Raw genomic sequence first — 51,452 nt, 5'->3', positions numbered from 1 at the left:
CCGGGCGAAAGCGCGGGGGCCGTCGGCGGCCGGTCGGGTCCCGGCAGCGGGCGGGCGGGGCTCGACGGCGGCCGGTCGGGGCTCAGAAGCGGGCGGGCGGGGCTCGACGGCGGGGGCGGGGGTGCCACCCAAGTCGCCCAGGTCGCCGGGGCCGCCGAAGTACCCGACCTCACCGTCGCACCCGGCGCCCCCGTGACCCCCGTCACCCCCGTCACCCCCGTCACCCCCGTCACCCCCGTCACCCCCGTCACCCCCGTCACCGAGGATCTCCCTCGTCCGGCCGTGGTCCGCGGCTCGGCCTCGGTCGAGGACCAGGACCCGGTCCGCCGTGCGCCGCACCAGGGAGAGGTCGTGGCTGAGCAGCAGCACGCCCACCCCGCTGTCGGCGAGAGCGCGGACGGTGCGTCCGACGGCCTGGGCCAGGGACGGGTCGAGGCCGCTGGTCGGCTCGTCGAGGACGAGCAGGCGCGCGCCCGTGACCAGGGCGGAGGCGAGCGCCAGACGCTGCTGCTGGCCGCCGGAGAGCTGGTGCGGGAAGCGCCTGCGCACCAGGTCCCGGTCGAGCCCGGCGGCGGTCAGGCTCCGGGTGACGGCGGCGGCGCGCGCGGCCCTCCCGTCGTGCCCGAGGGCGGCTAGTTCCCGCAGCACCCCCTCCACCCGGCGGACCGGGTCGAGGACGGACTCGGGGTGCTGGGGCAGGTGGGCCACCCGTCCGGCGCGCGCGGTGCGGCGGGCCCCCGGGGTGAGGGTCAGCAGGTCCGTCCCCGCCAGCAGGACGCGTCCCGACAGGCGCACCCCGGCGCGCGAGGCGCCCAGCGCGGCCAGGCCGAGGGTGGTCTTGCCGCTCCCCGACGGTCCGACGACGGCGACCACGCCACCGGTGGGCACCGTCAGGCCGACCCCGTCGAGGAGCGGGCGCGGGCCGCCCCGCGCGTACGCCGAGATCTCCGCCAGCTCCAGCAGGGGTGCGGGGGACGCTCCGGTCATGCTCGGCCCCTCTCCCGGGCGAGGACGCGGTCGACGAGCAGGTTGCCGCCGACGCACAGCGAGGTCAGCAGACCGGCCGGGACCAGGACCGCGGCGGGCTGGGTGAACAGGGCGTCGCTGTTGCGCTCGATGAGGACCGCCCAGTCCGGTGCGGAGGCGGGCAGGCCGAGGCCGAGGAAGTTGGCGGACGCCAGCAGGTACAGCACCGTGGAGAACCGCCCGGCGGCGTCGGTGGCCAGCGGCGCCGCCACCTCCCGCGCCAGGTGCCGGAGGTGGATGTAGCCCCAGCCGTGCCCCTGCATCCGCAGCGCCTCGACGACCGTCCGCGCGCCCGGCGCGAGCGCGGCGCCGCGCACCAGGCGGGCCACGGCGGGGACCTGGAGCGCGCCCGCGACCGTCACCAGCCAGAACCAGTCGCGGCGGCCGGTCGCCGCCAGGGTCATCAGCACCAGCAGTCCGGGGAAGGCGAGGACGAGGTCGAGGGTGCGCATGACCGTCTCGTCGAGGACCCGGCGCGGGCCCGCGGCCAGCAGGCCCAGCGGGACGCCGAGCAGCGTGCCCACGGCGAGCGCGGCGAGGGCGCTGCCGACGACCGACGCGCCGCCCTCCAGCACGAGGGTGAGCACGTCGCGGCCCAGGACGTCCGTGCCGAGGGGGTGCCCCGAGCCCGGCGGCCGGGAGGGGAGGGCGCCGGGCAGGGGCGCGTCGTCCCCGGCCGCCGCCGGTCCGAGCAGCGCCACCAGCAGGGGCACGCCCAGCAGGGCCGCGGCGAGCCACGGGCGACGGCGCCGGGCGGTGGCGTCGCGGGACGTCCTCGTCGGCGGCCGGGTCATCCGGTCACCTCGCGGCGGGGCGCGAGCCGGTGGGCGACCAGGTCCCCGATCAGGTTCACCAGGACCGCGGTCGCGGAGAACAGCAGGGCGTACGTCTGCACCTGGGGCAGGTCGCGGTTCTGCACCGCCTCGACGAAGCCGTCGCCCAGGCCGCGGAACCCGAACACCGCCTCCACCAGGACGGCGCCCCCGAGCAGCCCCTCCACGCAGCGCGCGTACTGCTGCGCCGCGGGTCCCAGCGCGCCGGGCAGGACGTGCCGCAGCACGACGGTGCGCTCCCGCATCCCGAGCAGCCGCAGGTGCCCGGCGACGGCACCGTGCCGCTGGACGGCGACCGCGGCCCGTATCTGCCGTGCCAGATCACAGAGGTGACGGGCCGTCAGGACGATGACGGGCAGGACGAGCACCGCGGGCTGGGCGAGCAGCGCGGCGCCGTCCATGCCGACGGCGGTCGCGGGCAGCAGTCCGGCGGCCAGCGACACCGAGGCGACGAGCAGCAGCCCGAGCACGAACTCCGGTACGGCGTGCAGCACGACGGCCGCGGTGTTCAGCGCGCGGTCGAGGAGGCTGCCCTCGCGCAGCCCGGACAGCGTGCCCACGACCGGCGCGAGGACGGTGACGAGCAGCAGCGCGGGCAGGCCGAGCAGGAGGGTCACGCCGACGCGGCGGCCGAGGTCGTCGCCGACGGGCAGCCCGGTCGTCAGGGAGTGGCCGAGGTCGCCGGTGAGGAGGTGGGCGAGCCAGTGCCCGAAGCGGGTGAGGGCGGGCTCGTCCAGGCCCAACCGCGCGCGCAGCGCCTCTACTTGCTCCGGTGTGCCGAGTTCGCCGCGCAGCACGTCGGCGGTGTCGCCCGGCAGGAACGAGCCGACGGCGAACACGGCGACCAGCACCACCAGGCACTGCGCCAGGGCCAGCAGGCACCGCCGCAGGACGTACCCGCGCACGTCAGCTGAGGCGGACCCGGTCGAAGCGGGCCCAGTCGTGCGAGTTCGGCGGCGCGGCACGCAGCCCGCGGACCGACGACGCGATGGCGTCATTGGCGTCGGAGAAGGCCCACACCAGGAGCCCGGACTCGTCGCGCGCGAGCTTCTGGGCGCGGGCGAGCAGGCCGAGCCGTTCCTTCTCGTCGCGGCTGGTGCGGGCCCGGTCGAGGAGCGCGTCGAACGTCCGCGAGGCGTACTGCGTCTGGTTGCGGGCGGCGCCCCCGCGCACCCGCTGCTGGAGGAAGTCGGAGACCGGCAGGGTGGAGGTGGTGTTGAAGGCGGCGACGCCCTTGGTCTTGATCTCGCTGAAGTAGGTGCTGGAAGCACGGGTGTTGACGCTGAGGCGCAGCCCCACCTCGCGCAGTTGCCGCGCCATGAGGTCCGCCGCCGGTTCCCAGGCCGCGTCGACGGAGCTGGTCTCGACGGTGACGCGCAGCCCCTCGGCCCCGGCCTCCTTCACCAGGGCGCGCGCCCGGTCGACGTCGCGCTCGCGCGGCTCCAGGTCGTCGGGGTAGCCGCGCAGGCCCATCCCGAACAGGTCGTCGCCCGCCCGGCCGTGTCCGGCGAGCGCGATCCTGACCAGGGCCGCGCGGTCGATGCCCAGTTGGACGGCGCGGATCAGCCGCGGGTCGGAGAAGGGCGCGCGGCCGGTGCGCAGCAGGAGTTGCTGTGCGGTCGCCCGCTCGGCCGTCAGCAGACGGGTGCCGCTGTTCCCCTTCAGCCGCTCCACGGAGGCGCCGGCCATGTCGGCGCCGTAGTGCACCTGTCCGGACAGGAGCGCGTTGAGCCGTGCGGACTCCTCGTCGGCGGGGACGATCTCCAGTTCCGCGATGTGCGGGGCGCCGTCCCAGTGGTCCGCCCAGCGGCGGTAGCGGGCGGTGCCGCCGGGGGTGAAGGAGACGAAGGTGAAGGGTCCGGAGCCGACGGGCTTGCGGAAGTCCGTGGTGCCGTCCGGGACGATCTCGGTGCCGGGTCCGGCGAAGACGGTGGGGAACTCGAAGTTCGGGGCCTTCAGCACGAGGACGAGGGAGCGGTCGCCGTCGGCCCTGCTGGCGCCGAAGTCGATGGCGGAGAGCAGCACTTGGGACGGGGAGCCGGTCGAGGGGTCGGCGGCGCGGCGGTAGCTGTAGAGGACGTCCCGCGCGGTGACCGGGCTGCCGTCGTGGAAGCGCGCGGCGCGCAGCCGTATGCGCCAGCGGGTGCCGGAGGCGTCGCTCTCCCAGGACTCGGCGAGGCGTTCGCGGACCGACATGTCGTCCGCGTAGGTGCCGAGCGTGTCGTAGAGCGCCTTGGCACGGGCCTGGTCGACGAAGTTCGGCGCGACGTGCGGGTCCAGGGTCTCCTGGGAGCCGCCGGAGGTGAACGCGGCCCGGAACCGGTCGCCGTCTCCCCCGTCCCTGGTGTCGCCGCCGCAGCCGGTGAGCAGGCCGGTACCGGCGAGCGCCAGGGCGCCCGAGGCGGCCAGCACCCCGCGCCTGCCGGGCCCGGCCTTCGGGGACTGGGCATGCGTTGTCGTCACATCGATCCTCTCCGGGGGTCCTCGCCCCTGCTGCTGGACCGGCGACGGGTCAGTCTCCTGGCTCCCGGATCGTCGCTCGCCTCCGCCTTCCCGCCCGCGGGGTCGCGGGCAGTGGCGTGCGGGAGGGTCGCTTCCCGGTCACAGTGGCGGGACCGCGCCGGACTCGCACCGGCTTCCTGATCCCCGTCGCCTCGTGTGCTCATTGTGACGCACGTGCCGTCGGCGGCCGGAGCCCGGCGCCCTTGGGGCGGGGCCGTGACCTCGTCGGCGGTCTCCCCCCGGATCTGTCGTATCGATGCCTTTCGATGCCCGGAGTCCCGCCGGTGCGGCGACTCGGCGGCGCCCACGCGCAACCGGGCCCCACCCGGCGGGAAGCGCCGGGCGGGGCTCAGCGGTGGGTCGGTACGGGCCGGGTCTGTTCGGCGCTCAGCGGGCCTCGGGCGTTCCGGCCTTGATGCTCGTCACGAACGACGCGAAGGCTATGGCGGTCAGGTTCAGCACCGGACCGTCGGCGGCCTTGGAGTCACGGACGGGGACCACGCCGCGCGAGGCGGCGAGGTTGGCGGCGACCTCGACGCAGTTACCGCCGTTGTCGCTGTAGGAAGACTTGAACCAGCGGGGGGATTCGGTCGTCACGGGATGCCCTTTCGTACCTGCTCGATCATGGCCACGGACGCCGCCTGCGGCAGCGCTTCAGCCTGCAACTGATGGTAGGCCGCCAACAGGGGAATCACAGCCGTCGTCTCGCGTTCCAGGTGCCCCTGCATCTGCGATTCCGCGTACGCGACCACGGACAGGTCCGGCAACGTCAGCAGGTTCATAGGGAGGTTGAACGGCCGACGTTCGCCTATGTCGAACGGGGCGATCTGAAGGACGGTGTGGGGCAGTTCGGCGAAGGCCGTCAAGCGGTCGAGCTGTGCGTTCATGATCTCGGCGCCGCCGATCCGCCTGCGCACGCAGCTCTCGTCCATCACCACCAGCATCATGGGCGCGCGGGGCCGCAGCAGGGCTTCCTGCCGCTCCGCCAGGAACGCCACTCGTTCATCGGCCTGTTCGGGCGTGATGGCCCCTCGCTGTGCGGCACTGTCGGCGAGAACCCGCGCGTACTCCGGTGTCTGCAACAGTCCCGGAATGATCCCGATCTCGTACAGCCGGATCTCCGCGGCTTTGCCCTCGTAGCCGACGTATTCCGGAAATCCCTCCAGGAGCGCCCCGTGCCGGATCTCGCGCCATCCGCGCTCGAACGTGTCCGAGGTGCCCTCGATACCGAAGGCACGGTCAGTACTGCGCGAGAAACGCCGAGTTGGCGGCTTGCGACTGGTTTCCACCGCCGAAATGTGCTGACTGGAATATCCCGTCCGCTCGGCGAGCTGGTCCTGTGTCCAGCCTCGTGTCTCCCGCAAGCTGCGCAGACGCGCGCCGAATGCCGCCTCGGGCGACTCCCCGGGATTCAGATCCTTGCGGTTCACCATGACCCGACCATCCCTTCCTTCGAATCTGCCACGTTGAAGAGTTCCTGTCTGTAGCCGAATCTGAGCCTGCTTGGAGTCGTAGCACTACGGAGAGCAACGGACGGACCCCGCAAGGCCGTCCAGAAGCGGAGTCGCGTGATGCGCAATGTAGTTGGCGAGGCACCCGCTCGGGCGGGTTCGGATCAGGGCTCACTCGAAGGTGTGTCCGGCACCGGGAAGGGGTGCACCGACGCCCGTGGGGACGAGTACTCGACGTACGCGCCCTCCGGCGAGGTGTGTCCGGGGTGCTCCGTGGCGATCGGGTCGCTCGACCTGTGCCGTCGGGTGTCGGGGCCGGACGCGGGTGCGCGGGGTCGGTACTGGCACCCGGGATGCGCGCGGGGTGACGCGTGAGCGGGGCGGGTGGCGAGCCTGAGCTGCCCGCGGGCTGGACCTCGTTCCGGTCGGAGGACGGGCAGACGCTCTCCGGGGCCGTGGTGCGCGGGAGTTGGTACGCGACCGCGCCCTACGCGGGTCGGGCTCTGGACGCGGCGAGAGAACGGCTCGGACCGTACGCCGGGACGTTGGAATGCACGGTGGTGGCGGACTCGTGGGCGGAGTTGTGCGCGGCGACGGCCGCCCAGCACGAGGTGTGGGAGTCGCTGCACACGGGGGACTCCGCGTGAGGCACCGCGCGCGGACAGGCACGTCGACGCCGGTCCACGCCGTGCAGACCGTCCACGTCGTCCATGCCGTCCACGTGGCCGAAGCCGTGTCGTCAACGTCGTCCATGCCGTCCATGCCGTCAACGCCGTCCATGCCGTCCATGCCGTCGACCGGCTTTCCGGCCGGTCCCCCGTGAGGTGCCTGATGCGTCCGTGCACCGCGGTCGTCCTGGCGCCGCTGGCGCTGTGGGAGTTCGCCCGCCTCGACGGTCCGCCGGTCACGGTGGTCGGCCCGTGGGAACCGTGGCAGCGGTGCCGGATCGCTCTGTGGCACAGGGGTGATCACGCCTCGCGTTTCGGTGACCGGGATGACGATCCGGACCATGCGCTGTGGCTCCTGTGGTCCACGGGCGGCAGCCCCCGGATCGGGTGGCAGCGCTTCTGCGGGCAGTTCACACCCGGCCGGGACGACGTGTGCACCTTCTTCTCCGGCCATCCCCGGGAGCACTCGTGGGATGTGGTCGACCCGGCCGTCGAGAGGCTGTGGCGTCAGTACAAGGTGAACGGGGCGGGATTCCCGAAGACGGTGCGCGGGCGGGAGACCGGCGGGTGAGCGGAGGGCCGGCGCTCAGGTGGAGTCGCGCACCACCAGTTCCGTCGGCAGGGTCATCTGCTGCCGGGGCGCGCCGTGCCGCGTGATGTCGGTGAGGATGCGGGCCATGGTCCGCCCGAGTTCCTCCACGGGCTGCCGCACCGTCGTCAGCGGCGGATCGGTGTGCCGGGCGAGGATGGAGTCCTCGAACCCGATCACGGCGACGTCGTCCGGTACCCGGCGCCCCTGCCGCCGGAGTTCGGCCAGGGCCCCCACCGCCATGAGGTCGGAGGCGGCGAAGACGGCGTCGAGGTCGGGGCGGCGTTCGAGAAGCAGCCGCATGGCGCGGCCGCCGCCCTCCTCGGTGAAGTCGCCCGCCTCGACGAGTTCCGCCGCCGCGGGCGCCCCCGCCTCCTCGTGCGCGGCCCGCCAGCCCTCCAGCCTGCTGCGGCCGACGTCCATGTCCAGCGGCCCGGTGATGGTGGCGATCCGTCCGCGTCCGCGGCCCAGCAGATGGCGCACCGCGGCGGCGGCTCCTCCGGCGTTGTCCGAGTCGACGTAGCTCAGCCGTTCTCCGGCGTCCCGGCGGCCCGCCAGCACCGTGGGCAGGCCCATCTCCTCCAGCATCGCGGGCAGTTGGTCCCGGGCGTGCACCGAGACCAGCAGCACGCCGTCCACCCTGCGGGCGGCGACCGTGTCGGTCAACTGGTCGCGCTCGGCCCGGTCCCTGACCAGCATCAGCTGCAACTGCGTCCGGGTCTCGGCGAGGGCCCCGCTGACCCCGCGGATCAGCGCGGCGAAGAACGGTTCCGAGCCGAGCCTGCTCTCCGACTCCGGGATCACCAGAGCCACCGCGTCGGTCCGGTTGGTCACCAGGCCCCGGGCCACGGAGTTGGGCACGTAGTTGAGTTCCTTGATCGCGGCGAGGACCCTGGCCCGCGCGTCGGCACTGACCAGGTCCGAGCCGTTGACGACACGGGAGACCGTGGTGCGGCCGACTCCGGCGCGGGCGGCGACCGTCTTGATCGTGGGACGGCGATTGCCGGTCATGCACTCCCCCTCAACGGCCGCGGAGGCGGCGCCTGTCGCAAAGGTGACCTGCGGCATCTTCGCAGATCCCGCTGTGGCCGACGCACGGCCCGGCCCCGGGCGCGCGAGGCCCGGCACGGGCGCCCCGGTGACAACTTGCTTTCGGGTCATTGACAGACCGGGGCCGCTCCCACGAGTCTTCACAACGCCGTTGGGAACGTGCCCACCACTTTTGGGCACGTTCCCAACGCGTCCGGAAGCCGTCTCACCCCTCGCCGTCTCCCCCGCGGACCTCCCCCCGCGACGGATCGGCGCCATCGCCAGGAGGAGATCCATGGGCACGCTCGGTTCGTTACGCGGAAGGGCGGTGGCGGCGGTCGCGGCCGTCGGCGCGCTGACGCTCCTCGCCGGCTGCGGCGGCAGCGGCGACTCGGCCACCGGCGGTGGCAAGAAGGACGGCAAGGTCACCATCACCATGGGCATGTACGGCGTGATGGGGATCAAGGAGACGGGGCTCCTGGAGCAGTACGAGAAGGAGAACCCCGGGGTCGAGATCAAGGCCGAGGTCGCCGGGGACGAGCAGACGTACTACACCGCGTTGCAGACGAGGCTCGCCGCGGGCAAGGGCCTCAAGGACATCCAGGGCATCGAGATCGGTCGGGCCAAGGAGATCACCGAGACCCAGGCGGACAAGTTCGCGGACTTCTCCGGCGTCGCCGGGCTCGATCACTTCCTGCCCTGGAAGGAGTCCCAGATCAGCACCGGGGACGGCAAGGTGCTGGGGCTCGGCACGGACATCGGCCCGATGGCCGTCTGCTACCGCAAGGACTACTTCGAGCAGGCGGGCCTGCCCACCGACCGCGAGAAGGTCGCCGAGCTGTGGGCGGGCGACTGGTCGAAGTACGTCGAGGTCGGCCGCACCTTCAAGAAGGACTTCAAGGGCGGCCGCGTCTCCTACATGGACGCCGTCAGCGGCCTGTTCAACGCCATGGTCTACGGCTACCCCGAGCAGTACTACGACGACAAGGGCGAGCTGATCTACGACAAGAACCCGGCCGTCAAGGAGGCGTGGAACCTCGCCGCCGACGCCGCCGAGGACGGGCTGAGCGCCAAACTCCGCCAGTTCCAGCCCGGTTGGGACCCCGGTCTGGCCAACGGCACCTTCGCCACCGCCGTCTGCCCGGCGTGGATGCTCAGCCACATCAGCGAGAAGGCCGGGGCCGCCAACAAGGGCAAGTGGGACGTCGCCAAGGCGCCCAAGGGAGCCAACTGGGGCGGTTCCTTCCTGGGCGTGGTCGAGCAGAGCCCGGTGAAGGAGGAGGCCAAGAAGCTCGTCGCCTGGCTGACCGCGCCCGAGCAGCAGACCCACATCTTCACGAAGATCGGGAACATCCCCTCGTCCAGGACCGCGCTGGAGAGCGCCGCCGTGAAGAACGCCAGGTCCGCGTACTTCAGCGACGCCCCGATCGGCCAGATCTTCGGCGCCGCGGCCAAGGAGATCCCGGACAAGCAGGTCCTCGGCCGCAAGGACGGCACGATCAAGGACACGTTCTCGCAGGGCCTGAGCCTGATCGAGCAGCAGGGCACCGCGCGCGACAAGGCGTGGAGCACCACGACGGGGCGCATCGAGAAGGCGGTCCGCTGACCTTCCGCCCCCGCGGCCTCCGGGCCCGCACGCCGTCGTCCGGCGGGCGGGCCCGGGGCGCCGCACGCGCCACCCCCACCCCCACTCTCGCTCTCGCTCTCGCTCTCGGGAAGGAAGTCCGGTGGCCACCTCCACCACCAACGAGCCGCTCGGCGGGACGCCGTCCGGTCCGCCGTCGCCCGCCGACGGCGCGGGGACCGGTCGGCGGCTCGGCGCGCTGCTGCACCGGCTCGACGTCAAGGGCGCCCCCTACGCGTTCGTCGCGCCGTTCTTCGTGATCTTCGCGGCGTTCAGCTTCTACCCGCTCGTGTACACCTCGTGGATCTCGCTGCACGACGTGGAACTGGCGACCCTGGACGTCATGAAGTGGGTCGGGTTCGGCAACTACGTCGACCTCTGGGGCGACTCCCGGTTCTGGAACGCGCTGCGGAACACGATCAGCATCGGTGTCCTCTCCACGGTGCCGCAGCTGATGATGGCGCTGGGCCTGGCTCACCTGCTCAACTACCGGATGCGCGCCTCGCTGTTCTTCCGGGTCGCCTCGCTGGTGCCGTACGCCACGTCGGTCGCGGCGGCCGCCCTCGTCTTCACCATGATCTTCGAGCGCGACTTCGGGATGATCAACTGGGCGCTCGGGACGGTCGGCGTGGACCCGGTCTCCTGGGAGGCGGAGAAGTGGCCCGCCCAGACCGCGATCTCCACGATGGTCATCTGGCGCTGGACCGGCTACAACGCGCTGCTCTACCTGGCCGCGATGCAGGCCGTGCCCGCCGACCGCTACGAGGCGGCCGCCCTCGACGGGGCCTCGCGGTGGCAGCAGTTCACCCACGTCACGATCCCCGGGATCCGCGCGACCATCGTCTTCACCATCGTGCTCTCGACGGTCGGCGCCACCCAGTTGTTCGGCGAACCGCTGATCTTCGGCCAGGGCCCCAACGGTGTCACCGGCGGTGCCGACAACCAGTACCAGACGCTCGGGCTGCTGCTCTACGAGGAGGGCTGGAAGAACTACCAGATGGGCCGGTCCGCCGCCGTCGCCTGGGCCATGTTCCTGCTGCTCGTTCTCGCCTTCGCCGCGCAGCGCGTCCTCGCGCGCCTGCGGGCCCGTCAGTCCTGATCCGGAGTCGTCATGACCCTGCACAGCCTCCCGGTCCGGACGGACGTCCCGGCCCGGTCCTCCGCCGGGAAGCCTCCCGGCCCCGGCCGCCGCCCGCTGTGGCGCGGGCGCGCCGGCCGCCAGCACCACGCGGGCCCGCTGGCCTACCTCCTGCTCGGCCTGATGACGGTGCTGTCGCTCTTCCCGCTCTACTGGACGATGGTCGCCGCGTCGACCGACAACACGCGGGTCAGCCAGACACCGCCGCCGTTCCTGCCGGGGCCGAACCTGTTCAGCAACCTCTCCCGGGCCTGGGACGAGGCGGCCATGGGCAAGGCGATGCTCAACAGCCTCATCGTCGCCGGGACGATCGCCCTCTCCACGGTGATGTTCGCGACCCTCGCCGGATTCGCGTTCGCCAAGCTCCGCTTCAAGGGGCGCCAGGCCCTGCTGACCCTGGCGATCGGCACCATGCTCGTCCCGCCGCAGCTCGGCGTCGTGCCCCTCTTCATGCTGATGTCGGACCTGGGCTGGTCGCAGCAGTTGCCCGCCGTCATCTTCCCGACGCTGGTCAGCGCCGTCGGCGTCTTCTTCATGCGCCAGTACCTCGCCGAGGCGCTGCCGGACGAGCTGGTCGAGGCGGGGCGCGTGGACGGGGCGCACTCGCTGCGGATCTTCTGGAGCATCGTGCTGCCCGTGGCGCGGCCCGCGATGGCCGTCCTGTTCATGATCACGTTCGTGCACGCGTGGAACGACTTCTTCTGGCCGTTCGTGGTGCTCGACATGACCAACCCGACGGTTCCCGTCGCTCTCACCCAGCTGAGCGCGGGGTACGTCCGCGACCAGTCGCTCATCATGGCGGGCGCGCTCCTCGGCACCCTTCCGCTGCTGCTGATGTTCGTCGTCTTCGGCCGCCAGATCGTCAGCGGCATCATGACCGGGGCCGTCAAGGGCTGACCCGCCGCTCCGTCAGGGACCCGCGGTCCACCGCCGGTCCGCCCCTCCCCGCACTCCAGCAAAGGACTCACGTGGTCACCGCCGCACGACAGCCCGCGCCCGCCCAGGACGCCGCACGCGCCTTCCCCGAGGACTTCCTCTGGGGGTCCGCGACCGCCTCCTACCAGATCGAGGGGGCCGCGACGGAGGACGGCCGGACGGCGTCCATCTGGGACACCTACGCCCGCACCCCCGGTCGCGTCCGCAACGGCGACACCGGTGACGTCGCCACCGACCACTACCACCGCTGGCGCGAGGACGTCGCGCTCATGGCCGACCTCGGCCTCGGCGCCTACCGCTTCTCCCTGGCCTGGCCGCGGATCCAGCCGACCGGCCGGGGCCCGGCCGCGCAGCGGGGCCTGGACTTCTACCGGCGGCTGGTGGACGAGCTGCTCGACAAGGGCATCCAGCCCGTGGCCACCCTCTACCACTGGGACCTGCCGCAGGAGGTGGAGGACGCCGGGGGCTGGCCGGAGCGCGGGACGGCCGAGCGGTTCGCCGAGTACGCGGCGCTGGCGGCCGACGCGCTCGGCGACCGGGTGAGCACCTGGACGACGCTCAACGAGCCGTGGTGCAGCGCCTTTCTGGGCTACGGCTCGGGGGTGCACGCCCCCGGCCGCACCGACCCGGTCGCGGCGCTGCGGGCCGCCCACCACCTCAACCTCGGGCACGGGCTCGCCGTGACGGCGCTGCGGGAGCGGGTACGGGCCGACGCGCGGGTCTCGGTGACGCTCAACATCCACCAGGTGCGCGCGCTCACCGGCAGCGAGGGGGACGCCGACGCGGTCCGCCGGATCGACGCCCTCGCCAACCGGGTCTTCACCGGGCCGATGCTGCGCGGGGCGTATCCGCACGACCTGCTCCAGGACACCGCGAAGCTGACCGACTGGTCCTTCGTCCGGGACGGCGACCTGCGCGGGTGCCACCAGCCGCTGGACTTCCTGGGCGTCAACTACTACGCGCCCACGGTCGTCTCGGCGGCCGACGGCACCGGCACGCACACCTCCGACGGCCACGGCCGGAGCGCGCACAGCCCCTGGCCGGGCGCCGACCAGGTCGCCTTCCACCAGCCGCCGGGCGAGACCACCGCCATGGGCTGGGCCGTCGACCCGAGCGGTCTGTACGACCTGCTGCGCGGTCTCTCCGCCGAGTTCCCGCGGACGCCGCTGGTCATCACGGAGAACGGCGTGGCCTGCGACGACTACGTCGACCCCGCGGGCCAGGTCAACGACCCCGCCCGGATCGCCTACGTGCGCGGTCACCTCGCCGCCGTCCACCGCGCGATCGCAGACGGCGCCGACGTCCGCGGCTACTTCCTGTGGTCGCTCCTGGACAACTTCGAGTGGGCCCACGGCTACGGCAAGCGCTTCGGCACCGTGTACGTGGACTACCCGACCGGCGCCCGGATCCCGAAGGCCAGCGCCCGCTGGTACTCCGAGGTGGTCCGCAGCGGGGTGCTGCCCGCGAACTGACCGTCGGGGCGCCCGGAAAGGGCGTCGACCGACCGGCGGGGGCGCCCGGAAAGGGCGCCCCCGGGGGCCGGACGCCGGGGTGGCACTGCCCCCGGCGGGACCACGGACCCGATCTGACACGTCCCCCGCGCCCCGGTCACCGGGGCGCGTTCCCGGCCCGCCCGGAGACCTGACGTGCGCCCCAGGAGCACCCCGGGCCGCGCCGTCCTCCCGGGCGGGCCGCCGCGCGCGTGCCGACGCATCCGCCGCGCACGCCGACGCATCGGCCGGGAGCGTCCCGGGACATCCGACCACTGCGGCCGCCGCTCCCACGAGAGCGGGCCCTCGGCGCGTCCGGCGCGCCGCCTGCCCCCGCGAGCGCGCGGCACGCGCGGACTGCGCGCATGGCACCCGGTGCCCTCAACCCCCTGGTCAGGGGCCGGAATGTGACCCTACGCACCCGTAGCCGGACACCGCGTCGGACGGCGCGTGCTCATGAGAGCAAAAATTCCAGCATGTGTTGCCGGGAGGTAAACAGCGGACCTACTGTCCCTCGCCAGGACCACATCAGGAGGCCCACATGCGTATCCATCGCATTTCAGGGATCTTTATCGCGACATCAGCCATCGCGTCACTGGCGGCCTGTTCGGTCTCCACCACGCCGGGCGGCTCGGACCAGGCCGCGGGCAAGAAGTCGGACACCCTGTCCATCGGCTTCAGCCAGGCCACCCAGCAGTCGCCGTTCTACGTCCAGTTGCGCGAGGGCGCGGAGAAGGCGGCCGAGAAGGCCGGGGCCAAGCTGAACTTCGCGGACGCCGGTGACGACGTCACCAAGCAGAACAACGACATCCAGGACCTCATCACCCGCGGCGTCGACGTCCTGCTGATCAACCCCGTCGACCCCAAGGGCGTCCAGGCCGGGATCGCGGCGGCCAAGGCGGCGGGGATCCCCGTGGTCACCGTCGACCGCCCGGTGCCCTCCGGAGCCGCCGCCCACGTCGGCCGCGACAACAAGGAGATGGGCCGGCTCGTCGGCGCCGAGGTCGCCAAGTCCCTCGGCGCGAAGGGCGGCAAGGTCATCGAGATCAAGGGCGACGCGGGAGGCGCCGTGGCCCGGGACCGCAGCGCCGGGTTCCATGAGGCCGTCGCCGCGAACAAGAAGATCAAGATCGTCGCCGGTCCCTACTGCGACTACATCCGCTCCAAGGCCGTCACCGCCATGCAGGACCTCCTCCAGACCAACCCGGACGTCAAGGCGGTGTACGCGCACAACGACGACATGGCCCTCGGCGCGCTCCAGGTCCTCAAGGAGAACGGCCGGACCGACGTCAAGGTCGCCGGGGTCGACGGCCTGATGGAGGCCGTCAAGTCCATCGCGGCCCGCGGTCCCTACCTCGCCACCGCCCTCAACGACCCGATCTCCCTGGGCGCCACCGCCGTCGGCACCGCGCTCGACGTGCAGGCGGGCAAGAAGGTCGACGCCTCCGTCGACGCCGGCACCGGGCTCGTCGACGCCTCCAACGCCTCCTCCTACACCGGTTCCACCACCTTCGCCCTCGCGGGCAAGGAGTGACCCCGCCCACCGCCCCGCTGCCCGGCGCCCCCGCGCCCGGCCCCGTCCGAGAGAGCGGAAACCCCATGCCACAGACCATGCGCGCCGCCCTGCTGCACGCCCCGGGCGACATCCGCGTCGAGGAGGTCCCGGTTCCGGAACCCGCCCCGAACGAGGCGCTCGTGCGCGTCGCGGCCTGCGGCGTCTGCGGCTCCGACATACCGCGCATGCTCCGGCCGGGCGGCTCGTACCTGCTGCCGCTGATCTGCGGCCACGAGTTCTCCGGGCACGTCGTCGCCCTCGGCGCCGAACTCGCCGCGGCCGGGACCGTCGCCGAGGGCGACCTCGTCGCCGTCCCGCCGCTGATCCCCTGCCGCCGCTGCGCCCCCTGCGCCCAGGGCCACTTCAGCCTCTGCGAGGACTACGACTACTTCGGCAGCCGCCGGGCCGGTGCCTACGCCGAGTACGTCACCGTCCCCGCGGGCAACCTGATGGTCCTGCCCGCCGACCTCGACCCGCGGGCCGCCGCCATGCTCGACCCGGCCGCCATCGCCCTGCACGCGATCTGGCGCACCAAGCTGCGCACCGGCCACCGCGTCGCCGTCGTCGGGGCGGGGCCGATCGGCCTGTTCGCCGTCCAGTGGGCGCGACTGGCCGGGGCGAGCGAGGTCCTCTCCATCGACGTGAGCGAGCAGAAGGCCGCCATGGCGCTGGAGGCGGGCGCCACCCACACCGCCGCCACCCCGCAGCGCGCCGCCGAACTCGCCGGCCACGGCTACGACGTGATCATCGAGTCGGCGGGCGTACCGGCCACCGCCGACCAGGCGGTCACCCTCGCCGCCCGGCACGGGCAGGCCGTCTTCATCGGCATCCCGCACGACCCGGTGGTCCTGCCCAAGGCGACCTTCAGCAACTTCCTGCGCCGGGAGGTCACCCTGCACGGTGCCTGGAACTCGTTCTCGGCGCCGTTCCCCGGCGACGAGTGGCGCACCGCCGCACGGGCCATGGGCGACGGCAGCCTCCGCTGGAAGTTCATGATCACCCACGAACTGGGCCTGGACGACCTCTCCTCGACCCTGCACAGCCTCGGCGAGCGCTCGGTCTTCAGCTCCAAGGTCCTCTTCCTGCCGAACGGAGACCGCCCATGACCGCGCTCCTCGCCATCGACCTGGGGACAGAGAGCGCCCGCGTCGCCGTCTACAGCGCCGACGGCGAGGAACTCGGGCGCAGCCAGAGCGGCTACCCGACCTCGTTCCCGCACCCCGGCCGCGCCGAGCAGAACCCCGAGGACTGGTGGCGGGCCGTCGTCACCGCCACCCGGGCCGCCGTCGCCGAGGCCGGTGCGCCGCCGGTCGCCGGGGTCGCCGTCGCCACCACCGCCTCGACGGTCGCCGTGCTGGACGGCGACGGACGGCCGCTGCGCCCCGCGCTGCTGTGGATGGACAGCAGGGCCAGCGCGGAGTCCGAGCTGACCGCCCGCTCCTCCCATCCGGTGCTGCGGTACTCGGGCGGCTCGGACGCGGTGGAGTGGCTCGTGCCGAAGGCCATGTGGCTGGCCCGCGAGGAACCGGACGTCTACCGCGCCGCCCGCCGCGTCACCGAGGCCGTCGACTACCTCGTGTGGCGGCTCACCGGCGAGTGGACCGGCTCACGGATGAACGCCGTCTGCAAGTGGAACTACGACCCGCGCGGCGGCGGACTGCCCGACGACCTCTACGCCGAGTTCGGCGTCCCCGACCTGCGCGACCGGCTCCCGGAGCGGATCGTGCCCGTGGGCGGTGCGGTGGCCCCGGTCAGGGCCGCCGTCCGCGACGAACTCGGCATCACCGGCGCGGCGATGGTCGCCGCGGGGGGCATCGACGCCCACCTCTCGCTGCTCGCCGTGGGCGGCGCGCGCCCCGGCCGGGTCTCGGTGGTCTCCGGCACGTCCACCGCGTTCGTCACCGAGATCGACGAACCCGTCTTCCCGCCGACCGTCTGGGGCCCGTACCCGGACGCCCTCACCACCGGCCGCTGGCTGGTGGAGGGCGGTCAGGTCACCTCCGGGTCCGTGCTGACCTGGGCGGGCGAGCAACTGCTCGGCACCCCGCGGGCGCACCTCGCGGGGCTCATCGAGGAGGCGGCCGCGCTGCCGCCCTGCTCGCACGGACTCATGGTCCTGGACTACTTCATGGGCAACCGCACCCCGCTGCGCGACCCCCGGCTGCGGGGCGCGGTCCTCGGGCTGACGCTCGGCAGCAGGCCCGCGGAGGTGTACCGGGCGGCGGTGGAGGGCGTCGCCTACGGCACCCGGCAGGTCCTGGAGTCCTTCGTCGACGGCGGTGTCCCGGTCGACGAGGTGTACGTCTCCGGCGGGATCCGGCACAACCCGCTCTGGCTGCGCACCACGGCCGACGTCCTGGGCCGCCCGCTGCGCCTGGTGGCCGACGACAACCTGACCCTGCGCGCCTGCGCGGTCACCGCCGCCACCGGCTGCGGCCAGGCCGCCTCTCTCACCGAGGCCGCGGCGGGTTTCGCCCCCCGGGTGCGGATCGTGGAGCCCGACACCGCGCACCGCGACGCCCTCGAACAGGGCTACGCCGACTACCGGGCCGCCACCGACGCCACCCGCCCCCTCGCCCACCGGCTCAGCGCACCCGGCCGCTGGGAGGGCTCGGCGCCCCGCGCCACCGCGCACGCGGCGGACGTCGGGGCACGCCGGGTCCGCGACCACCGGCCCGTCTGACCCGTGACATGGACCAGGAGGTCCGGATGACCAGCCACGAGGACGAGTACCTGCTCTACCAGGTCGCCTCCCTGTACTACGAGCAGAACAGGACCCAGGAACAGATCGGCGCGGAGCTCCACTTCACCCGGTGGAAGGTCGGGCGCCTGCTCTCCGAGGCGAGGGACGCCGGGATCGTCCGCATCGAGGTCGTCCACCCCAAGGCCCGCATGCGTGACCTGGAGGAACGGCTCCGCGACGTCTTCGGACTGCGCGACGCGGTGGTCGTGGCCGCCGACCAGAGCGACGACGAGCGGCTGCGGGCCCGCGTCGCCGAGGCGGGCGCGGAGTACCTCGCCCGGCTCCAGCCCGCACCGCGGCAACTGGGCGTCTCCTGGGGCCGCACGCTCGACCTCCTCGCCGCCCGGCTCCAGCACGGCTGGGCCGACGGGGTGCACGTCGTGCAGATCAACGGCGGGCTCAGCCGCTCCCGCACCCCCACCTCGGCGCAGGACATGGCGGGTCGGATCGCGCACCTCGCCCGCGGCACCCTCAGCGTGCTCCCGGTGCCCTCCATCGTGGAGAAGGAGGCCACCCGGCGTCTGCTGGAGGAGGACAGCGCGGTCGTCGACGTGCTCACCCAGGCCGCCTCCGCGGACACCGTCCTCTTCAGCCCCGGCGGCATAGGCGCCGACTCCGTGCTGGTCGGCTCCGGCTACCTCACCGCCGACGACCTCGCGGGCCTGGCCGCCGCGGGCGCGGTCGGGGACGTCGCGGGCCGGTTCATCGACGCGCGCGGCGCGATCGTCGACCCCTCCCTCGACGACCGCACCCTCGGGCTGCCCCTCGACCACCTGCGCTCCGCCGCCGTCTCGGTCGCCGTCGTCTCCGGCACCGCCAAGCACGCGGTCTGCGCGGCCGTCGTCTCCAGCGGCCTCTGCAACACCCTCGTCACCGACCACCACACCGCCACCCGGCTGCTCGACACGGCCGCGGCGGACCGGCGTTGAACGCCGGCGTCCCGGTCACCCGGAAAGGAGGAACCGTGCACAAGCCCGACACCGCCCCGCCGCGGCTCGTCATGCGCGGCATCGTCAAACGCTTCCCCGGCACCCTCGCCAACGACGGCGCCGAACTGATCGTGCGCCCGGGTGAGACCCACTGCCTGCTCGGCGAGAACGGCGCGGGCAAGAGCACGCTGATGAAGATCCTCGCCGGGTCCTACCGGCCCGACGAGGGCGAGATCCTGCTCGACGGCGAACCCGTCGAACTCACCGGGCCGCAGGCGGGTCTCGCGCACGGCATCGCGGTGATCTACCAGGAGCTCGACCTGGTGCCCGATCTGACGGTGGCGCAGAACCTGCTCCTCGGCCACGCCCCGTCCCGCGGCCCCTTCGTCCGGCGGGCCCGGCGGGCCGCGCTGGCCCGGGAGGCCGTCGACAGGGTGGGCGGCGACTTCGACGTCGACACCCCGGTCCGCGACCTGCCCATCGCCGCGCAGCAGCTCACCGCCATCGCCAAGGCCCTCACCGCCGACGCCCGGATCATCGTCATGGACGAGCCGTCCGCCACCCTCGGCGAGACCGACCTGCGCAGGGTCTTCGAGGTCATCCGCTCCCTCACCGCCCAGGGTCGGTCCGTCATCTACATCTCGCACCGTCTGGAGGAGGTGCTGGAGATCGGCGACCGCGCCACCGTCCTGCGCGACGGGCGCACGGTCGCCGTCCGCGACCTGGCGGGCACCACCGCCGACCGGTTGGTCGACGACATGATCGGCCGGGCCACGGCCCTCACCGGCACCACCGACCGCCCCAGGCCCGAGGGCCCGCCCCTGCTGGACATCGCGGCCGTGCGCAGCCCCGGCCTCGTCGACGTCTCCGGGATCCAGGTGCGCGCCGGGGAGATCGTCGGGCTCGCCGGGCTCGGCGGGGCCGGGCGCACCACGCTCCTCAAGGCGCTGTTCGGGGACAGCCGTGCCGCGGTCTCCGTCACCCTCGACGGCGCCCCGGTCAGACTGCGCAGCCCCGCCGCGGCCGTCCGGGCGGGCCTGGCCCTGGTCCCCGAGAGCCGCAAGGAGCAGGGCCTCATGCCCGGTCTCTCGGTCAGCCGCAACGCCGCCGTCGCCGCGCTCTCCGCGCCGCCCTGGCTCGCCCCGCGCGGCCGCGGGCGCCGGCTGTCCGCGCCGGTCCTCGACGGCCTCGGTGTCCGCTGCTCCTCCCCCGACCAGCCGGTCGGGAAGCTCTCGGGCGGCAACCAGCAGAAGGTCGTCCTGGCCAAGTGGATCACCAAGGGGTCCCTGAAGGTCCTTCTCCTCGACGAACCCACCCGGGGCCTCGACGTCGGCGCCAAGGCCGACCTCTACCGGCAGGTCCGCGCTCTCGCCGACCAGGGCGTCGCCGTCCTGCTGGCCAGCAGCGAACTGGGCGAACTGACCGCCAACGCGGACCGGATCTGGGTCCTGCACGAGGGCCGCAACGTCGCCTGCTTCGACCCCCGCACCACCGACGAGAACGACATCGCGCACACCGTCGTCACCGGCACCGTCCCGGCGGGCGCGACCACCGCCCGAGCGACACCCCCTGGAGCACCGTCATGAGCACACCCACCACGGCGGCCGATCAGACCGCGGCCACCGGCCCCCGGAGTCCGGGGAAGGACTCGGCCAGGCGCCGGGGCACCGAGCTGATCGTCCGCTTCAACCTCGTCCTGGTCTTCCTCGCGCTCTGCGCGGTCGCGAGCGTCCTCGCGCCGGAGTTCCTGACCACCCGCAACATGTCCAACCTGCTCCAGCAGTCCGCGCTGACCGGGATCGTCGCGGTCGGGATGACCCTGGTCATCCTCACCGCCGGGATCGATCTGTCGGTCGGGAGCGTCGCCGCCTTCGGCGGGATGACCGTCGCGCTGCTGATCGACAAGGACCTGAACTTCCTGCTGGCCATCGCGGTCAGCGTCGCGGCCGGAGCGGTCTTCGGCGCCGTCATGGGCGGCCTCTCCGCGTACCTCTCGCTACCGGCGTTCATGACCACTCTGGCCGGGCTGACCGCCATCCGGGGGCTCACCTACCTGCTGACCGACGGCGAGCCCGCGGGCGGGGACGTCCCGCACGCCTTCCAGCTCCTCGGCGGCGGATTCGTCGGCTACGTGCCCATCGTCGGCCTGATCTTCGTCGCCGTCGCCGCCGGTGCCGGACTCCTGCTGCGCACGACGACCTTCGGCGAGTACATCTACGCCGTCGGCAGCAACAAGGAGGCCGCCCGGCTCTCCGGACTGCCCGTCCGGGCGGTCGTCACCGCCGTGTTCGCCATCTCCGGGGCGCTCGCCGCCCTCGCGGGCGTGCTGCTCACCTCGCGTCTCACCATCGGCCAGCCCACCGCGTTCAACGGCCTCGAACTCGACGCCATCGCCGCCGTCGTCCTCGGCGGCACCAACCTCTTCGGCGGACGCGGTGGCGTCATGGGCACCTTCGTCGCCGTCCTGCTGCTGTCGGTGCTGCGCAACCTCTGCAACCTGATGGGCCTCGGCTCCTTCTTCCAGATGGTCGTGACCGGCCTGATCCTCGTCGTCGCCCTCGTCCTCAACATGCTGATAGAGAAGCGGGGTTCCCGTGCCTGACACCGTCGCGACCTGGACAGCCCCCGGCAACGCCGTGCTCCGCGCGAGCCTGGACGCGCTCCCCGGCGTGGACGAGGCCGGTGTGCACGCGCGGGTCGCCGCCCTCGCCACCCGCTCGGTCAAGACCTCCGCCAAGGCCCGCGCCATCGATCTCGCCGTCCGGATGGTCGACCTCACCACCCTGGAGGGCGCGGACACCCCGGGCAAGGTGCGTGCCCTGGCCGCGAAGGCGCTCAGGCCCGACGCGTCCGCCCCGGACGTGCCGCCGGTCGCCGCCGTCTGCGTCTACCCCGACCTCGTCCCCGTCGCCGTACGGGCCCTGCGCGGGAGCACCGTCGGGGTCGCCTCGGTGGCGACGTCCTTCCCCGCCGGACGGGCTCCGCTGGAGGCGCGCCTCGCCGACACCCGCGCGGCCGTCGCGAGCGGCGCCACCGAGATCGACATGGTGATCGACCGCGGCGCCTTCCTCACCGGCGACTACCGCAAGGTCTACGACGAGATCGTCGCCGTCAGGGAGGTCTGTGCGCGGTCCGACGGCGAACCCGCCCATCTCAAGGTCATCCTGGAGACCGGTGAACTCGCCGGCCACGACGACGTGCGCCGGGCCTCCTGGCTGGCGATGCACGCGGGGGCCGACTTCATCAAGACCTCCACCGGCAAGGTCTCCCCCGCCGCCACCCCCGACGTCACCCTGGTCATGCTCCAGGCCGTACGGGACTTCCGCGCCGCCACCGGCCGCCAGGTGGGCGTCAAACCCGCGGGCGGCATCCGCACCACCAAGGACGCGCTGCGCAACCTCGTCCTGGTCGAGGAGACGGTCGGCGCCGACTGGCTCGACCCGCGCTTCTTCCGGCTCGGCGCCTCCAGCCTCCTCAACGACCTGCTGATGCAGCGCGCCAAGCTGACGACCGGCACGTACTCCGGTCCCGACCACTACTCCGCGGACTGAAAGGGACCAGAACCCATGCCCCGCCCTCTCTCCCCCGCCGACGGCGCCCCGGCCCGCCCGGCACCGCTCGGCTACGCGCCCGCGCCCGAGTCGCGCGCGTCCGTCCGGCTCAGGCCGGCCTACGGCCTCTTCGTCGACGGGTCGTTCACCGAGCCGGGCGACGCGACGTTCACCTCCGTCAACCCCGCCGACGAGCAGCCCCTCGCCGAGGTGACCACCGCGACCGAGGCCGACCTCGACCGTGCCGTCGCCGCGGCCCGCCGCGCCTTCGACGGCGTCTGGTCGCGCACCAGCCCGGCCGAACGCGGCAAGTACCTCTACCGCATCAGCCGGATCATCCAGGACCGCGCGCGTGAACTGGCCGTCCTGGAGAGCCTGGACAACGGCAAGCCGATCAGGGAGAGCCGCGACGTCGACATCCCGCTCGCCGCCGCCCACTTCTTCTACTACGCCGGGTGGGCCGACAAGCTCCCGTTCGCCGTCCCCGGGGTCCCCGCGCCCCGGCCGGTGGGGGTCGCCGCGCAGGTCATCCCGTGGAACTTCCCGCTGCTGATGCTCGCCTGGAAGATCGCCCCGGCCCTCGCGGCGGGCAACACCGTGGTGCTGAAACCCGCCGAGACCACCCCGCTCACCGCCCTCGCGTTCGCCGAGATCTGCCAGGAGGCGCAGCTCCCGCCCGGTGTCGTCAACATCGTCACCGGCGCGGGCGGGACCGGACGCGCCCTCGTCTCCCACCCCGGGGTCGACAAAGTCGCGTTCACCGGTTCGACGGACGTCGGCCGGGAGATCGCCCGTGCCGTCGCGGGCACCGGCACCCGCCTCACCCTGGAACTCGGCGGCAAGGGCGCCAACATCGTCTACGCGGACGCCGCGCTCGACCAGGCGGTGGAGGGCATCGTCACCGGCATCTTCTTCAACCAGGGGCACGTGTGCTGCGCCGGTTCGCGGCTGCTGGTCCAGGAGTCGGTGGCCGAGGAGGTCGTGGGGCGCCTCAAGGAGCGCGTCACCCGGCTCCGCCTCGGCGACCCCCTCGACAAGAACACCGACATCGGCGCCATCAACTCGGCCGCCCAGCTCGCCCGGATCCAGGACCTCGCCCGCGCCGGGCGTGAGGAGGGCGGCGAGCAGTGGTCGCCCGACTGCCCGCTGCCCGGCAGCGGCTACTGGTTCGCGCCGACCGTCTTCACCGGCGTCACCCAGGCGCACCGCGTCGCCCGCGAGGAGATCTTCGGGCCCGTGCTGTCCGTGCTGACCTTCCGCACCCCCGAGGAAGCCGTCGCCAAGGCCAACAACACGCCCTACGGACTCTCCGCCGGGATCTGGACGCAGAAGGGCAGCCGGAGCCTGTGGACGGCCCGCCGGCTGCGCGCCGGAGTGATCTGGTCCAACACCTTCAACACATTCGACCCGGCCAGCCCCTTCGGCGGGTACCGCGAATCCGGCTACGGCCGCGAAGGCGGACGGCACGGACTGGAGGCGTACCTCGATGTCTGACCACACCACCGCCCAGGACGCCGTCCCCGGGCGGCTCCCGGTGCCCAAGACGTACAAGCTGTACGTGGGAGGGGCCTTCCCGCGTTCCGAGTCCGGCAGGAGCATCCCGGTGACCGCACCCGACGGCAGGCACCTGGCGCACGCCGCGCTCGCCTCCCGCAAGGACGCCAGGGACGCCGTCGTCGCCGCCCGCGCGGCCTTCGCCCCGTGGGCCGCCCGCACCGCCTTCAACCGGGGCCAGATCCTCTACCGGATCGCCGAGATGATGGAGGGCCGCCGCGACCACTTCGCGGGGGCGGTCGTGGACGCGCTCGGCGTGCCGCGCCCCCGGGCGGAGGAGGCCGTCGACGCGGCCGTCGACCGCTGGATCCACTACGCGGGCTGGACCGACAAGGTCGCCCAGGTGCTGGGGGGCGCCAACCCCGTCTCCGGTCCCTTCGACAACGCCTCGGCGCCCGAACCCACCGGTGTCGTCGCGGTGTTCGCGCCCCAGGACGCCCCCCTGCTCGGCCTGGTGTCGGTGCTGGCCCCGGTGATCGCGACGGGCAACACCGCCGTCGTGGTGGCGAGCGAGAGCGCCCCGCTGCCCGCCGTCGTCCTCGCGGAGGCCCTCGCCACGTCCGACCTGCCGTCCGGGGTGGTCAACATCCTCACCGGGCGCACGGCCGACGTGGCACCGGCCCTCGCCGCGCACGAGGACGTCGACGCCCTCGACCTCACCGGCGCGGGTGCCCTCGCGGCCGACCTGGAACGGGCCGCGGCCACCACGCTGACCCGGGTGCTGCGGCCCGGCCCGCGGCCCGACTGGTGGGCGCTGCCCGGCCTCGGCCGGATCACTCCGTTCCTGGAGACGAAGACGGTCTGGCAGTCGGTGGGCCGGTGAGCGGGCCGCCGCGCCCGGCGGAAGGTCTTACGGACCCGTGACGTCCGGTGGGCGCGGCCCTGTCCCGCGGGTCGCCGGTCCTAGCGTGGGCGCATGCGAGTACTGGTCACCGGCGGTGCCGGGTTCATCGGGTCCCATGTCGTGGAGGCACTGGCCGCGCGCGGCCACGACCCCGTCGTGTTCGATCTGCGCGCGGGCTCGGACGTCCGCGACGCCGAGACGGTCGCCGCCGCGCTGACCGGCGTGGACGCCGTCTGCCACCAGGCGGCGATGGTCGGTCTCGGCACGGGGTTCGAGGACGCCCCCGTCTACGTGTCCCGCAACGACCTGGGCACGGCCGTGCTGCTGACGGGGATGGCCGCGGCGGGGGTGCGGCACCTGGTCCTCGCCGGTTCGATGGTGGTGTACGGCGAGGGCGCCTACACGTGCGCGGCGCACGGGCCGGTGCGTCCGGGGCCGCGCGCGGGCGCGGATCTGGCGGCGGGGTCCTTCGAACCCCGGTGCCCGCGCTGCGGGGAGCCGGTGGCACCCGGTCTCGTGGCCGAGGACGCGGCGGTCGATCCCCGCAACGTGTACGCCACGACCAAGCTGGCCCAGGAGCACCTGGCGAGCGCGTGGGCGCGGTCGACGGGCGGGACGGCCGTCTCGCTGCGCTACCACAACGTGTACGGGCCGGGGATGCCGCGGGACACCCCGTACGCGGGTGTCGCCTCCTTCTTCCGCTCCGCCCTCGCCCGCGGGGAGGCGCCCCGGGTCTTCGAGGACGGCGGCCAGCGCCGGGACTTCGTACACGTCAGGGACGTGGCGGCGGCCAATGTGACGGCGCTGGAGGCCGCGTCCCCCGCCGGCGCGCTGCGCGTGTACAACACCGGCAGCGGCCGGCCGCGCACGGTCGGCGAGATGGCGCGCGCGCTGGCCGCCGCCTACGGCGGGCCCGAGCCGGTGGTCACCGGCGAGTTCCGGCTGGGGGACGTCCGGCACATCACCGCGGACTCGTCCAGGCTGCGGGCCGAGCTGGGCTGGGCGCCGCGGGTCGGATTCGCCGAGGGGATGCGGGAGTTCGCCTCGGCCGGACTCGCCGGGGACGGGCCCGCGTTCCTCCGGGACGAGGCCCGGCCGGCCCGGGGCTGACCGGGGCCTTCGGAGGCGCGGGCGCGCGGTCCGCCGCGCTCACGCCTCCGCCATGGGCAGGGTGACCTCGAAGCGGCAGCCGCCGGGGACGTTGCGGACGGCGGCCTGTCCGCGGTGGGCCTCCACGATCCCCCGGACGATGGCCAGGCCGAGGCCCGCTCCGGCGGGCGGGGTCCTGGCGTGGCTGCCGCGCCAGCCGGTGTCGAACACCCGCGGCAGGTCCTCGTCCGGGATGCCGCCGCAGCCGTCGGTGACCGACAGGACGACACCGGCGGGCGACCGTTCGGCGGCCACCGCGACCGTGCCGTCGGACGGGGTGCGCCGGATCGCGTTGACCAGCAGGTTGCCGAGGACGCGGCTCATCTCCCGGCCGTCCACCTCGACGGGCACCGCCGCGACCGGCGCGCCGACCAGCCGGACCCCGTGTTCGCGGGCGAGCGGGGCGGCCCCGGCGAGGGCGTCCCCGACGAGGTCGTACACCGACATCCGGGACGGGGAGAGCTGGAGCGCCCCGGCGTGGATGCGGGATAGTTCGAAGAGGTCGCCGACCATGTCGTTGAGCCGTTCGACCTCGGTGCGGATGCGGGTGAGGTAGCGGCCCGGGTCGGCGGCGACGCCGTCCTCCAGCGCCTCGGACATCGCGCGGATGCCGGCCAGCGGGGTGCGCAGGTCGTGGGAGATCCAGGCGACGAGTTCACGGCGGGACGACTCCAGGGTGCGCTCCCTGGCCCGGGACTCGGCGAGCCGGGCGCTGGTGGCCGCCAGTTCCCTGGTGAGGGCGGCGAGTTCGGCGGTGGCGGGTCCGGCGGGCGGGGTGAAGTCGCCGTCGTCGCCGAAGGACCTGGCCGCCAGGGTGAGGGCGCGGCTGCGGTCCACGACCCAGCGGCCGAGGGCGAGCGCGGTGGCGAACGAGACGACGGCCGCCATGATCACGACGGTGGTGACGACGCTGAGGTCGTGCGGGGAGAGGAACATCGCCCAGGCGACGGCGAGCGTCCCGGCCAGCATGGCGGCCACGGCGACGGCGGCCACCACCGTGAGCGACGCGGTGAGCGAGCGGCGCCGCAGCAGTCGCAGCGCGCCCGCGCCGAGGAGTCCGGCACCGGCGGCGCCCAGGAAGGCGTACAGGGCGATCAGGAGCGTGTCACGCATCGGTCCGCCCCTCGCGCGCGGCGGGCGTCTCGAAGCGGTAACCCACGCCCCACACCGTCTGGATGAGGCGCGGCGCGGCGGGGTCGTCCTCGATCTTGCCGCGCAGCCGCCGGACATGCACGGTGACCGTGGAGAGGTCGCCGAACTCCCAGCCCCACACCTCGCGCATCAGCTGCTCCCGCCCGTAGACCCGGCCCGGGTTGCGCAGGAAGAACGCCAGCAGGTCGAACTCGCGGATGGTGAGGGCGAGTTCGACGCCGTCCTTGGTGGCGCGGCGGGCCGCGGGGTCGGCGCTCAGGCCCGCCGCCGCCAGTGGCCGGTCCGGCGGGGCGGGGCGGGCGCGGCGCAGCACCGACTCGACGCGCAGGACGAGTTCCCGGGGGCTGAACGGCTTGGTGACGTAGTCGTCCGCGCCGACCTCCAGGCCGAGGATGCGGTCGTCCTCGTCGCCGCGCGCGGTGAGCATGATCACGGGCACCGCCCCCTGGCGCCGCAACCGGCGGCACACGTCGAGGCCGTCCATGCCGGGCAGCATCAGGTCGAGCACCACCAGGTCGGGCCAGTGGGCGGCGGCGAGGCCGAGGGCGGCGGGGCCGTCGGCGGCGCGGTCCACGTCGTGACCCGCGCGTTCCAGGTAGCCCGCGACCACCTCGGCCACGGTCGGGTCGTCGTCCACCACGAGGACGCGTGCCGGTGCGCCGCGTCCGGTCGGTGCGGGCGCGGCCTGGGGGGTCTCGTGCGGCTGGGGCATGCCGTCCAGCCTGCCACCGGGCGCCCGGGGTCCGCGCCCGGCCGTCCCGACGTCCGCGTTACGTAAGATTCCGACTTCCGATATGTCCGGATTGCGCTCGTAGGCTGAACGCCGTGACGATCTCTCCCCCAACGGAAGCGGACACGGCGCCCGTCGACGTGATCCTCCCCTGTCTGAACGAGGCGGGCGCGCTGCCCTGGGTCCTCGACCGGGTGCCGGCCGGCTGGCGCGCGCTGGTCGTGGACAACGGGTCGACCGACGGGTCCGCGGAGCTGGCCCGCTCCCTGGGCGCCACCGTCGTGCACGAGGCCCGCCGCGGTTTCGGCGCGGCCTGCCACGCCGGTCTGCTGGCCGCCGACGCGGACATCGTGTGCTTCTGCGACTGCGACGCCTCGCTCGATCCGTCGCTGCTGGTGCCGTTCGTGCGCGCGGTCCGCGCGGGCACCGCCGATCTCGTCCTCGGACGGCGCCGCCCGCGCCCCGGCGCCTGGCCCGCGCACGCCAGGGCCGGGAACCTCGCGCTCGCCCGGATGCTGCGGCGCCGCACCGGACTGCGGCTGCACGACCTCGGGCCGCTGCGCGCGGCGCGCCGCGCCGACCTGCTCGCCCTCGGCCTCACCGACCGGCGCAGCGGCTACCCGCTGCAGATGGTGGTGCGCGCCGCCGACGCCGGGCTGCGGGTCGCCGAGCGGGACGTGCCGTACCTGCCCCGCACCGGCGCCTCGAAGGTCACCGGCACCTGGCGCGGGACCTGGCAGGCGGTGCGGGACATGCGCCGGGTCCTGGCCGAGGCGCCCGCGACGGGCGGCGCCCCCTGTCCCACGTCCCGAGGAGCGGATCTGCCGTGACCACCCTGCTCGTCATCGCGAAGGAACCCCGGCCGGGCCGGGTCAAGACGCGGCTGACCCCGCCGTTCACGCCCGTCGAGGCCGCCGCGCTCGCCGAGGCGGCCCTGGCCGACACCCTGGCCGCGGTGCTGGCGGCGCCCGCGCGGCGCCGGGTGCTCGTGCTCGACGGGGCGCCCGGACCGTGGCTCCCGCCGGGCTTCGACGTCGTCCCGCAGCGCGACGGAGGTCTCGACGAACGGCTGGCCGCGGCGTTCGCGGGCTGCCGGGGACCCGCGCTGCTCATCGGGATGGACACCCCGCAGGTGACGCCCGAGCTGCTCACCGTGGACTTCGCCGAGTGCGACGCGTACCTCGGACCGGCCGTCGACGGCGGCTTCTGGGCCCTCGGCCTGGCCGCGCCCGATCCGGCACTGCTGCGCGGCGTCCCCATGTCGACGCCGCACACCGGCGCGGCGCAGCGGGCCCGGCTGGACGGGGCGGGCCTGCGGGTGCGGGAGCTGCCCCGGCTGCGTGACGTCGACACCGCGGACGACGCCGTGCGGGTCGCCGCCGAGGCTCCGGACAGCCGCTTCGCGGGTGAACTCGCCCTGCGCGTCCGGGGAGCGGGCCGTTGAGCCCGGCGGACGGCGGCCTCCCGCGTCCGCGGACCGCCGGTGCCGTGCGGCCGTCGGCCGCCGGGACGCCGTCGCCCCGGCCGCCCTCCGCCGCGTCCGGGCGACCTGGCGTGCGCACCCGGTCGCCGGGCCGGGGCGCGGCCGGCCGTCCGGTGCCCGCGGGCGAGCCGTCCTGGTCGGCGGATCTGTACGCCGCCGCCCTGCGGGCCGGGCACGGTCCCCTCTACCTCCGGCGCGCCGACGGCAGTCTGCTGCCCCTGGAGGTCGAGCGGTGGTGCGCCGAGGCGGACGCCGTGGACCTGGAGGTGGTGCGGTGGTGCGAGGGCGCCGTCCTGGACGTGGGCTGCGGGCCGGGACGGCTGGTGGCGGCCCTAATCGCGGAGGGCCGCCGGGCGCTGGGCATCGACGTCAGTGACGCGGCCGTCGCCCGCACGGTCGGGCTCGGCGGGCCCGCCCTGCGCCGCTCCGTCTTCGACCCCGTGCCGGGCGAGGGACGCTGGGGCACGGCCCTCCTCCTCGACGGCAACCTCGGCATCGGCGGCGACCCCCGCGCGCTCCTCGACCGGCTGGCCCGACTCCTCGCCCCCGGTGGCCTGTTGATCGCGGAGACGGTCCCGGGCGACATCGACGAACGGGAGCTGGTCCGGGTCGACGACGGACGCGGGGGCGGCGGCGCGCCCTTCCCGTGGGCCAGGCTCGGCACCCCCGCGCTGCTGCGGCTGGCCCGTTCGGCGGGCTGGCGCCTGGACGGTCAGTGGGCGGCGGGCGGCCGCCGCTTCGTGGCCCTGCGCAGCCGCGCCGCGAGCAGGACGGCGGAGCAGCCGAACAGCACCGCCGTGATCAGCAGCCAGCGGGCGAGGAACCCGTCGCCGGAGAGCGTCGTCGACGCCCGGTAGCGGTCCGCGGTGTCCCCGGAGACCATCGGGAACCACACCAGCAGGAGCAGTCCCGAGAAGACCGCCGGGACACGGACGTACGGGGTCCACGCCCGGCGGTCCACCGAGGTCAGGCCCCGGGCGAGAAGTCTGTCGGCGCCCGCGTAGAGCGGGAGCAGCACCAGGTCGTGCAGCAGGGCGGCGCCCGCGAACCAGAGCGCCACCTCCGTGCCGCGGCCGTCGAGGAGCCGCACCCCGGCGTACCCGGCGAGCGCGAAGGACGACAGGAGGAGCAGGATCCGGAACGGGCTGCCGACCGCCCGTCCGGCGGTGGTCCTTCGCATCACAGGTCTCCGAACGTCATGCGGGCCACCCACTTGGTGTTGAGGACGCCGGGCGCGGCGGGCACGATGACGCGCGCCGGATAGCCGTGGTCGGGGGTCAGCGGCGCGCCCCCGACGAACAGGGCGAGCAGCGACCGCGGATCGCGCACCTGGTTGGCGCGCAGCGCGGCCCGGCGGAACGAGCCGTGCCGCTGGAGCGACTCGACGAGCACGTCGGGCGCGTGGTCCGGGTCGTGGCCGACGAGCGCGGCGAGGTCCCGCAGCCGCACGCCCCGCCAGGGCTGGTCGGAGGTCGACCAGCCCTCCACGCAGGCGATGGGCAACTCGGCGCCGTGCAGCGGCAGTCGCAGCAGCTCGGCGCGGGTCAGCCGGACGGTGCCGCCGCGTCCCTCGACCACCAGGCGCCAGTTCTCCTCCGCGGTCTCCCGGGCGTCGATGCCGGCGACCCGGGCCGTCTTGTTGATCTGGAAGGCGCCCGGACCTGCCCCCGGTTCGGGTCCGCCGTGCGGGGCGAGCAGGGCCGTCTCCCGCAGCGGCCCGTCGAACCCGCGGCCCGCGGTCGTGGCGAACAGCAGCAGCGAGCCGCCCCCGACGACACCGAGGGCACCGCGCCGCGAGACGGTCGGCGGCCCGGGTTCGGGGGACGTCAACTCGTCCCGGGGCGCGCCCGCGTGCTGCCCGGGGTCCGGCAACTGCGCCTGCTGCGTGCGGTGTTCGCCGCGCAGGTCGCGCAGGTTCCGCAGGGCGGCCGGTGTCTTGAGCGCGGCGTGGGCGAGGAAGGCGGCGAAGAAGACCCACGCGCCGTAGAAGTGCAGCGGGTAGAAGGAGCCCGGGAAGACGTAGTCGAGCTGGATGTTGAGGATGCCGGTGGTGAACTCGAAGAGTCCGCCGCCCACCAGCAGGAGCAGCGAGAGGCGTTCGAGGGCGTGCGCGAGGGAGCGCACCGGCGGCAGCGCGAACAACTTCGGTACCACCGACCAGAGTTTGGCGAGCAGCACCGGGACCAGGGTGACGCCGAGCGTCACGTGCGCGCCCTGGGTGAGGCGGTACAGCCAGACCGGCCGGGTGGGCCACGCGAACAGGTAGAGACCGAGGAGGCCCTTGCCCGGTGTCTTGTCGTTGACCCCTGCCAGGCCGGGGTTGTAGGCGGCGTACGAGAGCAGGCCCGTCACGAACAGGACGCCGATCCCGACGAGCAGCACGAGCCCGAGGACCGACGTGAACCAGGGACCGCGCACCGGACTGCGCCAGAAGGCGGGTGAGGAGGGAAGGCGTGGCATGCCCCGACCGTAGGACGCGAAAGGCCCCGGGCCGGGCCCGCGAACCATGACGAAAGTCTGACGTCCGCCCTCGTGGGACGGGGTGCCGGGGCGTCCCGGCCTACGGTGACGACGTGAACCGCGATCTCCTGAACCCCCCGGCCGACCGGTCCTCGCGCCGCGCCTTCCGGGCGGACCTGTCGGCGGTGGGCGGCGCCGCTCTCCTGGTCGCCGTGGCCGCCGTCGTCGGCACCGTGATCGAGCGGCGCGACGGGTCCCTGTTCGTCGACTGGCCCCCGCTGCTGGCCCGTTGGGACCCGCACCTGGGTCCGGGCACCCCGCTGGCGGTGGCGGTCGCCGTCCTGGTCGTCGCGCACGGGCCGCGGCTCGCCGAGCGGCTGGGCCGACGGGCTCTGGCGTGCGCCGCGTGGGCGACCGCGACGGCATGGACGTTCTCGCTCGCGCTGGTCGACGGCTGGCGCACCGGCGTCGCCGGACGGCTGACGACCAGGAACGAGTACCTCCAGGTCATCGACCGCTTCCACGACATACCGGCCGCGCTCGGCGACTTCACCCGGCACATCCTGCTGCACTCCCCCGGCAACTGGCCCGCCCATGTCGCCGGGCACCCGCCCGCGGCCACCGTCACCTTCGTCCTGCTCGACCGGGTGGGCCTGGGCGGCGGGGGCTGGGCCGGGGTCTGGTGCGTCACCGTGGGCGCGACGGCTCCGGTGGCGGTGCTGGTCGCCGTGTGGCGGCTCTGCGGTGAGCGGTCGGCCAGACGGGCGGCCCCGTTCCTCGTCCTCGCACCGGCGGCCGTGTGGGCGGGCACCTCGGCGGACGGCTACTTCGCGGCGGTGGCGGCCTGGTCGGTCGCGTTCCTGGCCCTGGCCGTGACCGGGTACCGGCCCCGCGCGACCGGCTTCCTCTCCGGGCTGCTGCTCGGGCTCACCGCGTACCTCTCCTACGGGCTGACCCTGTTCGCGCTGATCGCGGGGGCGGTGCTGCTCCTCGACCACCGCAGGACGGCGCCCCTCCCCCTCGTCCTCGCCGGACTCGCCGTGGTCCCCGCCGTGTTCACGCTCCTCGGCTTCGACTGGTGGGAGGGGTACCGGCTGCTGGTGACCCGCTACCACGAGGGCGCGGGGGGTGTCCGGCCGTACGGGTACTGGGTGTGGGCGAACCTCGCCTGCGCGGCCCTGATCACCGGACCGGCCACAGTGGCGGGTCTGCGGCGGGCGGCGGTCACCGGGGGCGGGGCGGCCCGGCGCACAGGTGGCGGCACGGGCCCGGAGTCCGTGCCCCCGGCGGAGGACGCGCGGGGCCCGCGCCCCGAGTCCCTGCGGCTGGCCGTGCTGCTGGGAGCCGCCCTGCTGGCCGTGCTGGTCGCGGACCTGTCCGGCATGAGCAAGGCCGAGACGGAACGCATCTGGCTGCCGTTCGCGATGTGGCTGCTGCCCGCGGGCGCGCTGCTCGCCTCACCGCGCGGCTGGCTCGCCGCGCAGGCGGTCCTCGCCCTGCTCCTCAACCACCTGCTGCTGACGGGCTGGTGAGCCGGGGCGGTGCGTTCCGCCCCGGGTCACCGGCCCGGCCCCGGTCCCGCGGGACCGCACGGGCGCTCCGGGTCAGCTCCCGCTGAACGATGTGCCCGTGCGGTCCTCGGCCGCCCGCCAGACGCGCCGTGCCTCCTCGGGGCTCCGCAGGCTGGAGTAGAGCTTCTGCGCGGCGGGCGGCCCCCCGAGGTGGCCGGGGCCGTTCGGACCGTAGAAGCCGCCCGGTTCCGCGTCGGGAGAGGTCGCCGCGTACAGGGCGGGGAGCTTGGCGGACTCCACCGTGCCGAGCAGGATGCCGCGGGAGGAGAGCGCCTTGATGATCCTGCGGCCCGCGGTCTCCCGGTCGCGGCCGATCTCGGGGCGGGCGGAGAGCAGGCTCGTCGGTGCCACACCGGGATGGGCGAGGTTGCTGGTGACGCCCCACCCTTCCGTCCCGCTCCGGCGGTTCAACTCGATTCCGAAGAGGCCGAGAGCGACCTTCGACTGCCCGTACGCCCTCATGGCGTCGTAACGGCGTTCCCAGTTCAGGTCGTCCCAGTGGACGGAGCCCCGGTTGGCCGCCACGCTGATCTGCGAGGTGACGCGGGCCCGTCCCGACCGCAGCAGCGGCAGCAGACGGGCGACCAGGGCGAAGTGGCCGAGGAAGTTCGTGCCGAACTGCAACTCGACGCCGTCCTCGGTGACCTTCCTCTCGGGAGGCGTCATGACACCGGCGTTGTTGATCAGGATGTGCAGGGGAAGGTCCTCTTCCAGCAGCTCCTCGCCCAGCGCGGCGACGGAGGAGAGGGACGCCAGATCCAGGCTGTGCAGACGCACGTCCGCGTGCGGGACCCGCTCCCGGATCGCCGCGAGAGCGGTCTCGCCCTTGCGCGGGTCACGGACCGGCATGAGGACGCTCGCTCCGGCCGCGGCGAGCCGCAGCGCGAGGCCGAACCCCACTCCGTCGCTGGCTCCGGTCACCAGGGCGCGCCTGCCGCGCAGGTCGGGAACGGTGATGTCGATGGGTGCGCGGGGCACGGTCGCCTCCTGGTGCGGGTGTCGGGGTTCCTTCACTGTCGCGGAAGAGGCCGCCGCTGTTCAGGGCCTGCCGATCCACTGATCAGGAGGGCGAGGATCCGCTCCGGCACACCGCCGGAACCGTGCCGGCGGGCAGACGGCACCGCCCGCACCCCGCTGCCGCCGTGACCGATGGCTGCGGGACGACCCCGTCCCCGATCCGCCAAGGGGGGATCGGCGATCAGTGGATACCGGAGCGGCGGAACGGTAGAAAGACGCGCAGGGAGGTGGAGAGGTGATCGATCGGGCTGGGCTGGCGGAGTTCCTGCGCCGTCGCCGGGAATCGCTGCAACCCGAGGACGTCGGCCTGCACCGCGGCCGGCGGCGCCGCACCAGCGGGCTGCGGCGGGAGGAGGTGGCCGCCCTCTGCCACATGTCGACCGACTACTACGCGAGGCTGGAGCGGGAGCGCGGACCACGGCCCTCGACACAGATGATCGCGTCGATCGCGCAGGGCCTGCACCTCTCCCTCGACGAACGGGACCACCTCTTCCGGCTCGCCGGTCACACCCCGCCGGCGCGAGGGGCGGACAGCGAACACATCAGCCCCGGCCTGCTGCGGATCCTCGACCGGCTGCACGACACCCCCGCGGAGATCGTGACCGAGCTGGGCGAGACGCTGCGGCAGACTCCGCTCGGCGTCGCGCTCACCGGCGACCTCACCGCGTACACCGGGCCCGACCGCAGCCTGGGCTACCGCTGGTTCACCGACCCCGCCGTACGGCGGCTCTACGCTCCGGCCGACCACGACTTCCTCGGCCGCATGTTCGTCTCCGGCCTGCGCTCGGTCGCCGCCCAACGGGGTCCCGGCTCCCGCGCGGCCGCGTACGTCGACCTGCTCACGGACCGCAGCGAGGAGTTCCTGCGGACATGGAACCGGCACGAGGTCGGCATCCGCCCCAAGGAGACCAAGAACTTCGTCCACCCCGTCGTCGGCCCCATGGAACTCTCCTGCCAGTCCCTGCTCGACCCCGCGCAGCCGCATCTGCTTCTCGTCTACACAGCCGTTCCCGGCACCGAGAGCCACGAGAAACTGCAGCTTCTCTCGGTACTGGGCGCCCAGGTCCGACCGTAGACAGAACGGCCCCGACGCATCCCGTGGACGACGCGCGGAGCGACCGCGGCCAGAAGGAACGGCCGGTCGGTCGGCGGGAACGGCCGGTCGGGCACCGCCCCGATCCGCAACACCGGCGTCGACGACCGGGGCTGCCGCAACGACCGAGGGCCGGTATCGGATGTCTCCGATACCGGCCCTCGAACAACGACTGTCTCCAGTCGGGACGACAGGATGTGAACCTGCGACCCCTTGACCCCCAGGAGTAGGGGCCACGGTTGTTTTCTGGATTTACCACCCTCAATCAGGGCGTACGAGGTGCAAGACAGGGTTCCTCGTGCACCATCGCGCACACCGTGTGGTCCCCAACTGGTCCCCACAGCGCCGACCTGGACGTCCGCTCCGAGGCGGTGGTCCCCGGCTGAGCACTCGGCGCGGCTGTGCCCGACCCCGAGGTACTTGACGAGGGGCCCATCGAACAGCGCGAAGTCGGGGCCCGTCTCACGCACCAGTTTGTACAGACTCCCCGCTGGATTCGACCCTGGAACACTTATCCCCCCTTCCCGTGATCTTCCTCACAGCCGACACCGGGAGGCAGATCCGTGCACCTACCACCGGTCCCGGAGCTGGCCCCCAAATCAACCTCGCCGAGCCTTCGGCCCAGTCGGAAGAGACGCCTGTGTCATCGCCGACGGAGCATCCGCGACACACACTCGAGGACCGCTGCCGGGTCAGGAAGCGGGTTCGCCAGGGCCGGTCACGGCATGAGATCACGCGACTCTCCGCCTGAGCTCGCGGATGGTGTCCTGCCATATCCAGGAATCGCTGTCGCACCACTCTGCTTCATCCACCGGCTGCCAGGCCGCCAGTTCGTCCAGGCGAGCGATCACCATGGAGGTCTCTGTGTCGGGGATTCCGCTCCCACGGTCGAGTCGCCGTTTGAAGTCGTGCAGGTGAGGACGCCTCTGCCCCAGTCGGCATGAACAGTCCATGTGCGCAGCACACCGAGCGTCCACGTATCCAGTCCATCCAGGAAATCCCGCTCCCTATGGCGTGGGGCGGCTTCGGTTGCTTCCGGAATCTGCGCCGCCAGTCGGCATCTCGGTGCCCGGTCTGCCAGCACCGCTGCGGCCTGGGCCTCTTCCTCCCAGGAGGCGATCAGACGCGCAGCCGCGGCTCGGGCCTCGTCGTAACCCTTCCGAGATTGCTGCGCATGCCTCGCACAATCTCGTACGAAAGGAATGCACGCGTCCCCGGACCTTCCCAGGGCCGCCCGGCCGCGCTCCGCCACCGGCGCCACAGATCCGCCGGCGCCCTGGACACCCGGCTGTTGCCGCCGAGCACGGCGAAAGCCGGATCCCCGAGCGGAAGCTCGGGCGCGGAGAGAGCCGTTGCGGCAGCAGCCACGACAAGCTCCTCCAGGTCGACGAACCGCGCCGCCTGAGCGCGAAGCCTCTCCAGATACCGCGTCTTGACCGTCAGTGACGGCTGCGCCCACTCCTCCAGCCAGGGAAAGTGAGCAACGACGGTCCGGGCCCGATGCAGGCTCCGTCCCGCGCCACGCCAGTGAGCGAAGATCAGGCCCCGCAGCGCCTCTGCGTCCTCACGTACCTTCCGCCGCGATATGTCACCTTCCACCCCTTCCTCGTCATCATCGGGGTCGGCATCCTGTTGAGTGCAGAGGAGTTCGGCGGCTTCCCGTGCCTCGCGATCGGTCCAGCACTCGTCCTCGCCCGGCTCCACGTAGGACTGCAACTGATCCAACAGCCCCGTTCCACCAAGCGCCCCGAGGAACATGCCCACTCCTGTACCCGGCCGGCCCCAGAAGTCGTACGCGGTGCGGTCCACCGCTGTGGGTGGCCTCGCTCCTCTTCCCCAGTGCTCTTGTCGCGCCTGGACGCCGACCAGGGACATCGACAGCTCGCCCGTCCAGTCGCAGGCGCTTCGCTCGCTCCTGGGTGAGGGTTGCGGGAGCCAACGCGACACGGGTTCCGGGTACGTCCCGCACGGATGACCATGTCTGCGGTACGGGCTCGGCACCACATTTCCTGACGCAGCATCACTTCACATCTGATGGTTCTGTTCAGCCCCGGGCGATGCGTCGATAGCGGGCGACGGCGAGCGGCATGAACAGGGCGATGATCGCGCATGCGCACAGAAGCGCGTAGGCGGTCGCGTGCTGGACCGGCCAGGAGTCCGGCGGGACGACCGCCGGCGGGGCCTGGTTGCCGAACAGGGAGCGGGCGGCGGTCGCGGTCGCGGAGACCGGGTTCCATTCGGCGATCGTGCGCAGCGGCTCGGGCATCGTCGTGACAGAGACGAAGGCGCCCGAGACGAAGGTGACGGGGAAGAGCCAGATGAGCCCCGCGCTCTGGGCGACCTCGACGCTCCGTGCCATGAGTCCGATCGTCGCCCCGATCCACGACATGGCGAACGCGAAGAGGAGGACGAGGCCGTAGGCGACGACGGCGTCCAGGGCCGAGCCTTCCAACCGCCAGCCGATCAGGAGGCCGCACAGCGAGGTGACGGTGAGCGTGACGGCGCTCATCGTGAGGTCGGACAGGGTGCGGCCCAGGATCACCGAGCCACGTGGCATAGGCAGTGCGCGGAAGCGGTCGACCATTCCCTTGTCCATGTCCGCCGCGAGGCCGATGGCCGTGAACGAGGCGTTGAAGGTGACGGCCTGCGCGAAGATTCCGCCCATCAGGAACGAGCGGTACTCCGCGCCTCCGAGGCTGCCGCCGAAGACGTAGGCGAGCAGCAGGACGAACATCAGGGGCTGGACGAGCGCGGCGACGACGGCTCCGGGGGTGCGGCGCAGGTTGAGGAGGTTGCGCTCGGCGATCAGCAGTCCGTCGCGGATGGTGCCGACCGGTCCGGTCGGCTTGTGAGCGGTCAGGTTCACGGTCGCCATGCGGGGGCTCCCCTCCGGTGTGCGGCGTGCTGTCGGGTGCCGGCTCCGTGGTGCTCACCGGGCTCGCGCTCAGGACCGTCCGCGTGGTCCTGTACCGGCGGACCGGGTTCCTGCGCGGGTGGGTCGTCGGCGGACCGCGGTCTGCCGGTCAGGGCCAGGAAGACGTCGTCGAGGGTGGGGGGCGCGAGCGATACGTCCCGCACGTCGAGGTGGGCCGCCTGCAACGCGGCGAGCGCGCGTTGCAGCGCCGCAGCGCCGTGGTCGGTGGCCACCGAGACCTTGCCGGTCCGCCGGTCCGTCTCCGGTCGGTAGGGGCCCAACGAGGCCAGCACCTCAGCGATGGCGCCCACGGCCCGGGGTTCCGCCGGGCGGAGGGTGATCCGCTCGCCTCCGACAGCGTCCTTCAGCTCGTTCGCCGTGCCCCGGGCTATGACGCGGCCGTGGTCGACGACGACGATGGAGTCCGCCAGCCGGTCGGCCTCCTCCAGGTACTGCGTCGTGAGCAGGACGGTGGTGCCGTCCGCCACCAGGTCCTCCACGGCCTGCCAGGTGTCGGCCCGGCCGCGCGGGTCGAGACCGGTGGTGGGCTCGTCCAGGAAGACGACGGCGGGCCGTGCGGTCAGGGCACCCGCGAGGTCCAGTCGGCGGCGCATGCCACCGGAGAAATTCCCACTGGGCCGGTCCGCGGCCTCGGTGAGCGCGAACCGGTCGAGCAGGTCACCGGTACGGCGGCGGGCGGTCCTGCGGCTCATGCCGTACAGACGGGCGATGAGGTAGAGGTTCTCGCGCGCGGTCAGGCGTTCATCGACGGCGGCGTACTGGCCGGACAGCCCGATGCGTTCACGTACGGCTTCGGGGGCGTCGCCGACGTCGTGCCCCGCGACGGTGGCGCGGCCTCCGTCCGGGCGCAGCAGCGTGGTCAGGATACGTACCGTGGTGGTCTTTCCCGCGCCGTTGGGGCCGAGCAGGCTGAGCACGGTGCCCGCCGGGGCCCGCAGGTCTATGCCCGCGAGCGCCTGACGGTCGCCGAAACTGCGGGTGAGGCCCTCGGCGACGATCATGTCCTGTTCACCGCAGGACACCGGCCCCCGGCCGGCGTCCCCCTGCGGGGGCAGTGGCTGCCGGAGAGGTCCGGCCGGGTTCACTCCGGACGTGTTCATCGCGCGGCCAGGGCGCTGCGGGGAGTGAGGTCCGTCCAGTGCGCGTCGACGTAGGCGATGCACGCCTCGCGGGTCGCGGGTCCGTGGACGGGTCGCCAGCCGTCGGGGATGTCGGCGAACTCGGGCCACAGGGAGTGCTGGCCCTCGTCGTTGACCAGGACGCGGTGCTGGACGGCGGGGTTGTCGAACGGGTTGGTCATGGTGCGGATGTCTCCTGTCTTGGCGGTGGGGGGAGGGGCGACCGAACGCCGCGCGCGCCGCCTGGACGGCTCGACCCGGGCCGGTCGCCCCTTGGTGGCTGGTTTCAGGTGGCGCGGAGCGCCGCGTCGAGGACGGGACCGATGAGGGCGCGCGCGTCGGGGCGGAGCATCTGGGCGTGCCCGCACGGCACGTCGTGCACCACGAGAGCGCCGTCGACATGCGGGGCCCAGAGCTCCGGGGTGAGGCCGTTGGTGGGGTCCTCCTCCATCGCGCGAAAGAAGAGCACGTCCCCGTGGAACGTCCTCGGGGCGTACGTGCGCATGAGCCGGGCCTGGGCGGCGAAGTTGCCGACCATGGTCTCGATGGCCTCCGGAGGCAGCGCGCCGAGGGGGCTGCCGGTGTCATGAAGCGCGTCCCGAACGGCTGTCGCGTCCAGTGGTGCGGTGGTGTCCCAGGCGGACAGGTCGACTCCCAGGGCGGTCAGCAGGGCACGGAAGACGACCTCGCGGCCCGCGTCCTCCAACCCGTCGGCGGGTGGCACGGGGAAGGCGTCCATGACGGCCAGCAGCGCGACCTCCTCGCCGGCTTCCTGGAGCTGGACCGCGATCTCCTGGACGAGGTTGCCGCCGAAGGACCAGCCGAGCAGCCGGTAGGGGCCGTGCGGCTGCACTGTGCGCAACTGCGCCGTGTAGTGGACCGCCATCGCCTCGATGCTGTCCGGGAAGGGGTGGGAGCCGTCCAGGTTGGGTGTCTGGAGCCCGTAGACCGGCCGCCCGGCGACGTGCTGGAGCAGACCCGCGTAGGACCACGCCAGCCCGCCTGCGGGATGTACGCAGAACAGGGGAGGGAGGCTGCCGTTGACCCGCAGCGGCAGCAGACAGGCCAGGTCGGCGCCCGCCCGACCGGTGCCTGATCCCGTCTCGCGGGCCGCGAGGGCGCTCGCGAGGCCGGCCGGGGTCGGTTCCTCGAAGAGTTCCCTGATGCCGAGTTCGGTTCCGGTGGCCTCCCGGACACGGGCGAGCAGACGTGCGGCGAGCAGGGAATGGCCGCCCAGGGTGAAGAAGTCGTCGTCGGCCCAGCACTGTTCGATGCCCAGGGCCTCGGCGAACAGGGCGCACAGCAGGTCCTCGCGCGGTCCGGCCGGGGCTCGGCCCGCCCCGCGTGCCAGGTGTTCCTCGCCCGGCGTCGGGAGCGCGTCGCCGTCGAGCTTGCCGCTCGGGTTGAGGGGGAGCGCTTCGAGGCCGACGAACGCGGCGGGGACCATGTACCCGGGAAGTTCGGCCGTCAGGGCCGCGCGCAGCGCCGCGCGGTCCGCGGTCTGCGTGCCGTCCTCGGCCACCACGTAGGCGACCAGTTGCGTGGTGCCGTGGGCGTCCTTCGCGCCAACGGGCCGGAGGGCGACGGCCGCCCGGGATATGCCTGGCTGCCGCTCCAGGGCCGCGACGATCTCGACCGGTTCCACCCGGAATCCGCGTACCTTCAACTGGCCGTCCGCGCGGCCGAGATACTCCAGGCGCCCGTCCATGGTGCGGCGCACGAGGTCTCCGGTGCGATACATCCGTTCGCCCGGCGGGCCGAACGGGTCCGGCACGAAACGTGCGGCGGTCTCCGCGGGCCGTCCGAGGTAGCCGCGGGCCAGACTCGTGCCCGCGAGATACAGCTCGCCGATCGCGTTCGGCGCGGCCGGGCGCAGGAAGCGGTCCAGGACGTAGCAGCGGGTCCCGGCGACCGGACCCCCGAGTACGGGCCGTTCGGTGTCGTCCAGCGGCGCGTACAGGGTGTCCACGGTGGCCTCGGTGGGGCCGTAGAGATTCCACGCGGTGAGACCGGGGACGTCTCGCAGCCGCCGCCACAGGGCGGGGGGCACGGCCTCGCCGCCGAGGGCGAGCACGGCCGGCCGGTGCACGGAGGCGTCCTCGTCGCAGAGTCCGGCGTCCAGCAGCGCGGCGACGTGGCTCGGGGTGGTCTCCAGGACGTCTATGCGTTCCTCGCGCACGGCCCGGACGAGGGCCGCCGGGTCACGGCGGGTGTCGTTGTCGACGACCACGAGTTCGTGGCCGTCGAGCATCCACAGGACGGGGTCCCAGGACGCGTCGAAGGAGAGCGAGGCGGTGAGGGCCACGCGCAGCCTGCGCCGTCCGGTCGCCGCGCGGGCGGGCTCGAACAGGGCGTGCCGGTGGTGTTCCCACAGTTGCGCCAGGGAGCGGTGTTCCACGACGACACCCTTGGGGCGTCCGGTGGAGCCCGACGTGTGCAGTACGTAGGCCGCGTCGCGGGGGCCGGGCGACATGTCCGGTGAGGGTTCGCCGGGGAACCCGGCCAGCTCGGCGCGGATGCCGGCCGAGTCGAGCAGGACGGTCCGCCAGGTCCCGTCGGGAATCGTGCCCGCGGTCGCCGCGGTGGCCAGCACCAGGGTGGGCCGCGCGTCTGTCAGGACGGCCTCCATCCTCGCGGGCGGGAGCGAGTCGTCGAGTGGCGCGTAGGTGCCGCCAGCAGTCAGTACGGCGAGCAGCGCGGTCAGGGAATCGGCGGAGCGCGGCAGGACCACGGCGACCGTCCGCTCCGGTCCCACGCCATGGGCGCGCAGCAGACGGGCGAGGCGGGCGCTGTCCCGGGACAGCTCGGCGAACGAGAGCGCGTGGGCTCCGCAGCGCACCGCGATGTCGCCGCTGCGTGCCGCGGCGGCCGCGGCCTCGAACCCGGCGACCACGGTCGGGTGCCGGGAAAGGACCCGCTGCGCCGGTCCGCCGTCGTGCGGGTCGGCCTGCCTGGCCGGGTCCAGCGGGTCGCGGCCGGACAGTGCGGCGTCGGGGTCCGCCAGGACGAGCCGGAGCAGGGTCACGAAGGACTCGGCCAGGCCCTGCGCCGTGGGGGTGTCGAAGAGGTCGCGGGCGAACTCCAGCTCGCCGGTGAGTCCTCCGTCGGCGGACTGCTCGGAGAAGTTGAACGACAGGTCGAACTTGGCCGCGGCCGTGTCCACCCCCCGCACCTCGGCGTGCAGGCCGGGCAGATCGAGGGCCGGACGACCGGCGTTGTTGAGGGAGAGCATGACCTGGAACAGCGGGTGCCGGGAGAGCGACCGCGGGGGCGACAGGTGTTCCACGAGCGACTCGAACGGCAGATCCTGGTGTGCGTAGGCGGCCAGGTCGGTCTCCCGGGCCCGCGCCAGCAGGGTGCGGAAGTCCGGGTCCCCGTCGGTGCGCACGCGCAGGGTCAGCGTGTTGACGAAGAAGCCCACCAGTCCGGCGAGGGCCTCGTCGGTACGGCCGGCGACCGGGGTACCCACGACGATGTCCTCCCCGGCGCCGTGCCGGTCCAGCAGCGCTGCGAGTACGGCGTGCAACGCCATGAACGTGCTGGCACCCTCGCCACGGGCCAGCTCCGCGAGGCGGCGCCCGTCCTCCTCGGTGAGCGGGAGGGTGACGTTGCCGCCCCGTCCCGAGGCGAGGTCCGGCCGCGGCCGGTCGGCGGGCAGCGCCAGTTCGGCCGGAGCACCGGCCAACACGGCTCTCCAGTGAGCAAGTTGACGCGCGTGCAGGCTGTCCGGGTCGTCAGGGCTGCCGAGGAGATCCCGCTGCCACATGGCGTAGTCGGCGTACTGGACCGGCAGGGGGCTCCACTCCGGCGGGCGGCCGAACGACCGCGCGGCGTACGCGGCGGCGAGGTCCTGGGCCAGCGGGCCCATGGACCAGCCGTCGGCGGCGATGTGATGGACCGTGAGCAGGAGAACATGCTCGTCGGCGCCGGTTCGCAGCAGTTCGGCGCGCAGCGGCAGGTCACGGCCGAGGTCGAATCCCTCGCGGGCCGCCTCGACCAGCAGGTGCGGTACCTGCTCGGGCGTGGTGTGCGTGACGGTGAGGATGGGGCGGCTCTCACCGGGAGACAGGACACGCTGAACCGGAGAGCCGGTTCGCCCCGACTCCTCCCGGAAGACCGTGCGCAGACTCTCGTGCCTGGCCACCACGTCGCCCAGCGCGCCGCGCAGCGCGTCCGCGTCGAGTCGTCCCCGCAGGCTGACGGCCATCGGCAGGTTGTAGGAGGCGTCGTCGGATCGCATCCGGTTCAGGAACCACAACCGGTGCTGCGCGAACGAGAGAGGCAGGTCCGCCGGCCGGTCCGGCCGGGCCGCGAGCGACGGGCGGCGGTGCGAGGTACCGGTGAGGCGCCTGGCCAGTCCGGCGGGGGTGGGGTCCTCGAACAGCGCGCGGACGGAGATCTCGGCGCCGAAGGCGTTCCGTACGCGGTTGACGACGCGGGTGGCCAGCAGGGAGTGGCCGCCGAGCGCGAAGAAGTCCGCGTCGCGGCTGACCGGGCCGGTGCCGAGGCATTCGGCGAACAGCGCGCAGAGGATCTCCTCCTGCGGGGTGCGGGGGCGCTCGCCCTGTTCCTGTTCCTCGTGTCCGGGGTCCGGGAGCGCGGCGAAATCGGTCTTGCCGTGCACGGTCAGCGGGATGTCCGGCACCAGGGTGAGCCGGGAGGGGGTCATGTAGGCGGGGAGGCGGTCACCGAGGAACGAGCGCAGGTGTGCGGGGGTCGGCTCCGTGCCGGTCTCCGGGACGGCCCAGGCGGTCAGGGCGCCGCCGTCGGCGGTCTCGCGGACGCTCACCACGGCCTGGCGCACGGCGGGGTGCGAGGTGAGCGCGGCCTCCACCTCGCCCGTCTCGACGCGGAATCCACGGACCTTCACCTGGGAGTCCGTGCGGCCCACGAAGACGAGGGAGTGGTCCGGCCGTCGGCGTACCAGGTCGCCGGTGCGGTACATCCGGCTGCCTGCGGGACCGTAGGGGTCGGCGAGGAACCGGTCGGCGGTCAGGCCCGTCGCCCCCTCGTACCCCCGGGCCACGCCGGCCCCGGCCAGGTACAGCTCGCCCGTGACGCCCGGCGGCGTGGGGCCCAGCCTGGAGTCCAGAACGCGGGCGCGCATCCCGGTCACCGCGTGGCCGATGGTGGCGCCGCCACCCGGGGTGACGTGAGCGACGACGCTGTCCACGGTCGCCTCCGTCGGCCCGTACAGATTCCACACGCTCACACCGCGCAGTTCCGCGAGTTCGGCCCACAGCTTGTCGCGCACCGGTTCTCCGCCCAGCGCGACGACACGTGGCCAGGGCCGGCCGGGGGCGAACAGGCCGCAGAGCCGGAGCTGTTCGAGGAAGGACGGTGTCGTCTCGATCACGTCGATCCGCCGCTCGTGCAGGAACCGCACCAGAGCTTCCGGATCACGACGGACCAGGTCGTCCACCAGGTGCAGCTCGTGGCCGGCGGCCATCCACAGCATCGGGTCCCAGGAGGCGTCGAAGGTCGCCGCGGCGGTCAGGGCGACCCGCAGGGGCCGTCCGTTGTTGGCTCGTTCAGCGGGTTCGATCAGCCGACGTCCGTGATGGCGCAGGAGGTTGGCGAGTGCCCGGTGCTCGACGACCACGCCCTTGGGCCGACCGGTGGAGCCGGAGGTGTAGAGCACGTACGCGGGGTCGTCGCCCCGCGGTCCCTCCGGCGGCAGCGCTCCGGCGGGGAGCCCGGTCGCGGGTGTGTCCTCCAGCCACAGGACGGGCGTGCCGGTGGCGGGGAGCGAGGGCGCGACGGCACGTTCGGTGAGCAGCAGCGCGGGCTGTGCTGAGTCGAGGATCCGGGCGTTGCGTTCGGCCGGGTGCGACGGGTCGAGCGGGACGTACACGGCTGCGGCGCGCAGCACGCCGAAAACCGCCGCGATCTGGCGCGTGGAGCGGGGCAGCGCGACGGCGACCCGATCGCCGGGGCGGACTCCGGCGGCGGTCAGCCGCCGGGCGACCGCGTGCAGTTCGGCGGTCAGCTCACCGAACGAGACCGCGCTGTGCCCGTCGGTCACCGCGGTGCACGCCGGAGTGACCGCCGCCTGGGTCTCCAGCACGTCGCAGACACTGTGCACCAGCTCGTGCGCAGGTTCCGCGGAATCGTCCGGCGTCCCGAGGTCGAGGGCCGCGAGACGCTGGTCCCGCGTGAGCATCTCCAGGGCTCCGAGCCGTTCCTGGGGTGCGTCCAGCGCCGACCGCAGCAGGCGGAGGAAATGGCCCGCGAAGCGGCGTGCGGTGCTCTCGTCGAAGAGTTCCGCGCTGTACTCCACCTCGCCCGTCAGCCCGGCAGGAGAGCCGTCGTCGCCGTGCAGCTCCGTGAAGTCCCAGGTCAGGTCGAACTTGGCGGTCTTCTGTTCGGGTGGGAGCAGCTGTGTGTCGACGCCGGGCAGGTCGAGCCGCGGAGCGACGGTGTTGTTGAGGGCGAGCATCACCTGGAAGAGGGGGTGCCGGGAGAGCGACCGCTGGGGTGCCAGCGCCTCGACCAGTTGCTCGAACGGGAGGTCCTGGCGGCTGTAGGCGTTCAGGTCCGTGGTGCGTACCCGGTCGAGCAGCTCCCGGAAGGAGGGGTCGCCACCGGTGTCGACCCGCAGGACCAGGGTGTTGACGAAGAACCCCACGACGTCGTGGAACCTCTCGTCGTCGCGTCCGGCCACCGGGGTGCCGACGACGATGTCGTCCCCGCCGCCGAGCCGGTGCAGCAGGGCGGCGAGCACCCCGTGCAGCACCATGAACGGGGTGACCCCCGCCTCCCGTGCCAGCGAGACGAGTGCGCGGTGCTCGGCGGCGTCCAGGTCCACCGGCACCCGGCCGCCGCGGAACGTGGCGCGCTCCGGTCGCGGGCGGTCGTGCGGGAGCGGCAGTTCGGGCGGCAGGCCCTCCAGCGCGGTCAGAGACCGCGCCAGCTGCCGTGCCGAGAGCGAGTCCGGGTCCTCCCGGTCGCCGAGACGGGCCTGCTGACCGAGGGCGTAGTCCGGGTACTGCGCGGGCAGCGGCTGCCATCGCGGTGCGTGGCCGTCGGTCCGGGCCCGGTAGGCGGTGCAGAGATCGCGGACCAGGGGGCCCATCGACCAGCCGTCGGTGACGATGTGATGAAGGGTCAGCACGAGGAGGTACGAGTCCGCGGCGTCGCCGGCGGGCTCCGCCACGGGAGCCAGCGTCGCGTGCACCGGAGGGCGCCGGGCGAGATCGAAGTCGGGAGATGGAAGGTCCCCGGGGCGGCCGTCCGGTGTCACGGGGGCGACGTGCAGCTCGACGGCGCAGTCATCGGCCGGCAGGACGACCTGGTGCGGTCCTTCCGCGTCCTCCGGGTAGACCGTGCGCAGGCTCTCGTGCCGTGCCAGCAGATCGGAGAAGGCAGCCTTGAGGGCGGGGACGTCGAGGTCCCCGGTCAGCCGGAGCGCGACGGGTATGTGGTAGCGGTCACCGCCCTCCCCCATGCGCTCCAGCAGCCAGATACGGTGCTGGGCCGCCGAGAGCGGCAGCCGCGCGGGGCGTTGCGCCGAGCCGTGCGGGCCGTCGTCGGCGATGCCGTGCGGCGGCGCGTCCCGCTGTGCGTCGAGCGACGCGGCCAGCCCGGCGACGGTCGGTGCCTCGAAGAGCGCCCGTACCGGCAACCGGACGCCGGTACGCTCGGCGACGGCGGTGAGCAGCGCGGTGGCCAGCAGGGAGTGGCCGCCGAGCGCGAAGAAGTCGTCATCCCGGCCGACCTCGGCCAGACCGAGAAGGTCCGCCATCGACGCGACGACCTCCCGCTCGGTGGCGGTACGCGCCGGGGTCCTGCTCCCCGCGGCGACCGCCACGGCTCGGGGCAGTGCGTCGGTGTCCAGCTTGCCGTTCGGGGTGAGAGGGAGCCGGTCGGTGACCGCGTAGGCCGAGGGCACCATGTACGCCGGAAGCGCCGCCGCCAGCGCGTCGCGGACCGGGCGCAGGTCGTGCCGTACTTCCGCGCCCGCCTCGTCCACGGCCGGGACGAGGTAGGCCGCCAGGGTCTCCTCGGCCAGGCCGTCGCCGCGCAGGACGACCGCCGCCTGGACGACTCCGGGCAGCGCGGTGAGCGCCGACTCGATCTCCTCGGTCTCGACCCGCTGGCCGCGCACCTTGATCTGGGTGTCGCTGCGGCCGGCGAACTCCAGCGAGCCGTTCTCGTGCCAGCGCACCAGGTCACCGGTGCGGTACATCCGCGCCCCCGGCTCTCCGAAGGGGTCCGCGAGGAACCTGTCGGCGGTCAGCCCCGGCTGCCCGGCGTAGCCACGGGCCACTCCCTCCCCCGCCAGGTAGAGCTCACCGGTGACCCCGCACGGGAGCAGTCGCAGGGCCGCGTCGAGTACGTAGGAGCGCGCACCGCGGACCGGGCGCCCGATGACCGGCTCCGCTCCCCGGACAAGGGCCGTGACGGCGTCGACCGTCGTCTCGGTCGGTCCGTAGAAGTTGTAGGCCAGCAGGCCCCGCTCGGCGCGGAGCCGCTGCCACAGCTCGCTGTTGACCGGCTCGCCCCCCAGCGCGACGACCAGGGGCCGGTGGGGGGACAGGGCGTCCGACGCGGGGTCCCCGGCGGTGAGTCCCGCGGCCAGCAACTGCTGGAGGAAGCTCGGGGTGGTCTCGATGACGTCGATCCGTGCGCTGTGCAGGAACCCGACCAGTTCCTGCGGGTCGCGGCGGGTGACGTCGTCCACGATGTGCAGATGGTGGCCTCCCAGCATCCACAGCAACGGGTCCCAGGAGGCGTCGAAGGACGTGGCCGCGGTCAGCGCCACCCGGAGCCGACGCCCCGCCGCCAGTTCCGCGCTCGCGTGTGACTCCTCACGGTGGTGGGCCAGCAGGTTGCAGATCGACCTGTGCTCGACCAGCACCCCCTTCGGGCGTCCGGTCGAACCGGACGTGTAGATGAGGTAGGCGGGGTCCTCGGGGCGGGGCGCGGCCGGAGCGGCGCCTCCGGCGGTGTCGTGGGAGCGCGGCATGCCGCGTACGGCGGTCCCGTCGGGGGCCATGCGGGCGGCGCGGCCGTCGGGTGCGCAGACCAGGATGACGGGGTGGGCGTCGGACAGCAGATACGCGATGCGCTCGTCCGGATAGGAGACGTCAACCGGCAGATAGACCGCGCCGCTGCGCAGTACGGCGAGTGGGGCGACGACGGTGTCGACCGAGCGCGGGAGCGCGACGGCCACCGTCGTGCCCGGTCCGGCGCCGTCGGCCCGCAACGCCGACGCGGCCACGTCGACGGCCCGGTCCAGTTCGGCGAAGGTGAGGGTGCGCGTTCCGTCCTCGACGGCAGGCGCGTCGGGGGTCTCCCTCGCGAGGCGGGCCAGCACCTGAGGCAGTGTCGGCTCGTCCGCCACGGCGGCGGGGACGGAGGCGGCTTCCCGGGCGGGTGAGGCGTGCGTACTCCGTCCCATGGCCAGGAGGCGGTCCCGCTCCTCCGGACCGGTGAGTTCCAGAGTGCTGAGCGGTCGGTCGAGGTCGGTGACGAGTGCCTCGGTCAGCCGCACGATCCGCTCCAGGTGACCGGCGGCGGACGCCTCGTCGTACCGGGCGGAGTCGGCCAGGACGTCCACGCGGGCTCCGGCACCGCCGGCGGCCGGATGCACGGCCAGCGTGAGGTCCTCCACCGGACCGAGCGACAGGTTGTGCAAGGCGCCGGACGCCGGCCCGAACCGCAGGCTCTCGTCGAAGGCCAGCACGTTCACTGACGGCCCCACCAGGGCGTCGCCCCTGACCAGGCCGCGTTCACGGCGCATTTCCTCCGCGGGGAAACGCTGGTGCCGCAGCGCGCCGCGCATGGCGGTCGTCACCTGACGCAGCAGGTCCTGCACGGAGTCCGCGGGGTTCATGCGCAGCCTGAGGGGGACGATCTGGGACATCATTCCCGGCGTCCGCCGCGCGATCCGGCTCCGCCGACCGGTCACCGGCATGCCGAGAAGCAGGTCCTGGGCGCCACGCATCCGGTGTGTGTAGGCGGCCGTCCCGGCGACGAACAGCGTCGGCCACGCCACCCGGCCCCGCCGGGCGCCGTCCCGCAGCCGCTGCCAACGCTCGCCGTCCAGCACGGCCGACTGCCGCAGCACCTCCGCACCGGGAAGCCCGGAGCGGTCGGTGAGCCGCTCGGCCGGGGGCGCGCCGTTCAGCAGGCCGCGCCAGTAGTCCCTGTCCTCGGCGTACTCGGTCGACCGCGCGTACGCCTGCGCCTCCGCGACCAGCGGCCCGAGCGGGAGCGGGTCAGCCGCGAGATCCTCTCCAGCGGCGAGAAGGCTGTACGCCTCGGCGATCCGGCCGAGGGCCACAGCGGCGCCGTAGCCGTCCAGCACCAGATGGTGGGTGCGCAGAGACAGCAGGTGGCGTGCGGGCGACAGCCGGTACAGAGTGAGGTCCGTCACCGGCCCCCGCGTGACGTCGATGGGCGTGCGCAGGCCATGCAGCATCGCCCGGTGGGCGTCCGCTTCACCGTTCACGTTCGCGGACAGGTCGACGAGAGCGACGTCGAGAGCGGGGCCCTGCGCCACGTACTGGACAGCCGTCCCGTCGCTCGCGGCGTCGGTGATCGTCGTGCGGAGGGCGTCGCAGTCCTGAGAGACCCGAGTCACCGACCGGCGCAGCAGGGCGATGTCCAACTGCCCCTCGATATCGACATATTCAGCGATCGTGAAGTCGGTGCTCAGCGGTCGCAGGTGGTGAGCGAACCAGAGGGATTCCTGTGCTGCCGTCAGCGGCAGCCGGACGGTGGCCTGCTCAGTCATGTGCCCACCCCATGACGAATGCGACGTGTGCCGACACCGTTGACCACCCTCTCGATCTCACATCGGACCGGTGCGGACGCGAATTCACCGCCGCACCGCTTTCCGTGGTTGATCCGAGACGCACGGGGTCTGCGGATTGGTGCGTGATCCGACACACGATGTGTTTCCGGTGTGCCGTAGGTCTCCTTCATGCCAAGGGCAGGGCAATTCCGGTCACCTAATGGCTCATTGGCATCGCACACCCATCCGGGCCCGATGAGGGTTACGGATCAATACGGTCAAGCGCGGCGCACGGTCGACATCGTCGCCGCAACAGAACACAGAGGAGAGACTCCAGATGCAGCGTCCAGGATTGGCCGCGTCACTACGCGGCATAGCCGTGGCCGGAAGTGTGCTGGCCCTGAGCCTCACCGGCGCCACGGCCGCGTCGGCCCAGACCGGCTCGGGACAGACGTCGAGCGCGGTGTCCCGGCAAGAGGCAACCGTGCAGCGGGCCGCTCCGGCTCCGGCCGGCTACCGCGGCACCCAGGGCTTCAACCTGTGCCTGCTGTCGCGTTGTTCGACCGGTTCCGACAGCGGCGACGGCGGTGGGGTCGGCCTCGTACAGGGCGGCAACCTCTGCCTGCTCTCCGTCTGCGAGTTGCGGTCCTGAAGCCCGGGAGGGCTCCGTAAGGCTCGGCGGCGGGGCCGGCTCGGCACGTGGAGCCGGCCCCGCCGCCGCGGGACCGCCGGACATCCGGGACCGTCATGGCGTGAACGGGAGCGCGCGCCGGGGCGGGATGAGGCGCACGAAGCCGACGACGCGCCAACTGCTCCTCCCCGCACTGTCGAAGTCGGGCGCCGACCGGATCGGGCCGGACGTGCACGCGGGGAACAGTTCCAGGCCGTCGGCGACCCACCAGGGCGCTCTCCGCGCCTGTCCACCGCCAACCGTCCGCACGGAGTACGCCGAAGGCGTGTGCGGACTCGGCGAGCGATCCCCGACGCCGGGCGGGGCATCCCCAGCGGCGCACAGGCCCCCCCTCGCCGGAGGTCGTCGTCACCGGGAGCCGGGACGCGGATCGCTGGTCCCGCGGGGAGGTCGGCGCTCTCCGCTTCCACCACAAATGGCGTGAAGGACCAATCCGGGGGCGCCACCGGGACGGATTCCGGTCATGGACCTCGACGTACGACCCCAGCCGCTGCCCGGTATCACACGCCTGTCCCTCGGCGCCCTGAGCGGTCTCCTCGCGGGATACGCGGCCATCGCGGTGGCCGAGTTGGTCTCCGCGGCGGTGCGGCCGGAGTCGGGGCCGGTCATCGCGGTCGGCGGGGCGGCGATCGACCGTACACCGTCCGGTGTGAAGGACTGGGCCATCCGGAACTTCGGCACGAACGACAAGCTCGTTCTGCAGCTCGGCATCCTCGCCGTGCTGACCGTTCTCGCCCTGGTTCTCGGGGCGTTGGCCGCGCGGTGGCGGGTCATCGGTTCGGCCGGTGTGCTGGCCTTCGGTGTGGTCGGTGCCGCGGCCGCCACGAGCAGGCCCGACTCGACGGGCCTT

The 51,452-nt window shown here is 73.4% G+C and carries 38 protein-coding genes, 1 pseudogene and 1 riboswitch; of the genes and pseudogenes, 23 read left to right on the top strand and 16 right to left on the bottom strand.

The features are described from left to right. The 6 genes from GA0115242_RS32770 to GA0115242_RS32745 form a co-directional block, all read right to left on the bottom strand. Nucleotides 1–987, bottom strand: a 987-nt coding sequence (locus tag GA0115242_RS32770) for an ATP-binding cassette domain-containing protein (protein WP_141721833.1), incomplete at its 3' end; no start/stop codon positions are given. After that, nucleotides 984–1,820, bottom strand: coding sequence for an ABC transporter permease (locus tag GA0115242_RS32765; RefSeq protein WP_093835012.1), 837 nt, complete (start codon nt 1,818–1,820; stop codon nt 984–986). The genes GA0115242_RS32770 and GA0115242_RS32765, both read right to left, overlap by 4 nt. Then, on the bottom strand, nt 1,817–2,764 hold the full coding sequence (locus tag GA0115242_RS32760; protein WP_093835010.1) for an ABC transporter permease: 948 nt from the start codon (nt 2,762–2,764) through the stop codon (nt 1,817–1,819). The genes GA0115242_RS32765 and GA0115242_RS32760 overlap by 4 nt, the downstream gene beginning before the upstream one ends. Before the next feature lies 1 nt (nt 2,765). Further along, the gene (locus tag GA0115242_RS32755) at nt 2,766–4,322 is read right to left on the bottom strand and encodes an ABC transporter substrate-binding protein (protein ID WP_256089810.1); all 1,557 of its coding nucleotides are present in this window, start codon (nt 4,320–4,322) and stop codon (nt 2,766–2,768) included. 50 nt (nt 4,323–4,372) lie between these two features. Beyond that, a riboswitch (cobalamin riboswitch) is annotated at nt 4,373–4,503 on the bottom strand. A gap of 245 nt (nt 4,504–4,748) precedes the next feature. Next, nucleotides 4,749–4,958 (bottom strand): DUF397 domain-containing protein, encoded by a 210-nt coding sequence (locus GA0115242_RS32750; protein ID WP_093835006.1) that lies wholly within the window; start codon nt 4,956–4,958, stop codon nt 4,749–4,751. Beyond that, a complete protein-coding gene (locus GA0115242_RS32745; RefSeq protein WP_176729953.1) occupies nt 4,955–5,794 on the bottom strand; it encodes a helix-turn-helix domain-containing protein in 840 nt (279 codons plus the stop codon). Before GA0115242_RS32745 ends, GA0115242_RS32750 begins: the two co-directional genes overlap by 4 nt. A gap of 389 nt (nt 5,795–6,183) precedes the next feature. Here GA0115242_RS32745 and GA0115242_RS32740 point away from each other — a divergent pair, with 389 nt between their 5' ends. Together GA0115242_RS32740 and GA0115242_RS32735 are read left to right on the top strand one after the other, a co-directional pair. Then, nucleotides 6,184–6,459, top strand: coding sequence for a hypothetical protein (locus tag GA0115242_RS32740; protein ID WP_093835004.1), 276 nt, complete (start codon nt 6,184–6,186; stop codon nt 6,457–6,459). 184 nt (nt 6,460–6,643) lie between these two features. Further along, a complete protein-coding gene (locus GA0115242_RS32735; RefSeq protein ID WP_093835002.1) occupies nt 6,644–7,051 on the top strand; it encodes a hypothetical protein in 408 nt (135 codons plus the stop codon). Nucleotides 7,052–7,066: 15 nt separating this feature from the next. Here the strand turns inward: GA0115242_RS32735 and GA0115242_RS32730 are convergent, their stop codons facing one another. Continuing rightward, nucleotides 7,067–8,080 (bottom strand): LacI family DNA-binding transcriptional regulator, encoded by a 1,014-nt coding sequence (locus GA0115242_RS32730; RefSeq protein ID WP_093835000.1) that lies wholly within the window; start codon nt 8,078–8,080, stop codon nt 7,067–7,069. A 313-nt stretch (nt 8,081–8,393) separates the two neighbouring features. On the opposite strand from GA0115242_RS32730, the gene GA0115242_RS32725 reads away from it, so the two are divergent. From GA0115242_RS32725 to GA0115242_RS32660, 14 genes are all read left to right on the top strand, one after another. Further along, nucleotides 8,394–9,704, top strand: coding sequence for an ABC transporter substrate-binding protein (locus GA0115242_RS32725; protein ID WP_093834998.1), 1,311 nt, complete (start codon nt 8,394–8,396; stop codon nt 9,702–9,704). Nucleotides 9,705–9,825: 121 nt separating this feature from the next. Next, nucleotides 9,826–10,821 carry a carbohydrate ABC transporter permease gene (locus GA0115242_RS32720; RefSeq protein WP_093834996.1) on the top strand — a complete coding sequence of 332 codons (996 nt, stop codon included), beginning with the start codon at nt 9,826–9,828 and terminating at the stop codon, nt 10,819–10,821. A 12-nt stretch (nt 10,822–10,833) separates the two neighbouring features. Continuing rightward, on the top strand, nt 10,834–11,757 hold the full coding sequence (locus tag GA0115242_RS32715) for a carbohydrate ABC transporter permease (RefSeq protein ID WP_093834994.1): 924 nt from the start codon (nt 10,834–10,836) through the stop codon (nt 11,755–11,757). A gap of 71 nt (nt 11,758–11,828) precedes the next feature. After that, nucleotides 11,829–13,268 carry a GH1 family beta-glucosidase gene (locus GA0115242_RS32710; protein WP_093834992.1) on the top strand — a complete coding sequence of 480 codons (1,440 nt, stop codon included), beginning with the start codon at nt 11,829–11,831 and terminating at the stop codon, nt 13,266–13,268. 559 nt (nt 13,269–13,827) lie between these two features. Further along, nucleotides 13,828–14,820, top strand: a complete 993-nt coding sequence (locus tag GA0115242_RS32705; protein ID WP_093834990.1) for a substrate-binding domain-containing protein — start codon at nt 13,828–13,830, stop codon at nt 14,818–14,820. A gap of 65 nt (nt 14,821–14,885) precedes the next feature. Beyond that, entirely contained in the window at nt 14,886–15,947 is a 1,062-nt protein-coding gene (locus tag GA0115242_RS32700; protein WP_202556167.1) for a galactitol-1-phosphate 5-dehydrogenase, read from the top strand. Continuing rightward, nucleotides 15,944–17,524: an FGGY-family carbohydrate kinase gene (locus tag GA0115242_RS32695; RefSeq protein WP_093834986.1), complete on the top strand. Its 1,581-nt coding sequence runs from the start codon at nt 15,944–15,946 to the stop codon at nt 17,522–17,524. Before GA0115242_RS32700 ends, GA0115242_RS32695 begins: the two co-directional genes overlap by 4 nt. A 26-nt stretch (nt 17,525–17,550) precedes the next feature. Then, entirely contained in the window at nt 17,551–18,513 is a 963-nt protein-coding gene (locus GA0115242_RS32690) for a sugar-binding transcriptional regulator (RefSeq protein ID WP_093834984.1), read from the top strand. Between the two features lie 35 nt (nt 18,514–18,548). Further along, nucleotides 18,549–20,099 carry a sugar ABC transporter ATP-binding protein gene (locus GA0115242_RS32685; RefSeq protein ID WP_202556163.1) on the top strand — a complete coding sequence of 517 codons (1,551 nt, stop codon included), beginning with the start codon at nt 18,549–18,551 and terminating at the stop codon, nt 20,097–20,099. After that, nucleotides 20,096–21,115: an ABC transporter permease gene (locus tag GA0115242_RS32680; RefSeq protein ID WP_093834982.1), complete on the top strand. Its 1,020-nt coding sequence runs from the start codon at nt 20,096–20,098 to the stop codon at nt 21,113–21,115. Before GA0115242_RS32685 ends, GA0115242_RS32680 begins: the two co-directional genes overlap by 4 nt. After that, entirely contained in the window at nt 21,108–22,064 is a 957-nt protein-coding gene (gene deoC, locus GA0115242_RS32675) for a deoxyribose-phosphate aldolase (RefSeq protein ID WP_093834980.1), read from the top strand. Before GA0115242_RS32680 ends, deoC begins: the two co-directional genes overlap by 8 nt. Nucleotides 22,065–22,079: 15 nt before the next feature. Beyond that, nucleotides 22,080–23,558: an aldehyde dehydrogenase family protein gene (locus GA0115242_RS32670; RefSeq protein ID WP_093834978.1), complete on the top strand. Its 1,479-nt coding sequence runs from the start codon at nt 22,080–22,082 to the stop codon at nt 23,556–23,558. Continuing rightward, on the top strand, nt 23,551–24,441 hold the full coding sequence (locus tag GA0115242_RS32665) for an aldehyde dehydrogenase family protein (RefSeq protein ID WP_093834976.1): 891 nt from the start codon (nt 23,551–23,553) through the stop codon (nt 24,439–24,441). The genes GA0115242_RS32670 and GA0115242_RS32665 overlap by 8 nt, the downstream gene beginning before the upstream one ends. 93 nt (nt 24,442–24,534) lie before the next feature. Continuing rightward, complete coding sequence (locus GA0115242_RS32660) at nt 24,535–25,572, top strand: NAD-dependent epimerase/dehydratase family protein (protein WP_093834974.1); 1,038 nt, start codon at nt 24,535–24,537, stop codon at nt 25,570–25,572. Between the two features lie 39 nt (nt 25,573–25,611). Here the strand turns inward: GA0115242_RS32660 and GA0115242_RS32655 are convergent, their stop codons facing one another. Together GA0115242_RS32655 and GA0115242_RS32650 are read right to left on the bottom strand one after the other, a co-directional pair. After that, nucleotides 25,612–26,724 (bottom strand): sensor histidine kinase, encoded by a 1,113-nt coding sequence (locus GA0115242_RS32655; RefSeq protein ID WP_093834972.1) that lies wholly within the window; start codon nt 26,722–26,724, stop codon nt 25,612–25,614. After that, nucleotides 26,717–27,475: a response regulator transcription factor gene (locus GA0115242_RS32650; RefSeq protein WP_093834970.1), complete on the bottom strand. Its 759-nt coding sequence runs from the start codon at nt 27,473–27,475 to the stop codon at nt 26,717–26,719. The genes GA0115242_RS32655 and GA0115242_RS32650 overlap by 8 nt, the downstream gene beginning before the upstream one ends. Before the next feature lie 104 nt (nt 27,476–27,579). Between GA0115242_RS32650 and GA0115242_RS32645 the strand changes: the two genes are divergently transcribed. The 3 genes from GA0115242_RS32645 (at nt 27,580) to GA0115242_RS32635 (ending at nt 29,833) form a co-directional block, all read left to right on the top strand. Next, entirely contained in the window at nt 27,580–28,323 is a 744-nt protein-coding gene (locus GA0115242_RS32645; RefSeq protein ID WP_093835016.1) for a glycosyltransferase family 2 protein, read from the top strand. Further along, nucleotides 28,320–28,937 (top strand): TIGR04282 family arsenosugar biosynthesis glycosyltransferase, encoded by a 618-nt coding sequence (locus GA0115242_RS32640; RefSeq protein ID WP_093834968.1) that lies wholly within the window; start codon nt 28,320–28,322, stop codon nt 28,935–28,937. Before GA0115242_RS32645 ends, GA0115242_RS32640 begins: the two co-directional genes overlap by 4 nt. A gap of 110 nt (nt 28,938–29,047) precedes the next feature. Next, nucleotides 29,048–29,833, top strand: coding sequence for a class I SAM-dependent methyltransferase (locus GA0115242_RS32635; protein ID WP_370672339.1), 786 nt, complete (start codon nt 29,048–29,050; stop codon nt 29,831–29,833). A gap of 322 nt (nt 29,834–30,155) precedes the next feature. Here the strand turns inward: GA0115242_RS32635 and GA0115242_RS32625 are convergent, their stop codons facing one another. Next, nucleotides 30,156–31,436 (bottom strand): molybdopterin-dependent oxidoreductase, encoded by a 1,281-nt coding sequence (locus GA0115242_RS32625; protein ID WP_093834964.1) that lies wholly within the window; start codon nt 31,434–31,436, stop codon nt 30,156–30,158. A gap of 113 nt (nt 31,437–31,549) precedes the next feature. Between GA0115242_RS32625 and GA0115242_RS32620 the strand changes: the two genes are divergently transcribed. After that, a complete protein-coding gene (locus GA0115242_RS32620) occupies nt 31,550–32,968 on the top strand; it encodes a hypothetical protein (protein WP_256089809.1) in 1,419 nt (472 codons plus the stop codon). A 72-nt stretch (nt 32,969–33,040) separates the two neighbouring features. Here GA0115242_RS32620 and GA0115242_RS32615 read toward each other — a convergent pair whose 3' ends face one another. Continuing rightward, nucleotides 33,041–33,985, bottom strand: coding sequence for an SDR family oxidoreductase (locus tag GA0115242_RS32615; protein WP_093834962.1), 945 nt, complete (start codon nt 33,983–33,985; stop codon nt 33,041–33,043). A 274-nt stretch (nt 33,986–34,259) separates the two neighbouring features. On the opposite strand from GA0115242_RS32615, the gene GA0115242_RS32610 reads away from it, so the two are divergent. Then, nucleotides 34,260–35,099 carry a helix-turn-helix transcriptional regulator gene (locus GA0115242_RS32610; RefSeq protein ID WP_093834960.1) on the top strand — a complete coding sequence of 280 codons (840 nt, stop codon included), beginning with the start codon at nt 34,260–34,262 and terminating at the stop codon, nt 35,097–35,099. A 1,137-nt stretch (nt 35,100–36,236) separates the two neighbouring features. On the opposite strand, the gene GA0115242_RS32605 is transcribed toward GA0115242_RS32610, so the two are convergent. The 5 genes from GA0115242_RS32605 to GA0115242_RS32585 all read right to left on the bottom strand — a co-directional run bounded on the left by GA0115242_RS32605 (nt 36,237) and on the right by GA0115242_RS32585 (nt 49,911). Further along, complete coding sequence (locus GA0115242_RS32605) at nt 36,237–36,875, bottom strand: hypothetical protein (protein WP_176729952.1); 639 nt, start codon at nt 36,873–36,875, stop codon at nt 36,237–36,239. 286 nt (nt 36,876–37,161) lie between these two features. Further along, nucleotides 37,162–37,992, bottom strand: coding sequence for an ABC transporter permease (locus GA0115242_RS32600; RefSeq protein WP_093834958.1), 831 nt, complete (start codon nt 37,990–37,992; stop codon nt 37,162–37,164). Continuing rightward, complete coding sequence (locus GA0115242_RS32595; RefSeq protein ID WP_093834956.1) at nt 37,980–39,053, bottom strand: ATP-binding cassette domain-containing protein; 1,074 nt, start codon at nt 39,051–39,053, stop codon at nt 37,980–37,982. The genes GA0115242_RS32600 and GA0115242_RS32595 overlap by 13 nt, the downstream gene beginning before the upstream one ends. A 95-nt stretch (nt 39,054–39,148) precedes the next feature. Then, nucleotides 39,149–39,352 (bottom strand): MbtH family protein, encoded by a 204-nt coding sequence (locus tag GA0115242_RS32590; RefSeq protein ID WP_093834954.1) that lies wholly within the window; start codon nt 39,350–39,352, stop codon nt 39,149–39,151. A 104-nt stretch (nt 39,353–39,456) separates the two neighbouring features. Then, the gene (locus GA0115242_RS32585) at nt 39,457–49,911 is read right to left on the bottom strand and encodes a non-ribosomal peptide synthetase (RefSeq protein ID WP_093834952.1); all 10,455 of its coding nucleotides are present in this window, start codon (nt 49,909–49,911) and stop codon (nt 39,457–39,459) included. A 337-nt stretch (nt 49,912–50,248) separates the two neighbouring features. Here GA0115242_RS32585 and GA0115242_RS32580 point away from each other — a divergent pair, with 337 nt between their 5' ends. Both GA0115242_RS32580 and GA0115242_RS32575 read left to right on the top strand, forming a co-directional pair. Continuing rightward, nucleotides 50,249–50,563: a hypothetical protein gene (locus GA0115242_RS32580; RefSeq protein WP_093834950.1), complete on the top strand. Its 315-nt coding sequence runs from the start codon at nt 50,249–50,251 to the stop codon at nt 50,561–50,563. A 502-nt stretch (nt 50,564–51,065) separates the two neighbouring features. Further along, nucleotides 51,066–51,452, top strand: a pseudogene (locus GA0115242_RS32575) (molybdopterin-binding oxidoreductase); the annotation flags it as partial.

Source organism: Streptomyces sp. SolWspMP-5a-2, from assembly GCF_900091845.1.
Classification (GTDB): Bacteria; Actinomycetota; Actinomycetes; order Streptomycetales; family Streptomycetaceae; genus Streptomyces; species Streptomyces doudnae.
Note: the sequence above shows the minus strand (reverse complement) of the source record. Positions and strands in the feature narration are given on the sequence as shown.

Bases quoted from the DNA above. Each gene is read 5' to 3' on its own strand.
- GA0115242_RS32665 (WP_093834976.1), top strand. From the start codon at position 23,551: ATGTCTGACCACACCACCGCCCAGGACGCCGTCCCCGGGCGGCTCCCG.
- GA0115242_RS32735 (WP_093835002.1), top strand. From the start codon at position 6,644: ATGCGTCCGTGCACCGCGGTCGTCCTGGCGCCGCTGGCGCTGTGGGAG.
- GA0115242_RS32660 (WP_093834974.1), top strand. From the start codon at position 24,535: ATGCGAGTACTGGTCACCGGCGGTGCCGGGTTCATCGGGTCCCATGTC.
- GA0115242_RS32590 (WP_093834954.1), bottom strand. From the start codon at position 39,352: ATGACCAACCCGTTCGACAACCCCGCCGTCCAGCACCGCGTCCTGGTC.
- GA0115242_RS32605 (WP_176729952.1), bottom strand. From the start codon at position 36,875: ATGTTCCTCGGGGCGCTTGGTGGAACGGGGCTGTTGGATCAGTTGCAG.
- GA0115242_RS32670 (WP_093834978.1), top strand. From the start codon at position 22,080: ATGCCCCGCCCTCTCTCCCCCGCCGACGGCGCCCCGGCCCGCCCGGCA.
- GA0115242_RS32625 (WP_093834964.1), bottom strand. From the start codon at position 31,436: ATGCCACGCCTTCCCTCCTCACCCGCCTTCTGGCGCAGTCCGGTGCGC.
- GA0115242_RS32595 (WP_093834956.1), bottom strand. From the start codon at position 39,053: ATGATCGTCGCCGAGGGCCTCACCCGCAGTTTCGGCGACCGTCAGGCG.
- GA0115242_RS32655 (WP_093834972.1), bottom strand. From the start codon at position 26,724: ATGCGTGACACGCTCCTGATCGCCCTGTACGCCTTCCTGGGCGCCGCC.
- GA0115242_RS32680 (WP_093834982.1), top strand. From the start codon at position 20,096: ATGAGCACACCCACCACGGCGGCCGATCAGACCGCGGCCACCGGCCCC.
- GA0115242_RS32725 (WP_093834998.1), top strand. From the start codon at position 8,394: ATGGGCACGCTCGGTTCGTTACGCGGAAGGGCGGTGGCGGCGGTCGCG.
- GA0115242_RS32695 (WP_093834986.1), top strand. From the start codon at position 15,944: ATGACCGCGCTCCTCGCCATCGACCTGGGGACAGAGAGCGCCCGCGTC.
- GA0115242_RS32705 (WP_093834990.1), top strand. From the start codon at position 13,828: ATGCGTATCCATCGCATTTCAGGGATCTTTATCGCGACATCAGCCATC.
- GA0115242_RS32580 (WP_093834950.1), top strand. From the start codon at position 50,249: ATGCAGCGTCCAGGATTGGCCGCGTCACTACGCGGCATAGCCGTGGCC.
- GA0115242_RS32600 (WP_093834958.1), bottom strand. From the start codon at position 37,992: ATGGCGACCGTGAACCTGACCGCTCACAAGCCGACCGGACCGGTCGGC.
- GA0115242_RS32715 (WP_093834994.1), top strand. From the start codon at position 10,834: ATGACCCTGCACAGCCTCCCGGTCCGGACGGACGTCCCGGCCCGGTCC.
- GA0115242_RS32585 (WP_093834952.1), bottom strand. From the start codon at position 49,911: ATGACTGAGCAGGCCACCGTCCGGCTGCCGCTGACGGCAGCACAGGAA.
- GA0115242_RS32690 (WP_093834984.1), top strand. From the start codon at position 17,551: ATGACCAGCCACGAGGACGAGTACCTGCTCTACCAGGTCGCCTCCCTG.
- GA0115242_RS32730 (WP_093835000.1), bottom strand. From the start codon at position 8,080: ATGACCGGCAATCGCCGTCCCACGATCAAGACGGTCGCCGCCCGCGCC.
- GA0115242_RS32745 (WP_176729953.1), bottom strand. From the start codon at position 5,794: ATGGTGAACCGCAAGGATCTGAATCCCGGGGAGTCGCCCGAGGCGGCA.
- GA0115242_RS32700 (WP_202556167.1), top strand. From the start codon at position 14,886: ATGCCACAGACCATGCGCGCCGCCCTGCTGCACGCCCCGGGCGACATC.
- GA0115242_RS32765 (WP_093835012.1), bottom strand. From the start codon at position 1,820: ATGACCCGGCCGCCGACGAGGACGTCCCGCGACGCCACCGCCCGGCGC.
- GA0115242_RS32650 (WP_093834970.1), bottom strand. From the start codon at position 27,475: ATGCCCCAGCCGCACGAGACCCCCCAGGCCGCGCCCGCACCGACCGGA.